47 protein-coding genes and 1 pseudogene are annotated in these 46,578 nt (G+C 71.7%); 22 read left to right on the top strand and 26 right to left on the bottom strand.

The window, feature by feature from the left end:
- Nucleotides 1–506, bottom strand: a 506-nt coding sequence (locus RUMESO_RS13130; RefSeq protein ID WP_211262886.1) for a hypothetical protein, incomplete at its 3' end; no start/stop codon positions are given.
- A gap of 243 nt (nucleotides 507–749) precedes the next feature.
- Between RUMESO_RS13130 and RUMESO_RS13125 the strand changes: the two genes are divergently transcribed.
- Nucleotides 750–974, top strand: a complete 225-nt coding sequence (locus tag RUMESO_RS13125; RefSeq protein ID WP_037280881.1) for a hypothetical protein — start codon at nucleotides 750–752, stop codon at nucleotides 972–974.
- Between the two features lie 66 nt (nucleotides 975–1,040).
- On the opposite strand, the gene RUMESO_RS13120 is transcribed toward RUMESO_RS13125, so the two are convergent.
- The 4 genes from RUMESO_RS13120 to RUMESO_RS13105 all read right to left on the bottom strand — a co-directional run bounded on the left by RUMESO_RS13120 (nucleotide 1,041) and on the right by RUMESO_RS13105 (nucleotide 7,658).
- Entirely contained in the window at nucleotides 1,041–1,631 is a 591-nt protein-coding gene (locus tag RUMESO_RS13120) for a LolA family protein (protein WP_037280906.1), read from the bottom strand.
- Nucleotides 1,632–2,015: 384 nt separating this feature from the next.
- Nucleotides 2,016–5,024, bottom strand: a complete 3,009-nt coding sequence (locus RUMESO_RS13115; protein WP_037280879.1) for a DNA translocase FtsK — start codon at nucleotides 5,022–5,024, stop codon at nucleotides 2,016–2,018.
- Nucleotides 5,025–5,034: 10 nt separating this feature from the next.
- The gene (locus tag RUMESO_RS13110) at nucleotides 5,035–6,213 is read right to left on the bottom strand and encodes an aminotransferase class I/II-fold pyridoxal phosphate-dependent enzyme (RefSeq protein WP_156362935.1); all 1,179 of its coding nucleotides are present in this window, start codon (nucleotides 6,211–6,213) and stop codon (nucleotides 5,035–5,037) included.
- Nucleotides 6,214–6,338: 125 nt separating this feature from the next.
- A complete protein-coding gene (locus tag RUMESO_RS13105; RefSeq protein WP_037280875.1) occupies nucleotides 6,339–7,658 on the bottom strand; it encodes an amidase in 1,320 nt (439 codons plus the stop codon).
- Nucleotides 7,659–7,748: 90 nt separating this feature from the next.
- On the opposite strand from RUMESO_RS13105, the pseudogene RUMESO_RS27850 reads away from it, so the two are divergent.
- From RUMESO_RS27850 to RUMESO_RS13095, 3 genes and pseudogenes are all read left to right on the top strand, one after another.
- Nucleotides 7,749–8,305 (top strand): annotated as a pseudogene (locus tag RUMESO_RS27850) (alcohol dehydrogenase catalytic domain-containing protein).
- Nucleotides 8,278–8,847 (top strand): zinc-binding dehydrogenase, encoded by a 570-nt coding sequence (locus tag RUMESO_RS27845; protein WP_281177562.1) that lies wholly within the window; start codon nucleotides 8,278–8,280, stop codon nucleotides 8,845–8,847. Before RUMESO_RS27850 ends, RUMESO_RS27845 begins: the two are co-directional and overlap by 28 nt.
- Nucleotides 8,848–8,896: 49 nt before the next feature.
- Complete coding sequence (locus tag RUMESO_RS13095; protein ID WP_037280873.1) at nucleotides 8,897–10,126, top strand: UbiH/UbiF/VisC/COQ6 family ubiquinone biosynthesis hydroxylase; 1,230 nt, start codon at nucleotides 8,897–8,899, stop codon at nucleotides 10,124–10,126.
- Between the two features lie 130 nt (nucleotides 10,127–10,256).
- Here RUMESO_RS13095 and RUMESO_RS13090 read toward each other — a convergent pair whose 3' ends face one another.
- The 3 genes from RUMESO_RS13090 to RUMESO_RS13080 all read right to left on the bottom strand — a co-directional run bounded on the left by RUMESO_RS13090 (nucleotide 10,257) and on the right by RUMESO_RS13080 (nucleotide 12,039).
- Entirely contained in the window at nucleotides 10,257–10,409 is a 153-nt protein-coding gene (locus RUMESO_RS13090; RefSeq protein WP_245639274.1) for a Trm112 family protein, read from the bottom strand.
- 71 nt (nucleotides 10,410–10,480) lie between these two features.
- On the bottom strand, nucleotides 10,481–11,119 hold the full coding sequence (locus RUMESO_RS13085) for an LON peptidase substrate-binding domain-containing protein (RefSeq protein WP_037280869.1): 639 nt from the start codon (nucleotides 11,117–11,119) through the stop codon (nucleotides 10,481–10,483).
- Between the two features lie 26 nt (nucleotides 11,120–11,145).
- Nucleotides 11,146–12,039 (bottom strand): thioredoxin family protein, encoded by an 894-nt coding sequence (locus tag RUMESO_RS13080; RefSeq protein ID WP_037280867.1) that lies wholly within the window; start codon nucleotides 12,037–12,039, stop codon nucleotides 11,146–11,148.
- Between the two features lie 126 nt (nucleotides 12,040–12,165).
- On the opposite strand from RUMESO_RS13080, the gene RUMESO_RS13075 reads away from it, so the two are divergent.
- Nucleotides 12,166–12,801, top strand: coding sequence for an SGNH/GDSL hydrolase family protein (locus tag RUMESO_RS13075; RefSeq protein WP_037280866.1), 636 nt, complete (start codon nucleotides 12,166–12,168; stop codon nucleotides 12,799–12,801).
- A 112-nt stretch (nucleotides 12,802–12,913) separates the two neighbouring features.
- On the opposite strand, the gene RUMESO_RS13070 is transcribed toward RUMESO_RS13075, so the two are convergent.
- From RUMESO_RS13070 to RUMESO_RS13050, 5 genes are all read right to left on the bottom strand, one after another.
- Entirely contained in the window at nucleotides 12,914–13,750 is an 837-nt protein-coding gene (locus RUMESO_RS13070; RefSeq protein ID WP_037280864.1) for an alpha/beta fold hydrolase, read from the bottom strand.
- 68 nt (nucleotides 13,751–13,818) lie between these two features.
- Nucleotides 13,819–14,607: an exodeoxyribonuclease III gene (locus RUMESO_RS13065; RefSeq protein ID WP_037280861.1), complete on the bottom strand. Its 789-nt coding sequence runs from the start codon at nucleotides 14,605–14,607 to the stop codon at nucleotides 13,819–13,821.
- A gap of 91 nt (nucleotides 14,608–14,698) precedes the next feature.
- Complete coding sequence (locus RUMESO_RS13060) at nucleotides 14,699–15,019, bottom strand: hypothetical protein (RefSeq protein WP_037280859.1); 321 nt, start codon at nucleotides 15,017–15,019, stop codon at nucleotides 14,699–14,701.
- Between the two features lie 175 nt (nucleotides 15,020–15,194).
- Complete coding sequence (locus tag RUMESO_RS13055; protein WP_037280857.1) at nucleotides 15,195–15,524, bottom strand: hypothetical protein; 330 nt, start codon at nucleotides 15,522–15,524, stop codon at nucleotides 15,195–15,197.
- A gap of 291 nt (nucleotides 15,525–15,815) precedes the next feature.
- Nucleotides 15,816–16,502, bottom strand: coding sequence for a response regulator transcription factor (locus RUMESO_RS13050; RefSeq protein ID WP_037280904.1), 687 nt, complete (start codon nucleotides 16,500–16,502; stop codon nucleotides 15,816–15,818).
- Between the two features lie 150 nt (nucleotides 16,503–16,652).
- Here RUMESO_RS13050 and ribA point away from each other — a divergent pair, with 150 nt between their 5' ends.
- Nucleotides 16,653–17,738: a GTP cyclohydrolase II gene (ribA, locus tag RUMESO_RS13045; protein WP_037280855.1), complete on the top strand. Its 1,086-nt coding sequence runs from the start codon at nucleotides 16,653–16,655 to the stop codon at nucleotides 17,736–17,738.
- Complete coding sequence (locus RUMESO_RS13040; RefSeq protein ID WP_037280853.1) at nucleotides 17,735–18,235, top strand: L,D-transpeptidase family protein; 501 nt, start codon at nucleotides 17,735–17,737, stop codon at nucleotides 18,233–18,235. Before ribA ends, RUMESO_RS13040 begins: the two co-directional genes overlap by 4 nt.
- Nucleotides 18,236–18,313: 78 nt before the next feature.
- Here RUMESO_RS13040 and RUMESO_RS13035 read toward each other — a convergent pair whose 3' ends face one another.
- Nucleotides 18,314–18,970 (bottom strand): YggS family pyridoxal phosphate-dependent enzyme, encoded by a 657-nt coding sequence (locus RUMESO_RS13035; protein WP_245639273.1) that lies wholly within the window; start codon nucleotides 18,968–18,970, stop codon nucleotides 18,314–18,316.
- Nucleotides 18,971–19,184: 214 nt separating this feature from the next.
- Between RUMESO_RS13035 and RUMESO_RS13030 the strand changes: the two genes are divergently transcribed.
- The 4 genes from RUMESO_RS13030 (at nucleotide 19,185) to RUMESO_RS13015 (ending at nucleotide 24,588) form a co-directional block, all read left to right on the top strand.
- On the top strand, nucleotides 19,185–20,390 hold the full coding sequence (locus tag RUMESO_RS13030; protein ID WP_037280851.1) for a porin: 1,206 nt from the start codon (nucleotides 19,185–19,187) through the stop codon (nucleotides 20,388–20,390).
- A gap of 145 nt (nucleotides 20,391–20,535) precedes the next feature.
- Nucleotides 20,536–23,088: a leucine--tRNA ligase gene (gene leuS, locus RUMESO_RS13025; protein ID WP_037280849.1), complete on the top strand. Its 2,553-nt coding sequence runs from the start codon at nucleotides 20,536–20,538 to the stop codon at nucleotides 23,086–23,088.
- A 25-nt stretch (nucleotides 23,089–23,113) separates the two neighbouring features.
- Nucleotides 23,114–23,569, top strand: a complete 456-nt coding sequence (gene lptE, locus RUMESO_RS13020) for an LPS assembly lipoprotein LptE (RefSeq protein WP_245639272.1) — start codon at nucleotides 23,114–23,116, stop codon at nucleotides 23,567–23,569.
- Between the two features lie 50 nt (nucleotides 23,570–23,619).
- Nucleotides 23,620–24,588 (top strand): DNA polymerase III subunit delta, encoded by a 969-nt coding sequence (locus RUMESO_RS13015; protein WP_245639271.1) that lies wholly within the window; start codon nucleotides 23,620–23,622, stop codon nucleotides 24,586–24,588.
- Between the two features lie 66 nt (nucleotides 24,589–24,654).
- On the opposite strand, the gene RUMESO_RS13010 is transcribed toward RUMESO_RS13015, so the two are convergent.
- From RUMESO_RS13010 to RUMESO_RS12990, 5 genes are all read right to left on the bottom strand, one after another.
- Nucleotides 24,655–24,885, bottom strand: coding sequence for a hypothetical protein (locus RUMESO_RS13010; RefSeq protein ID WP_037280847.1), 231 nt, complete (start codon nucleotides 24,883–24,885; stop codon nucleotides 24,655–24,657).
- Between the two features lie 153 nt (nucleotides 24,886–25,038).
- A complete protein-coding gene (locus RUMESO_RS13005; RefSeq protein WP_037280845.1) occupies nucleotides 25,039–25,266 on the bottom strand; it encodes a hypothetical protein in 228 nt (75 codons plus the stop codon).
- A 99-nt stretch (nucleotides 25,267–25,365) separates the two neighbouring features.
- A complete protein-coding gene (locus RUMESO_RS13000) occupies nucleotides 25,366–26,076 on the bottom strand; it encodes a YjbF family lipoprotein (RefSeq protein ID WP_037280897.1) in 711 nt (236 codons plus the stop codon).
- Nucleotides 26,073–28,205, bottom strand: coding sequence for a YjbH domain-containing protein (locus RUMESO_RS12995; RefSeq protein ID WP_037280843.1), 2,133 nt, complete (start codon nucleotides 28,203–28,205; stop codon nucleotides 26,073–26,075). Before RUMESO_RS12995 ends, RUMESO_RS13000 begins: the two co-directional genes overlap by 4 nt.
- A gap of 110 nt (nucleotides 28,206–28,315) precedes the next feature.
- Nucleotides 28,316–29,524, bottom strand: a complete 1,209-nt coding sequence (locus tag RUMESO_RS12990; RefSeq protein WP_037280841.1) for a TIGR03862 family flavoprotein — start codon at nucleotides 29,522–29,524, stop codon at nucleotides 28,316–28,318.
- A 132-nt stretch (nucleotides 29,525–29,656) separates the two neighbouring features.
- Here RUMESO_RS12990 and RUMESO_RS12985 point away from each other — a divergent pair, with 132 nt between their 5' ends.
- The 6 genes from RUMESO_RS12985 (at nucleotide 29,657) to lpxK (ending at nucleotide 35,732) form a co-directional block, all read left to right on the top strand.
- Nucleotides 29,657–29,995, top strand: coding sequence for a hypothetical protein (locus RUMESO_RS12985; protein WP_051521310.1), 339 nt, complete (start codon nucleotides 29,657–29,659; stop codon nucleotides 29,993–29,995).
- A 174-nt stretch (nucleotides 29,996–30,169) separates the two neighbouring features.
- A complete protein-coding gene (locus RUMESO_RS12980; protein WP_051521309.1) occupies nucleotides 30,170–31,693 on the top strand; it encodes a DUF2125 domain-containing protein in 1,524 nt (507 codons plus the stop codon).
- 127 nt (nucleotides 31,694–31,820) lie between these two features.
- Entirely contained in the window at nucleotides 31,821–33,164 is a 1,344-nt protein-coding gene (locus RUMESO_RS12975) for a TldD/PmbA family protein (RefSeq protein WP_037280839.1), read from the top strand.
- 63 nt (nucleotides 33,165–33,227) lie between these two features.
- Entirely contained in the window at nucleotides 33,228–33,473 is a 246-nt protein-coding gene (locus tag RUMESO_RS12970; protein WP_037280837.1) for a DUF4170 domain-containing protein, read from the top strand.
- Between the two features lie 10 nt (nucleotides 33,474–33,483).
- Nucleotides 33,484–34,722 (top strand): 3-deoxy-D-manno-octulosonic acid transferase, encoded by a 1,239-nt coding sequence (locus tag RUMESO_RS12965; protein ID WP_051521308.1) that lies wholly within the window; start codon nucleotides 33,484–33,486, stop codon nucleotides 34,720–34,722.
- Nucleotides 34,722–35,732 (top strand): tetraacyldisaccharide 4'-kinase, encoded by a 1,011-nt coding sequence (gene lpxK / locus RUMESO_RS12960; RefSeq protein WP_037280835.1) that lies wholly within the window; start codon nucleotides 34,722–34,724, stop codon nucleotides 35,730–35,732. The genes RUMESO_RS12965 and lpxK overlap by 1 nt, the downstream gene beginning before the upstream one ends.
- Here lpxK and RUMESO_RS12955 read toward each other — a convergent pair.
- The 3 genes from RUMESO_RS12955 to RUMESO_RS12945 are packed head-to-tail and all read right to left on the bottom strand — an operon-like array spanning nucleotide 35,702 to nucleotide 38,093.
- A complete protein-coding gene (locus RUMESO_RS12955) occupies nucleotides 35,702–36,847 on the bottom strand; it encodes a CaiB/BaiF CoA transferase family protein (protein ID WP_037280834.1) in 1,146 nt (381 codons plus the stop codon). The genes lpxK and RUMESO_RS12955 overlap by 31 nt on opposite strands.
- A complete protein-coding gene (locus RUMESO_RS12950) occupies nucleotides 36,844–37,578 on the bottom strand; it encodes a DsbA family protein (RefSeq protein ID WP_082484023.1) in 735 nt (244 codons plus the stop codon). Before RUMESO_RS12950 ends, RUMESO_RS12955 begins: the two co-directional genes overlap by 4 nt.
- Before the next feature lie 29 nt (nucleotides 37,579–37,607).
- A complete protein-coding gene (locus RUMESO_RS12945) occupies nucleotides 37,608–38,093 on the bottom strand; it encodes a DUF721 domain-containing protein (protein WP_037280832.1) in 486 nt (161 codons plus the stop codon).
- A 71-nt stretch (nucleotides 38,094–38,164) separates the two neighbouring features.
- Between RUMESO_RS12945 and RUMESO_RS12940 the strand changes: the two genes are divergently transcribed.
- On the top strand, nucleotides 38,165–39,229 hold the full coding sequence (locus RUMESO_RS12940; RefSeq protein WP_037280830.1) for an A/G-specific adenine glycosylase: 1,065 nt from the start codon (nucleotides 38,165–38,167) through the stop codon (nucleotides 39,227–39,229).
- Nucleotides 39,230–39,423: 194 nt separating this feature from the next.
- Here the strand turns inward: RUMESO_RS12940 and RUMESO_RS12935 are convergent, their stop codons facing one another.
- Nucleotides 39,424–40,533 (bottom strand): site-specific DNA-methyltransferase, encoded by a 1,110-nt coding sequence (locus tag RUMESO_RS12935; RefSeq protein WP_051521307.1) that lies wholly within the window; start codon nucleotides 40,531–40,533, stop codon nucleotides 39,424–39,426.
- Between the two features lie 87 nt (nucleotides 40,534–40,620).
- Nucleotides 40,621–41,220 (bottom strand): ribonuclease HII, encoded by a 600-nt coding sequence (locus tag RUMESO_RS12930; RefSeq protein WP_037280886.1) that lies wholly within the window; start codon nucleotides 41,218–41,220, stop codon nucleotides 40,621–40,623.
- A gap of 381 nt (nucleotides 41,221–41,601) precedes the next feature.
- Between RUMESO_RS12930 and RUMESO_RS12925 the strand changes: the two genes are divergently transcribed.
- Both RUMESO_RS12925 and RUMESO_RS12920 read left to right on the top strand, forming a co-directional pair.
- Entirely contained in the window at nucleotides 41,602–41,883 is a 282-nt protein-coding gene (locus tag RUMESO_RS12925) for a hypothetical protein (protein ID WP_037280826.1), read from the top strand.
- Nucleotides 41,884–41,923: 40 nt separating this feature from the next.
- On the top strand, nucleotides 41,924–42,571 hold the full coding sequence (locus RUMESO_RS12920; protein ID WP_037280824.1) for a winged helix-turn-helix domain-containing protein: 648 nt from the start codon (nucleotides 41,924–41,926) through the stop codon (nucleotides 42,569–42,571).
- Nucleotides 42,572–42,575: 4 nt separating this feature from the next.
- Here RUMESO_RS12920 and RUMESO_RS12915 read toward each other — a convergent pair whose 3' ends face one another.
- On the bottom strand, nucleotides 42,576–42,929 hold the full coding sequence (locus RUMESO_RS12915) for a hypothetical protein (protein ID WP_037280823.1): 354 nt from the start codon (nucleotides 42,927–42,929) through the stop codon (nucleotides 42,576–42,578).
- Nucleotides 42,930–43,140: 211 nt separating this feature from the next.
- Here RUMESO_RS12915 and RUMESO_RS12910 point away from each other — a divergent pair, with 211 nt between their 5' ends.
- Complete coding sequence (locus tag RUMESO_RS12910) at nucleotides 43,141–44,715, top strand: ArnT family glycosyltransferase (protein WP_051521306.1); 1,575 nt, start codon at nucleotides 43,141–43,143, stop codon at nucleotides 44,713–44,715.
- Entirely contained in the window at nucleotides 44,712–45,443 is a 732-nt protein-coding gene (locus RUMESO_RS12905) for a glycosyltransferase family 2 protein (RefSeq protein WP_037280820.1), read from the top strand. Before RUMESO_RS12910 ends, RUMESO_RS12905 begins: the two co-directional genes overlap by 4 nt.
- Before the next feature lie 82 nt (nucleotides 45,444–45,525).
- On the opposite strand, the gene RUMESO_RS12900 is transcribed toward RUMESO_RS12905, so the two are convergent.
- A complete protein-coding gene (locus RUMESO_RS12900; RefSeq protein WP_051521305.1) occupies nucleotides 45,526–46,209 on the bottom strand; it encodes a methyltransferase family protein in 684 nt (227 codons plus the stop codon).
- Nucleotides 46,210–46,578: the final 369 nt, after the last annotated feature.

Below are 46,578 nucleotides of genomic sequence, written 5' to 3'. Positions count from 1 at the left end.
GGGCCGGACCGGCCGTCGCGCCCTCCGCCGCGGCCGCCGTCCCCATCGCCGGCGCCGTCGTCGGCCGCGCCGTCCGAGCCTCCGTCGTCCGTGCCGTCGGACCCGCCGCCACTGGCCCCGCCCGAGCCCTCGTCGTCCCCGCCCGAACCGCCACCGTCGTCCCCGGAGCCGCCGTCGTCCCCGCCCTTCCCGGATCCGTGGTTGTCGGAGCCACCGCTGTCGTCGTTCCCGTCGTCGTTGCCGCCTCCGTCGCCGTCGGAGTCGCCATCATCGTTGCCGGAGCCTTCGTCATCGTCGTCGCCCCGGTTCCCGCCCCCGGAGCCGCCACGGTCGTCGCCCCCGCCGTGCCCTCCGCCCCCGGACCCGGAATGACCGCCGCCATCGTCCGCCCAGGCCAGCGACGGGGCGAAGGGGAGCCCCGGACCCAGGGGCGCGACGGCCAGCGCCGCCCCCCAAGCCAGGAGCGCGAGGACGCGGCGTCGATGGGTGGGCTCCTGGGGGTTCATGCGCCTTGGGCAGGTTGCGGGCTCCCCCTTGAGATAGCACCCCTGAGGCGCCGATGCAGGCCGGACCAAAGTCCAGCGGATGCGGGTTCTTTCGTCGATCCGGGGGATCGGAAGCGGCCGAACCAAGGTCCCGGAGAGGACGGACCCAGGACGGACGCGATCGGCCGACCGGGGTCGGTGCCGGGCCTGGGTGATTCGGGCGAGGGTGGAGACCTCAGCAACCCCGGACCGAAAGGACCTCCGATGAAGACCCTCCTCCTGAGCACCACCCTCGCGGCGCTGACCCTGGGCGCCCTCCCCGTCCTCGCCGGCGGGAGCGACGGCATGACCCGCCTGACGGCAGCCGGATCGACCTTCCAGGGCCCGGGCCTCGGCGCCGACGAGTTCGACCGGCGTGGTCGGCGCGTCCGGGGCGGCTCGGGCTGCGATGATCCGAGGGACCTCATCGAGCATCCCGAGTGCCGCTGACGCTTCGCACCCCGTGACCGCGGCCCCGACCCTCGCGGTCGGGGCCGCTTCATGTCCGGGGGCCGGTCACTGGCCCCGCGCGGACATCTCGGCCTGGATGTTGAAGGCGCGGTCGCCGATCTGCACGCCGGTCCGCATGTCGTTCAGGATCACGGTCGTCTGGCTGCCGCCGCTGTCGGTGATGACCCACTGCCGGAGCTCGACCGGGGCGGCGGTGAAGACGAGCTGGATCGAGCCGTAGTCGGGGTGCTGCGGGTCCTGGGCGGTCACCGTGGTGGTGGTGCCGTCCGAGGTGGCCCCCGTCACCATGCCGGCGCGGCCGAGGTTCACGTTGTCCGCGAGGATGATCGAGAGCGGCGTCTCGCTGAGCGGGAATCGCTGCGGCCCCTCGTTCGAGGCGGCGTCGAAGACGGCGACCTGCCCGCCCCCGGCGACGAAGAGGCCCGAGTCGTCGGCGTACTCGAACCGGACGCGACCGGGACGCTTGATGTAGAAGGTGCCCTCGGAGAGCGACCCGTCGGCGTTGACCTGGGTGAAGCCGCCCGTCGCCGTCTGCAGCGAGTTCAGGTAGTCCGAAATCTCCTGCAGCGAGAGCTGCTGGGCGGCGGCTGCCAGGGGCGCGAGCGCCAGGGTGGCGGCAAGGGCGAGGCGGCGCATCATGCGGCGGAGTCCTTTCGTGGCTCTTTGGTCGAGGGACCATATAGGGCCGTCCTGACGCAACCCCGAGCGACAGGCGATAACAAGCGGGCGACAGGCGGTGAGGAGGGCGGATCGGGGCCATGGGCCTGGGCGGAGGCCGCAGTTCCCCCTACCCCGCCGGGCGGCGACCCGGGGACAGGGTCACCATGCCAGAGGAAGGTTAAGGGCCGGTTAACAGCGGCCAGAAGACTCGCGGCGGGGGCTGTATCCGACCAGGGGAGGGCGATGCCGTAGGGCGGGCCTCAGCGCGCCATGCAACTCGGCGATCGGGTGCGCCGGTGGCGGGCTGAAGCCCGCCCTACGGGGCTCGCATCGCTGTCGCCGCCCCCGCGTGCAGCCCGCTCAGTGCGGCTCGGGCACCAGGATCTCGCGCTTGCCGACGTGGTTCGCCGGGGTGACGACGCCCTGCTCCTCCATCTGCTCCACGAGGCGGGCGGCCTTGTTGTAGCCGATGGCGAGCTTGCGCTGGATGTAGCTCGTCGAGCACTTGCGGTCCTTGGCGACGATCTGGACGGCCATGTCGTAGAGCGCGTCCTCGGTCTCGCCCCCCGAGGGAAGCGCCGGATCGGGGCCGTCGCCGGCCTCGGGCTGCTCCTCCAGCACCGCGCCGACATAGGACGGCGGGCCGAAGCCCTTGAGGAAGGTCACGATCTCCTCGACCTCCTCGTCGCTGCAGAACGGCCCGTGGATGCGGGTGATTCGCCCGCCGCCCGCCATGTAGAGCATGTCGCCCTGGCCCAGGAGCTGCTCGGCCCCCTGCTCGCCCAGGATGGTGCGGGAGTCGATCTTGGAGGTGACCTGGAAGCTGATCCGGGTCGGGAAGTTGGCCTTGATCGTGCCGGTGATGACGTCCACGGACGGGCGCTGCGTCGCCATGATGATGTGGATGCCCGAGGCCCGCGCCATCTGGGCGAGGCGCTGGATGCAGGCCTCGATCTCCTTGCCGGCGACCATCATGAGGTCCGCCATCTCGTCCACCACGACGACGATGAAGGGCAGGATCTCGGGCATGAACTCGTCGGTCTCGAAGACCGGATCGCCGGTCTCGTCATCGAAGCCGGTCTGGACGGTGCGCGAGAACATCTCCCCCCGCTCCAGCGCGTCGCGGACGCGACCGTTGTAGCCCTCGATGTTGCGGACGCCCATCTTGGACATCTTGCGGTAGCGCTCCTCCATCTCGCCCACCACCCACTTGAGGGCGACGACCGCCTTCTTCGGGTCGGTGACGACGGGGGAGAGGAGGTGCGGGATGCCGTCGTAGACCGACAGCTCCAGCATCTTGGGGTCGATCATGATGAGCCGGCACTCCTCGGGCGTGAGCTTGTAGAGGAGCGACAGGATCATCGTGTTGATGGCGACCGACTTGCCCGAGCCGGTGGTCCCCGCGATCAGCAGGTGGGGCATCTTGGCGAGGTTGGCGACCACGGGCTCGCCACCGATGTCCTTGCCGAGCGCGAGGGGAAGGCGCTGCTGGCCGTCCTCGAAGGCGGGGGCGGAAAGGATCTCGCGCAGGACGACCTTCTCGCGCCGGTCGTTGGGGAGCTCGATCCCGATGACGTTGCGCCCCGGCACGGTGGAGACGCGGGCCGAGAGCGCGCTCATGTTCCGCGCGATGTCGTCGGCGAGGCCGATGACGCGGGAGGCCTTGAGGCCGGGCGCGGGCTCCAGCTCGTACATGGTGACGACTGGACCGGGACGGACCGAGGTGATCTCGCCCTTGACGCCGAAGTCGTCGAGCACCTGCTCAAGCGAGCGGGCGTTCTCGGAGAGGGCGGCGTCGGAGAGGTGGTGGCGCTGGACCTCGGATGGGTCGGCGAGGAGGTCGAGCGGCGGGGAGGCATAGGCCATGGGCGCGGGCGCCTTGGGCACCGGCCGGGCGGGCGCGGCGGCCGGCTTGGGCGCGGGCCGGCGAACGGGAGCGGCGGGCGCCTCGACGACGGCCTCCACCACGGGCTCGCGGTCGGCCACGATGGCGCGTGGAGCGGGATGGGGCACGCCCCGCAGGGGCTCGGCGCGGAGGGTCGGGGCGGGTGCCTCGGGGATCGGTCGCGGCAGCGGGACGGTGCGGGTCTCGACCGGCGGCTCGGCGCGCGGCGATTCGATGCGGGCGCGGATGGCGTCGCCGATCCGGGCGCGGATGCGGACGTCGTCCACGGACGGCTCGTCGGGCTCCTCCTCGGCCTGGGGCTCCGGCTCGTGGCGGACGCGGCGGAGGAGCGAGGTCAGGAGGCCCTGGGCCGGCAGGCGCGAGGGGGCGACGGGGGCGTGGTCCGGCGCGGGGGTCTTGAGGAAGGCGGGCGCGGGCGGGATCGGCGCGAGCGGCGCCTCCACGGGCTCGGCGGGCTCGGCCCAGAACTCGGCCTCGAGGTCGTCGGGGTCCTCCAGCGCGGCGAGGTCGTCGAAGCCGTCCATGAAGGCGGGCTCCTCGGATTCGTCCCAGTCGGTCGTGTCGACGGGGGCGGAGCCTCCGACCAGCGGGGGCGGCATGAGGTGGCTGCGCGAGGGAACCGGCCCGGGGGCCGTGGCCCGCAGGATTGTGGCGCGGGACGCCGGGGGCAGGCCCGGGTCGAAGGCCGGACGCTCCTCGGGGGCGGGGATGGCGCGGATGGCGCGCTCCTCCTCCTCCAGGCGGGCGCGTTCGGCGGCGGCGCGCTCGGCCCTGGCGGCGGCGGCCTCGGCGGCGCGGGCGCGGACCGCCTCGTAGCCGTCGAGCGCGTGGAGAAGGCCCCGGGCGCCGGTGCGCAGCGCCCAGGCGTAGCCCAGGACCATGCCGAGCGCGGCGGCCTGACGCGAGGCCCGGATCTCGGCCTTGGTAACGCCGAGGGCGAAGAGGCCCAGCGCGACCGCACCGGCCCAGACGAGCAGCGAGACGAGGAGGTCGCCCAGGGGGATGACGGTGAGCAGGAAGCCCAGGGCGGTGTCGCCGAAGAGGCCGCCGGGGCCGTAGCCCTGCGTCCAGCCCTCGCCCGCCGGCATGGTGGCGAAGGCGGCGGAGAGGACGGCCACGAAGATCGGCGCGAAGACGGAGCGGGCCCGCTCCTCGGCCCGGTGGGTGGCGAGGCGGAAGCCCCAGGCGAGGAAGGCGAGCGGCACGCCCCAGGCGGCGCGGCCCACGATCATCATCAGGGGATGCGCGATGGAGGCGCCGAAGCGGCCCAGCCAGTTCTGCGTGGGCGCGTCCGAGGCCAGGAGCCAGTTCGGGTCCTCGGGCGAGTAGGTCGCCAGCATCACCACGGCGAGGAGGCCCGCGCCGAGGAGGCCGAGGCCCAGGAGCTCCTTGCCGCGCCGTTCGAGGGCGGCTTGGGTGTGACTGTCCAGGAGGGGCGCCCGGTCGCGGGTCTGATAGGCCATGATCCCTCCCTTACCGATAAAGAATGTCACGGATGAGGCCGAGGCCCCGCCGCACTTCGTCCGAATTCGCGACCAGCGCCACGCGGATGAACCCCTTGCCGGGGTTCCCGTCGCCGGCGTCCTTGGCGAGGTAGGCGCCGGGCAGGACGCGGACGCCCGCCTCGCGCCAGAGCTTCAGCGCCGCCGCTTCGCCGTCCTCGACGGGGAGCCAGAGGAAGAAGCCGGCGACGGGAGGCACGTAGCCGGGCACGTCGCCCAGCACCTCGTCGGCGATGCGGTACTTCTCCTGGTAGAGCGCGCGGGAGGCTTCGACGTGGTCCTCGTCGGCCCAGGCGCGCTCGGCCACGCGCTGCAGGGGCAGCGGCAGCGGCGCGCCGGCGTAGTTGCGGAGCTGGCGCATCCGGGCAACGGCCCGGGGGCCGCCGGCGACGAAGCCGGAGCGCAGGCCCGCGAGGTTCGAGCGCTTGGAGAGCGAGTGGAAGGCCAGGACCCGCTCGGGGTCGATGCCGAGTTCGTTGGCGACGGTGAGGACGCCCACGGGCGGCTCGTCGCGGTAGACCTCGGAGTAGCATTCGTCGGCGAGGACGAGGAAATCGTGCTTTTCCGCCAGACGGAGGAGGCGGGTCCAGTAATCCCGATCCGCGACGGCGCCCTGCGGGTTCGCGGGCGAGCACACATAGGCCAGCGCGGCGCGGTCGAGGACCTCGGCCGGCAAGGCCTCGTAGTCCGGGAGGTGGCCGGTGGCCTGTGTCGCGGGGACGAAGACGGGCTCGGCGTTCACCGAGAGGGCGGCGACCATGTAGACCTGGTAGAAGGGGTTCGGGATCAGGACGGCGGGCGTCTGGCCGTCCTTCTCCTCCGGGCAGAGGGCCATGGCGACGTTGTAGAGCCCCTCGCGCGTGCCGTTCAACGCCAGGAGGCGGTCGGGCGTGACCTCCACGCCGTAGCGGCGGGCGATCCAGGCGGTGATGGCGGCGAGAAGCTCGGGCGTGCCCTCGTTGACGGGATACCTGGCGAAATCCTGCAGGTTGGCGGCGATCACCTCGCCCACGAAGGGGGGCATGGCGTGGGTCGGCTCGCCGATGGACATGGCGATGGGCGCGCCGCCGGGGGCGTGCGAATCCAGGAGCTTCCGCAGACGCGGAAACGCATAGTCCGGGAGGTCCGAGAACCGCGCGGGTGCCGCCAACATTGCTGCCTCATGCTCCGGGGTCATGGGTGCCCCGGCTTGGAGGCAACAGTAACGCCCCCCGCGAGGCCCTGTCCAGAAATCCCGGCCCGAATCGGCGGGCGGCCGGAAGGGCTCTGTGGCATTTAGGCCCAACCTCTTAACGCCGCCTGCGCGGTTCTTAAGACTTGCCCCTCCCGGCCCGGCAGGACGCTCAGCATCAGGCCGCAGGAGGGGTTGCCAGTCGGGATCGAGACCGAGGCGAGGCCGAGGAGATTCGCCATCCGGGTGTTGCGGAGCGCGAGGAGGTTGCGGGTGCGGAAGAGCTCGTGGTCGGCCTCCACGGCGGCGGCCTGGGGCGGCAGGATCGGCGAGGTCGGGCAGAGGAGCGCGTCGAGGCCGGCGAGGGGGTCGCGGGCCTCCGCCCGGATGGCGCGGAGCTCGTCCATGGCGATGAGGTAGTCGGCGGCGAGGACCTCGCGGCCCGAGGAGACGCGGGTCAGGACGGGGGCGAAGACTTTGTGAGGCGCGGGCTCGACGTGCTCGCGCCAGGAAGCCCAGGCCTCGGCGCCGTAGAGGGGGACGCCGATCTCGTAGGCGCGGGGGAGGCGCGGGAGGCGGATGTCGACGATGCGGGCGCCGGCCTGCGCGAGGCGGTCGAGGGCGGCGTCGAAGGCGCGGGCGGGGGCGTCCTCCAGGCCGTCGAGGACGACGTCACGGAGGACGCCGAAGGTGGCGCCCGCGAGGGTCGCCCCGGCGAGGTCGGTGCGGGGGCCGCCCAGCGCCTCCCAGATCAGGGCGGCGTCCTCGACGCTGCGGGCGATGGGACCCACGGTGTCGAAGGAGGGGCAGAGGGGGACGACTCCGGTCAGAGGCAGCGCGCCGTGGGCGGGCTTGAAGCCGACGAGGTCGTTCCAGGCGGCCGGGAGGCGGATCGAGCCGCCGGTGTCGGAGCCGATCGCCGCCGGGGCGAGGCCGAAGGCGACCGAGGCCGCCGCGCCGGAGGAGGAGCCGCCCGGCAAAGCGCCCGGGTCGTGGATGTTGGGCGGCGTCGCGGTGTTCGGGTTGAGACCGAGGCCGGAGAAGGCCAGCTCGGTCATGTGGGTCTTGCCGAGGCAGACGGTGCCGCGGAGGGTCGCGCGGGTCAGGACCTCGGCGTCGTGAGTGGGCGTGCGCCCGGCGACGAGGGTGGTGCCGGCCTCGGTCGGGACGCCCGCCGTGTCGTAGAGGTCCTTCCAGGAGAGCGGCACGCCGTCGAGGGGGCCGCGCCGCGTGCCGGATTTCGCGCGGGCGCGGGCGGCCCGGGCCTCGGCGCGGGCGCGGTCGGGGGTGGCGCGGGCGTAGATGCGGTCGCGGTGCGGATGGGCGGCGATGGCGCCGAGATAGGCCTCGGCCAGCTCCGCCGGGTCCGCCTGCCCGGACTCGATGGCGCGGCCCAGGTCGGCCGCCGTGGTGTTCAGATCCATGCCCTGCCCTCGAATCCGTGATCGCCCGTGGCCGGAACGGCTCGCTTTGGGGCGGCGTTCGGCCCCGACACTTTGTCCGAGGAGACCGCCATGGCCAAGGCCCTGGGCTACGCCGCCAACCATTCCTTCAGCCGCCTCAAGCCGCACGAGTTCGAGCGGGAGGAGCCCCAGGCGGGGGAGATCGAGATCGAGGTCCTGTTCTGCGGGGTCTGCCACTCGGACATCCACCAGGTGAAGAACGAGTGGGGCAACACGGTGTATCCCTGCATGCCGGGGCACGAGGTGGTGGGACGGGTGACGCGCCGGGGCCGGGGGCGAGCCGCCACGAGGTCGGCGACCTCGTGGGCGTGGGCTGCATGATCGATTCCTGCGGCGCCTGCGGGCCCTGCCAGCACGGCGAGGAGAACTACTGCGAGGGGCCGAATAGCTGGCTCGCCACCTACAACGGGCCGATGATCCCCAAGGCCAAGGCGCCGGGCGGGGCCAACATGTACGGGCGGGACAACACCTTCGGGGGGTATTCGACCTCGCTGGTGGTCAAGGAGTCGTTCGTGCTGAAGGTGCCCGAGGGGATGGACCCGGCCGCTGCTGCGCCGATCCTCTGCGCGGGGGTCACGACGTGGTCGCCGCTGCGGCACTGGGGGTGAAGGCCGGGGACCGCGTGGGCGTGATCGGGCTCGGGGGCCTCGGGCACATGGCGGTGAAGCTCGCTCGCGCCATGGGGGCGCAGGTGACGGTGTTCACCACGACCAAGGAGAAGATCGAGGAGGCCGCGAAGCTGGGCGCTGAGGGGGTGATGGAGAACGACAAGGCCGCGCTGAAGGCGCTGGAGCTGCAGTTCGACCTCCTCCTCTCCACGGTGCCGGAGAAGCACGACCTCAATCCCTTCGTGACGCTGCTGAAGCGTGATGCCGCGCTGGTGGTCGTGGGTGCGCTGGAGCCGCTGGCGCCCACCAACAACATGGAGGTGGCGTTCCATCGCCGGACGCTGGCGGGGTCGCTGATCGGGTCCATCAGGGAGACGCAGGAGGTGCTCGACTTCTGCGCCGAGCACGGGATCGCGCCGGAGATCGAGATGATCCCGATCCAGGAGGTGAACCGCGCCTACAGGCAAGTCGAAAAGGGCGACGTGCGGTTCCGCTACGTGATCGACATGGCGAGCCTGAAGGCGGAGATGGCCGAAGGGTGAGTCGCGGGGCCCCGTGACAAGGCTGGGCCTTCGCGCCATATCCCCAGGCATGACCGACGCCCCCTCCCCTGCCCCGTCCCCGACCGATGCCCTGATCGTGGGGGGCGGCCTCGCCGGGCCGACGCTCGCGCTGGCGCTGGCGCGGGAGGGGCTCACCTCCGTGCTGATCGACGCCCGGCCCGAGGCGCTGCCGGACCGCTACGACGGGCGGTCCTACGCGCTGGCGGTGGCGTCGCGGCGGCTGCTGACGCGCGTGGGCGTCTGGGCCCATGTGGCGAATCAGGCGCAGCCGATCCTGGCGATCAAGGTCGCGGACGGGCGGCCGGGCGAGGCGCCCTCGCCACTGCACCTGGCCTTCGACCATGCCGAGATCGAGGAAGGCCCGATGGGGCACATGGTCGAGGACCGGCACCTGCGGGCCGCGCTGGAGGAGGAGCTGTCGCGCGAGCCGCGCGTGACGCTGATGCGCGGGCAGGCGGTGGTGGCGCAGGAGGTCGGGCCGGGGTCCGCTTCCGTGACGCTGGCCGATGGGAGCCGCGTCGAGGGGCGCGTCCTGATCGGCGCGGACGGGCGGCAGAGCGGGACGGCCCAGCGCGCCGGGATCGGGCGGACCGAGAAGCGTTACGGGCAGACGGCCGTCACCTGCACGGTGACCCATGAGAAGGCGCATCGCGGGACGGCCTTTCAACTATTCCTGCCTTCGGGACCGCTTGCGATCCTGCCGCTGACGGGGAACCGCTCGTCGGTCGTGTGGAGCGAGCGGGACGAGAGGGCGAAGGCGCTGATGGCGATGGACGACGAGGGGTTCCTCGCCGCGCTCCGGCCCGTGTTCGGGAGCTTCCTGGGCGGGATCGGGCTGGAGGGGCCGCGATTCGCCTTTCCGCTGTCGCTGAGCCTGGCGAACTCCTTCACCGGCGCGCGGCTGGCCCTGGTCGGGGACGCGGCGCATGGGATGCATCCCATCGCAGGGCAGGGGCTGAACGCCGGGCTGCGGGACGTGGCGGCGCTGGCCGAGGTGCTGGGGGACGCCCATGGGCGGGGCGAGGACCCGGGGAACGCGGACGTGCTGGAGCGCTACGCCCGCTGGCGGCGCTTCGACACGGCGACGCTGGCGATGGCGACGGACGGGTTCAACCGGCTCTTCTCGAACGATTCGCGGCCCCTGCGATTCGCGCGGGACGTGGGGCTCGGGCTCGTGAACCGCATCCCGCCGCTGCGGCGGGCGTTCATCCGCGAGGCGGCGGGGCTGACGGGGGACCTGCCGCGGCTGATGCGGTGAGCCGGCCCGAATGGGAACGCTGTAGGGTGCGCTTCAGCGCACCGCCTCCCGTGAACCGCTAAGTTGGCATGGCGCGCTGAAGCGCACCCTACGGAGGCACGGCGCGACCCCGTTGCCGGCCACCCGGCCTTCAGTCCAGCGCCCGCGCCTCGCTGGCCAGCATGATCGGGATGCCGTCGCGGATGGGATAGGCGAGGTGGGCGGCACGGGAGACGAGCTCCTGCCGCTCGGCGTCGTAGAGGAGGACGCCGTGGGTCTGGGGGCAGACCAGCGCCTCGAGCATCCGGGGGTCGAAGCCGGGGGTGGAGGGCGCGCGGTCGGCGGCCTCGGGCTCGGGGGTCGCGGTCTCGTCGGTCATTGCAGCACCTCTCCGGTCTCGCCGCCATGGAGCGCGAACTCGATGAGGGTGACAAGGGTCTCCCGCCGGGTGGGCAGCGTCGGCGCCTCGAGGAGGGCCTGCTTGTCCTCGGGCGGGAAGGGGCAGAGCATCGAGATCGAGTTGATGAGGAGCTCGTCCTCGGCCTCGCGCACGGCATCCCAGTCGGTGCTCAGGCCCTGCGACCGGAAGAAGCGGTTCAGGAGATCGAGGAAGGGCGTCCGGTCGAGGTCCGGGTCCTTCTCGGCCGAGCCCCGGTCGTGCTCGAAGCCGGTCCAGGAGACGTCGCAGCGGCGGTAGGGCGTGAAGCCCTCGACCTCGTGGAGGAGGCGGAAGCGCGACACGCCCGAGAGGGTGATCATGTAGCGCCCGTCCTCGGTCTCCGAGAAGGCCGAGAGCCGCCCGGCGCAGCCGATGGAATGGAGCTGGTCGCCCCCCGGCCCCTCGTAGGGCTGGATCATGCCGACGAGCCGCGCCGGCGTCTTGAGGACGTCGTCCACCATGGCGAGGTAGCGCGGCTCGAAGATGTGGAGCGGCAGCCGGGCCCGCGGCAGGAGGAGCGCGCCCGGCAAGGGGAAGATCGCGATCGTGGAGGGCAACTCGTCGGGAAGCGGCATGGCCCGCTATCTAGGACGCCCCCAATTTAGGCAAATATGAGCGACGACAATTTCCGGCGCCCCGCCAGGGCGATGGGGTCCTTGGGCGGCAGCGCGTCGAAGATCGTGAAGAGCTGTGTCTTGGCGGCGCCGTCGTTCCACTCGCGGTCGCGGCGGAAGATCTCCATGAGCTGGTCCACGGCCTCCTGCACCTTTCCGCCGGCATGGAGCGCGGTGGCGAGGTCGAAGCGGGCCTGGAGGTCGGCGGGGTCGCGCTCCACCCGGGCGGTCAGCTCCTCGACCGGGCCGGCCTTGGCGGCCTGGCGGGCGAGGCCGATCTGGGCGCGCACGGCCTCCATCTCGGGCTTGGTGGAGATGGACGCCGGGGCGCCGTTCAGGATCGCCTCGGCCCGGTCGAGGTCGTCCGCCGCGATCATGGACCGCACGAGGCCCGCATAGGCGCGGGGGTTCTCGGGCTCCTCCTGCAGGATGGCGGCGAAGGTCTGGGCGGCGTCCACGGCGGCGCCCTCGTCCAGCATCGCTTCCGCGGCCTCGATGGCCTCCGTGAGGCCGCCGTCGCCGCCGAGCTCGGCGAGCTTCTGGACGAACTGGTCCACCTGCGAAGGGGGCAACGCGCCCTGGAAGCCGTCCACCGGCTGGCCCTGCCAGAAGGCGTAGACGGTCGGGATGGACTGCACGCGGAGCTGGCCCGCGAAGGAGGGGTTCTTGTCCACGTCGATCTTGACGAGCCGGACCTTGCCCTTCTGCTTGCGGACCGCGGCCTCGATGGCGGGGCCGAGCGTCTTGCAGGGGCCGCACCAGGTCGCCCAGAAGTCCACGATGACGGGGACCTCGCGCGAGGCCTCGACCACGTCCGCCATGAAGCCCGCGTCGGTGCCGTCGATGATGTCGCCCTGCGTGGCCTGCGCCGCTTCCGCCATGGAACGTCCCTCCAGAATACCTTGCCCGCCTATATGTGCCTGCGGTCGGGGAAGGTGAAGGGGCGTTTGACCCTCGATCGACCCGGCCCTAGCGTGGCCGCCGTCCCCTTTCACGGAGCCTTTCGGATGCCCACCCTCCTCTGCTTCGGCGACAGCAACACCCACGGCTCGCCGCCCATCGTCACGCGGGGGGAGGCCTACTGGCGCTTCGACGCGGGAACGCGGTGGACGCGGGTGCTGGCGGGCCTGCTTCCCGACTGGGAGGTCGTGGAGGAAGGGCTGCCGGGGCGGACGGCGCAGTTCCCGGACCCGGTGATGGGCTCGCACATGGACGGGCGCGAAGGGCTCAAGATCGCGCTGCAGAGCCATGGGCCCATCGACGCGCTCACGGTCATGCTGGGCACCAACGACGTGAAGACGCGGTTCGGCGCCACGGCGGAGAAGGTCACGGCGGGGATCGCCGGGCTGCTCGACATCGCCATGAGCCTGGAGATGCAGGAGCGGCACGGGGGCTTCAAGGTCCTGGTGATCTGCCCGCCCCCGGTGCTGGAGCAGGGGCCGATCCGGTCCGAGTTCAGCGGCGCACGGGAGGCCTCCCTGCGGCTGCCGGCGCTCTACCGGGCGCTCGCGGAGGCGCGGGGGGTGGGCTTCCTCGACGCGGGGTCGGTGATCGAGGTGAGCCCCACGGACGGCATCCATTTCGAGCCCGAGGCGCACAAGGCGCTGGGTGCGGCGGTCGCGGAGGCGGTGCGGAGGCTTTAGGCGCAGCTTCCCCTACCCCGCCGGGCGGCGACCCGGGTCGGGATCACCATGGCAGGCCGAGGTTAAGGTCGGGTTAACGCGCGGCTCTTTTCGAGGGCCGCGCGGGGGCGCGTCACCCGTCGATAGCGGCGCGGACGGCGGCCGTATACTCGTCGGGCGCCTGGAGCATGGCGAAGTGGCTGGCCTCGGGCAGGATCACCACCTTGGCCCCGGGGATGACCTGGGCCATGTGCTCGGTGTGCTCGCGCGTGATGGCCTCGTCGTGGTCGCCGAGCGCGATGGTCACGGGGACGGCGATCTTGCCCAGCTCCTCGTCGGACCAGTTGGGCTGGCTGGCCCACATCTGGGAGATCTGCTCGACGAAGGCGTCGTACTGGTCGGGGGTGGGGGACATCCTCGCGTAGTCCTCGGCCATCCAGGCGATGTAGGAGTTGAAGACGTCGTCGGTGGCGACCGACGGGTCCACCCCGTCGGTGGTGACGTTGGCCGCCTGGGCGAAGAGGTGATCCAGACGCTCGGGGTGCGTCATGGCGATGTCGAGGCCGATGATGCCGCCGTCGGACCAGCCGACGAGGTCCACCTTGTCGATGCCGAGATGGTCGAGGAGCGCGAGGTAGTCCTCGGCCATCAGGTCGTAGCCGTAGGGCCTCTCGTCCCGGGTGGAGCGTCCGTGGCCCCGGCTGTCGGCGGTGATGACGAGGTGGTCCTTCATCAGGTCGGCGACCTGGGCGGACCAGATGTCGCCGTGGCCGAGGCCGCCGTGGATGAGCAGCACCGGGTCGCCCGCGCCGTAGGTGGCGTAGTGCATCCGGATGCCGTTCACGTCGGCCATCCCCTCCTCGTTCGCCTGGGGCATCGGGCCCGGGCGGGGGATCGACATCCAGCGATCCTCGGCCCGGGCGGCGGTGGTGGAGAGGACGAGGACGACGGCGAGGACGGCGTGGCGCATGGGGACCTCCTGTGGCGGCGATGCCAGGAGCCTAGGGGCGAGGATTCCCCTGCGTCAACGGGGCGCCGTCAGAGGTCGAAGGTCGCGAACACGGGCACATGGTCCGAGGGTGCGTCCCAGCCGCGGGCGTCGCGGAGGATGCGGCTGCCGTGGGAGGCGCCCACGAGGTCCGCCGTCGCCCAGACGTGGTCGAGCCTGCGGCCCTTGTCGGCGGCGTGCCAGTCGGGGGCGCGGTAGGACCACCAGGAGTAGAGCTTGCCCTCGGGCCGGTCGAGTCGGGTGACGTCGGTCCAGCCGCCGGCCTCGCGCGCGGTCTCGAAGTGCTCGACCTCGATGGGGGTGTGGCTCACGACCTTGAGCATCTGCTTGTGGGACCAGACGTCGTCCTCCTGCGGGGCGACGTTGAGGTCGCCGACGAGGATGGCGCGGGTCGGGCGGTCCGTGCGGAAGTGGTCGCGCAGGTGAGTGAAGAAGTCGAGCTTCTGGCCGAACTTCTCGTTCTCCTCGCGGTCGGGGATGTCGCCGCCGGCCGGGACGTAGACGTTGTGGACCACGGCGCCGCATTCGAGCCGCGCGGCGACGTGGCGGGCGTGGTTCAGGCCGGCGAAGTCCACCGATCCGGCGTCCTCGATGGGACGCCTGGAGAAGATGGCGACGCCGTTGTAGCCCTTCTGCCCCCGGATCACGGCGTGGTGGTAGCCGAGCGCCGCGAAGGTCGCGACGGGGATCTTCTCGGCGGGGGACTTGCACTCCTGGAGGCAGAGGATGTCGGGCGCCTCCTCCTGCAGCAGGCGGGCGACGAGCCCCTCCCGCAGGCGGACCGAGTTGATGTTCCAGGTGGCGAGGGTCAGGGGCATGAGAGGTCTCCGCGATCGGAGCCCTTCATAGCGGCAGGGGCCGCCGGGGGGAACCGCCGGCCCATCGGCCCTGATCCTTTGGGGGACGGGATCAGTTGATGTTGTACTGGTTGTAGCTGCAGAGGTCGAAGGTGTCGGTCTGCTGGTAGCCCGACTCCCACTCGATCAGGACGTCGTAGTAGCAGTTCGCCACGTTGTTGATGATGACGTCGAGATACTGCCCGGAATAGAGCACGTTCGAGCCGAGGAGATCCTGCTCCCACGAGTTGTTGTGGGTGGGCGAGGAGTAGATGCGGTAGACGGTCGCGCCCGAGTTGTTCTGGAAGCGGACCGAGTAGGTCTGGGCGCTCGCGGGCAGCGCCGAGAGGGCGGCGAGGGCGGTGGCGGCGGCAAGGGCGACGAGGCGGGTCATCTGAAAATCTCCTGATCGAAAAAGGTGCTTGCGATGTCGGGACGATACCCCCACGCACCCTTTCCGTCAGGTCAGGAAAACCCGCCTTAGTGGCTGCCCCAAGGCCGCGCGGCGACGGAAAAAGGGCGCTCGACCTCGCGGTCGGCGCCCTGCATACACCGGACCGGGCCCGGGGTTACTTGCTGGCGATCGTGAAGGCCGCCCCGTCGCAGACGTTCGCGCGCTTCACCTGCTCCGAGCCGTCCTCGAACACGAAGCGGAGGTCGCGGTCGCAGGCGTCGGAGGCGTTCGGGATCGTGACGGTGCCCGTGTCGCCGGCCGGCAGGACGTTGGCGCCGAGGATGTCGTCGCCGAAGCTCCCCTCGTCCGCGACGGAGGTGTAGAACTCCATCAGCGTCAGGCCGCTGTCGTTGATGAGCTGGTACTGCACGTCCTGGGCCAGCGCGGGCGCGGCAAGGCCGGCGAGCAGGAGGGCGGAGGCGAACAGTCGGGTGGTCGAAACCATCGTCGTTCCTTGTGTGGGGCCCTCGGGCCCCGGCCGGGGGCGCGCCATGCGCCCTTCGACGCTCCATATACGTGGCCCTTGGGCCGATTGCATCGGGTCGCCAAGGGCGCACGCGAAAAATTTTGCGCGCGCGACGGGAAAAAGGGCCCGGAGCGAACTCCGGGCCTAGTCCAACAGGGAGGGAATGATGGCCTTGCCCCGCCATCAGGGGATCTCATGTCCCGAACGGCCCAGGACGGCGCCGGTTCCCCCCGGGTCAAGGAAAAACAACCGGGGGTGGCCGGATGCCGCCTAGGCGACCAGGCGGTAGCCGCCGGACTCGGTCACCAGGAGGCGGGCGTTGGCGGGATCGGGCTCGATCTTCTGGCGCAGGCGGTAGATGTGCGTCTCCAGCGTGTGGGTCGTGACCCCCGCGTTGTAGCCCCAGACCTCGTGCAGGAGCACGTCCCGCGGCACCACGCCGTCCTGGGCGCGGTAGAGGAACTTGAGGATGTTGGTCTCCTTCTCGGTGAGCCGCACCTTCTTCTCGTCCTCGGTCAGCAGGAGCTTCTGGGCGGGCCGGAAGGTGTAGGGGCCGAGCTGGAAGACCGCGTCCTCGCTCTGCTCGTGGGTGCGGAGCTGGGCGCGGATGCGGGCGAGGAGCACCGGGAACTTGAAGGGCTTGGTCACGTAGTCGTTCGCCCCGGCCTCGAGGCCCAGGATGGTGTCGGCGTCCGAGTCGTGGCCCGTCAGCATCAGGATCGGGCACTTGACGCCCTGCTTGCGCATCACACGGGCGAGCTCGCGCCCGTCGGTGTCGGGGAGGCCCACGTCGAGGATCACGAGGTCGAAGAGCCCCGCCTTGGTCTTGGCCAGCGCGTCCTGGCCGCTGCCGGCCTCGAAGACGTCGAAGTCCTCGGTCATCACGAGCTGCTCGGACAGGGCCTCGCGCAGGTCGTCGTCGTCGTCCACCAGGAGAATCTTCTTCAGTTGGGCCATCATGCCCTCCGTTGCGGTCAATGCCGGTTCACGACATGAAGATGGGGAGGAACCCTGTCTTTCCAAACGGTTCGTAAGATTCCTCACGGCCATGTGTCGCTTTCGGGCCTTATGTTTCAATCCGCCTCGCGTCGGGGTATCGAGACGGGCATGACCGATGCTCTCGCCCTCGACGCCGCCGAACGGCTGGCCCGCGCCCGCGCGGACCTGCGGATGGGGCTGCCCGTGATGCTGACCCATGACGGCGCGTCGGCGCTGGCGCTGGCGGCCGAGACGGCGACGGCACGGCGGGTCGAGGGGCTGAAGGCGCTGGGCGGCGCGACGCTGGCGATCACCTCCAAGCGGGCCGAGACGCTGCGGGCGCGGGCCTATGACGGCGACCTCGCCCGAATCCGGGTGCCGGGGGACGCCGACCGTGCCTGGGTCCATGCGACGGCGGACCCGGCCGAGGACCTGTCCTCGCCGATGAAGGGGCCCTTCGCGACGCTGCGGGGCGAGGAAGGCCCCTCCCCCACCCTCGCCCGCGCCGCGATCCGGCTGGCCAAGGCGGCGCGGCTCCTGCCGGCGGCGCTGCTCGCCCCGCTGGTCGGCCCGGCGCCGGAGGGGGTCGTGGAGGTGCCGGCGGCGCTGGTGCTGGAGGCGCGGGTCGCGCCGCTCGCGGAGGTGGTGTCGGCGCGGGTGCCGCTCGCGGTCGCGCAGGCGGGGCGGGTGCACGTCTTCCGCTCGCCGCTCGACGACGCGGAGCACGTCGCGGTGGAGATCGGCTCGCCGTCGCGCGATGCGCCGGTGCTGGCGCGGCTGCATTCGGCCTGCTTCACCGGGGACCTGCTGGGGAGCCTCAAGTGCGACTGCGGGCCCCAGCTCCATGCGGCGCTGGCGCGGATGGGGGCCGAGGGGGCGGGGGTGCTGCTCTACCTCGACCAGGAGGGGCGCGGGATCGGGCTCGCCAACAAGATGCGGGCCTATTCGCTGCAGGACCAGGGATTCGACACCGTCGAGGCCAACCACCGGCTGGGCTTCGAGGACGACGAGCGGGATTTCCGGATCGGCGCGCAGATCCTGAAGGCGCTGGGGTTCCGGTCGGTGCGGCTCCTGACCAATAACCCGGCCAAGGTGGCGCGGATGGAGGAGGCCGGAGTCCGCGTGACCGAGAGGGTGCCGCTGCGGGTGGGGCTCAACGACCAGAACGCGGCCTATCTCGCGACGAAGGCGGCGAAGTCGGGGCACCTGCTGTGAGGGCGACGCGCGACGACCTCGTGGTGACGCCGCGCGGGGTGCGGTTCCGGGGGCGAGTGCTGCCCTGCACGCGGGGCCGGAACGGCTCGACGGACGACAAGCGGGAGGGGGACGGCTGCACGCCGAAGGGCGCGCACCGGATCGCGGGGGTGCTCTACCGGCCGGACCGGATGCAGCGGCCCCTGAGGGGCGCCGAGGCGATCGGGCCGCGCGACCTCTGGTCGGACGATCCGGGGGATGCGGCCTACAACTCCAGGGTCCGCGCGCCCTACGCCCGCTCGCACGAGAGGCTGCGGCGGGCGGACCCGCTCTACGACCTCGTGCTGGTGACGGACTGGAACCTGGAGCCACCGGTGCCCGGGAAGGGCTCGGCCATCTTCGTGCATCGCTGGCGGCGGCCGGGCGCGCCCACGGCAGGGTGCATCGCGCTGAGGCCGAAGGACCTGCGATGGATCGCGGGGCGGCTCACGCCGCGGTCGAGGCTGGTCGTACCGTAGGGCGGGCTTCGGCCCGCCCAGCTATCTCGGCAGCCGGTGCGCTCGTCGCCAGCGGGGCGTGGCGGGCCGAAGCCCGCCCTACGTCCTCTCCCCGAAGATCGCCGAGCCCACGCGGACATGGGTGGCGCCCTCGGCCACCGCCGCCTCGAAGTCGCCGCTCATGCCCATCGAGAGGCCGGACAGGCCGTTCCGTTCCGCGATCTCCCGCAAGAGCCGGAAATGCGGCACCGGGTCCTCGCCCTCGGGCGGGATGCACATGAGGCCGACGAGAGGGAGGTCGAGCGACCGCGCCTGCGCGACCAGGGCGTCCGCGTCCTCCGGCAGGCAGCCGGCCTTCTGCGGCTCGCGGCCGGTGTTGACCTGGGCGAAGACCTCGGGCGAGGCGCCCCTCTCCTGCGCGAGGCGGGCCAGCGTCTCGGCCAGCCGGGGACGGTCCAGCGTGTGGATGGCGTCGAAGAGCTCCACCGCCGCGCGGGCCTTGTTGGTCTGCAGGGGGCCGATCAGGTGGAGGCGAACGCCTTCGAACTCGGACCTCAGGGGGGTCCAGCGGCCCTGCGCCTCCTGCACGCGGTTCTCGCCGAAGACGCGCTGGCCGGCCAGGAGGACGGCGCGGACGCGCTCCTCGGGCTGGACCTTGGACACCGCGACCAGCGTCACGGAGCCGGGCGCGCGGCCCGCCGCCGCCTCAGCCGCCCGAAGACGGGCGAGAATGGCCTCGAGGCCCTGCATGTTCATTCCGATCCCCCTTGCGGGCCCCGCAGGGGGCCTTGACCCTTCCTCCCTGCCATGCGAGGCGGCGCCGTTCCACCTGTGTGGCCCGTCTGCATCAATTTCGTGGCTCCCCGTCCTCACGAAGCCGAGACGGTTGAATGTGGCACCCCAACGGCGCAAAGACACAGCAATGCTAGTCGGACTGGCATTCTCGGGAATGCACAACACGAGGGAAACCATGAAAAGCATCCTCCTGGCCACGGCGTCGATCCTGGCCTTCGCGGGCGCTGCTGCTGCCGAAGTGACCTTCGGCGGCGATGCGAAGCTCGGCTTCAACATCGGCAACGGCGACGAGGGCCGCGACAGCGATGATCCTGAAGCGTCGGAAGGCTTCTTCTGGGAAGCCAACCTTGGCGTGACTCTGTCGCAGGAACTGAACAACGGCCTCACCGCTGCCGCCTCGTTCACCTTGAATATCGCTGACACCGACAACGGCGGCGACGTGGACGTCGACAACGACTTCCTCCTCTCGCTGACCGCCGAGTCCGGCGGCCTCTTCCTCGGCGACACTGCCTTCGCGCCTGAGTCCCATTGGGACCCCGCTGGCAACATGTTTGCGGACGACTTCTCGGAGCAGGACGGCGAAGTCGTGCTGCGCGGCGACTTTACCTACGCGGGCATCGAGGCGTCGGTCTCGGGTGTTCTGGCTGATGCCGGCGACGACCCCAATACCCCCGACGACGATCTGGACCAACTCGCGTTCGGTGCTGAAACGACCATCGGCCGCTTCAACATGTCGCTCGGCTATCAGGAAGAGTCGGAAGCCCTCGACGGGTCGGTCGGCGACTACGATCCGGTCACCGAGAACGATGACTTCGACGTGTCGGAAGTGTTCGGGATTTCGGTGGGCACCACCTTCGGCGGCGCCGATGTCGGAGTGGCCTACGCCAAGAACTTCACCTTCGAGGACGACTCGCTCGGCTTCGAAGTGTCCTACCCGTTCGGTCCGGTGACCCTGGGCGCCTACTACGTGATCGAGAACGACGACGCGAGCGACATCGCGGGCGACCTCGGCAACGAGGACCTCGAGAACTCGTTCGGCGTCTCGGCCGACTACGCGTCGGGCCCGCTGACCGTCTCGGCCTTCTATGAGTTCGAGGATGACGGCAACGAGATCGACGATCCGGTGACCGGCGACTTCGACTTCGACAACGATGGCGACGATCAAGACGAAGACGACGATTACGGCATCGAGATCGGCTACGATGTCGGCAACGGCCTCGAGCTCTACGCCGGCCTGATCGACGAGACCGGCAACTACGTCGGCGCCGAGTACGACCTGGGCAACGGCGCGCAGCTGATCGCATCCTACGCCGATCAGGACGAGGAAGGCGCCCGCGAGTACGAAGCCGGCACCACGCTGCAGGCCAAGTTCTCGTTCTGATCCCTCACGGGTTCGGAGAACGGAATGGGGGGCGGTCCTTCGGGGCCGCCCTTCTTCTTTGCGTGGGCCGGGTGGGTGCGGTCTGGACAAGGGGCACCTGCTCCTCCATGACCAAAGCCGTTTCCTGACAGCCCGAGGATCGCCCATGTCCCGCTACGACGCCCCTTCCATCGAAGCCCGCTGGCAGGCGGAGTGGGACAAGGCTGGCAGCTTCCGGGCCAAGGCGGACCCCGAGAAGCCGAAATACTACGTGCTGGAGATGTTCCCCTACCCCTCGGGGCGCATCCACATGGGCCACGTCCGCAACTACACGATGGGCGACGTGGTCGCGCGGCAGAAGCGCGCGACGGGCCATGCCGTGCTGCACCCGATGGGCTGGGACGCCTTCGGGCTGCCGGCCGAGAACGCGGCGATGGCGAGCGGCGGGCACCCGAAGGACTGGACCTACCAGAATATCGCGGACATGCGCGGGCAGATGAAGCCGCTGGGCTTCTCGATCGACTGGAGCCGCGAGTTCGCGACCTGCGACCCGGATTACTACGGCCAGCAGCAGGCGCTGTTCCTGGACATGCTGGACGCCGGGCTGGTGACGCGCCGCGCGGCGGTCGTGAACTGGGACCCGGTGGAGATGACCGTGCTCGCCAACGAGCAGGTCGTGGATGGCAAGGGCTGGCGGTCCGGCGCCGACGTGGAGCGGCGCGAGCTCACGCAGTGGTTCTTCAAGATCTCCGACATGGCGGGGGACCTGCTGGACGCGCTGGAGGGGCTCGACGACTGGCCCGCCAAGGTCAAGCTGATGCAGGCCAACTGGATCGGCCGGTCGCGCGGGCTGGAGATGAGCTTCCCGCTGGTCGAGCCCGCAGAGGGCTTCGATGCGATCCCGGTCTACACGACGCGTCCCGACACGCTGCTGGGGGCGAGCTTCGTCGCCGTCTCGCCGGACCACCCGCTGGCCAAGGCGCTGGCCGCGCACCGGCCCGAGGTCGCGGCCTACTGCGAGGAGGCGCGCAAGGGCGGCACCACCGAGGAGGCCATCGAGACCGCCGAGAAGACCGGCCTCGACACCGGGCTGCGCGTGCGGCACCCGCTGGACGCGTCGTGGGAGCTGCCGGTCTGGATCGCCAACTTCATCCTGATGGACTACGGCACGGGGGCGATCTTCGGCTGCCCGGCGCATGACCAGCGCGACCTCGACTTCGCGCGGAAATATGCGCTGCCGGTCGTCTCCACCTTCGTGCCGGTGGAGGGCGAGCACGCCCGCCCCGAGGAGGGCGCCGACGCCTTCGTGCCGCAGAAGACCGAGCCCGTGCGCTACGTGAAGCTCTTCGCGGGCGAGGAGGAGCAGAGTTCCGAGCAGGGCGTGGAGGCGGCCATCGCCTTCGCCGAGGCGCAGGGCTGGGGCAAGGGCGTGACGCGCTACCGGCTGCGCGACTGGCTGCTGTCGCGGCAACGCTACTGGGGCTGCCCGATTCCGATCGTGCATTGCGCGGAGTGCGGGGCGGTGCCGGTGCCGCGCGACCAGTTGCCGGTGCGGCTGCCCGAGGACGTGAGCTTCGACCGGCCGGGCAACCCGCTGGACCGGCACCCGAGCTGGAGCCGCGTCCCCTGCCCTTCCTGCGGCGGCGAGGCGCGGCGCGAGACGGACACGATGGACACCTTCGTGGATTCGAGCTGGTATTACGCCCGCTTCACGGCGCCCCATGCGGTCACGCCCACCGAGATGGACGAGGCCGCCTACTGGATGAACGTGGACCAGTACATCGGCGGCATCGAGCACGCGATCCTGCACCTGCTCTATTCGCGCTTCTTCGCGCGGGCGATGGTGCAGACGGGGCACCTGCCCGCGAGCGCGCGCGAGCCGTTCGACGCGCTGTTCACGCAAGGCATGGTGACGCATGAGATCTACCAGACCCGGGACGAGAACGGGCGGCCGGTCTATCACTTCCCGGAGGAGGTCGAGGGCGGCAGGCTGAAGTCGAGCGGGGAGGCCGTGGAGATCGTCCCTTCGGCCAAGATGTCGAAGTCCAAGAAGAACGTCGTGGACCCGGTGCATATCGTGGCGACCTACGGGGCCGACACGGCGCGGTGGTTCGTGCTGTCGGACTCGCCGCCCGAGCGGGACGTGGAGTGGACGGCGGCGGGCGCCGAGGCCGCCTACAAGCACCTGTCGCGCGTCTGGCGGCTGGCGCAGGAGGCGGCCGAGGCGACCGGCGATGCGAAGCCCGACGCCGACGCGGCGCTGGAGCGGGCGCTGCACAAGTGCATCCACGAGGTCACGCAGGGAGTCGAGAGCTTCGGTTTCAACGCAGCCATCGCCAAGCTCTACGCCTTCACCAACCTGCTGGCGAAGTCCGAGGCGGGACCGGAGGCCAAGCGCCGCGCGGCGCGGGTACTGGCGCAGCTCATGGCGCCGATGACGCCGCACCTGAGCGAGGAGCTCTGGGCTCGGCTCGGCGGCGAGGGGCTCTGCGCGGAGGCGGCCTGGCCCAAGGCGGACCCGGCGATGCTCATCGAGGAGAGCGTGACGCTGCCGATCCAGGTGAACGGCAAGCGGCGGGGCGAGATCCAGGTCGCCCGCGACACCGCCGTGAAGGAGATCGAGCGGCTGGCGCTGGAGGCGGTGGCGCGGAGCCTGGAGGGCGCGGCGCCCAAGAAGGTGATCGTGGTCCCGGGCCGGATCGTCAACGTTGTGGCCTGAGGCGATCCCCCGGCGGGGGGCCCTTTTGGGCCTCCTTTCGCTCGCGGGCTGCGGCTTCGCGCCCGCCTATGGGCCGGGTGGACCGGGGGAGCGGCTGAGAGGGCGCCTGGACGCCGAAGCCCCTGATACGCCGGACGGGTTCCGGCTCCGGGCGCGGCTGGAGGACCGGCTGGGTCGGGCCGAGTCGCCGGCGGCGGTGCTGAGCGTGGAACCCTGGGTGGAGGTCGCCGAGGCAGGGATCACGCCCACGGGGGCCATCACGCGCTACGACCTCCAGGGGCGGGCCGCGTGGCGGCTCGTCGCGTCCTCCGGCGTCGCCCTGGCCCAGGGGGAGGTCTCGGCCTTCACCGGCTACTCGGCGACCGGGACGACCGTCGCCACCCGCGCCGCCCAGGACGACGCGCGCGAGCGGCTCATGGTGCTCCTGGCGGACGAGATCGTGGCGCGCCTCCTCGCCCTGCCAGCGGAGGCCCTGCCCTGAAGCTCTCCTCGCGCGATGCCAAGGCCTTCCTGAAGCGGCCCGATCCTGCCGTGGCGGCGGCCCTGATCTCCGGCGAGGACGGGGCGCGGGTGGCCGAGGCCCGCGCGACGCTGGTCCGCGCCCTGATCGGCCCCGAGGGCGAGGCGGAGATGCGGCTCGACCGGATGTCGGGAGCGGAGCTGCGGCGCGAGCCGTCCCGTCTTCTGGACGCGCTCAAGGCGGTGGGGTTCTTTCCCGGACCGCGTGCGGTGCTCCTGGAGGAGGCGACGGACGGGCTGGCGCCGGTCATCTCGGGCGCGCTGGACGCCTGGGCGCCGGAGGATGCGCGTCTCGTCGTGACGGGCGCCGGGTTGCCGTCGAAGGGCGCGCTGCGGAAGCTCTTCGAAGGGCGGCGGGGAGCGGTGGCGATCACGCTCTACGACGATCCGCCCACCGAGGGAGAGGTCGGCGACATGCTGCGCGAGGCTGGCCTGACGCGGGTCGAGCCCGGGGCGCGGGACGACCTCGTGGCCTTGGCGCAAGCGCTTCCTCCCGGGGATTTCCGGGGACTGCTGGAGAGGCTGTCGCTCCATCAGATGGACGCGCCGGAGCCGCTGGACGCGGGGGTGGTGGCCGCGCTCGCCCCCCAGGCCGGGGAGGCGGAGGTCGACGACCTCCTCGCGGCGGTGACGGAAGGGCGGCGGGACCGAGTGGCCCCCCTCCTCGCGCGGCTGTCCGCGCAGGGGACAGGGCCGGTGGCGGTGACGATCCAGGCCCTGCGGCATTTCCGGGCGCTGCTGGCGGTGGCGAGCGACCCCGGCGGGGTGAATGCGGGCCTCGCGGCGCTGCGGCCCCCCGCGGGCGGCGCGCGGCGGCAGGCGCTGACGCGAGCGGCCGAATCGTGGCGCCGGGAGAGGATCGAGGACGGGCTGAGGAGCCTGGTGGAGCTCGACTTGGCGCTGCGCTCCGGCGGCCGAGTGCCGGATCGGGCGCTGCTCGAGCGGGCCCTGATGCGCCTGGCCTCGAACAGGGCCGAGTGAGCGGCCTGAAACGATGGGACCCGCGCGACGGGCGCGCGGGTCCGGTCTGATCTGACGATCAGGAACTCAGGACTCGGAGTCTTCGTCTTCGTTGGCGACGGCGAGGGCCACGAGGCCGCCGAGCAGGGCGAGCGGCAGAAGGATGCCGAAGGTCGAGCGGGGCGCTTCGGGCTCGGTCACGACGACCGGAGCGACGGGCGCGGGCTCGGCCACGACGGGAGCGAAGCCGCCGGCGAAGGCTTGGCCAGCCGCCGCGGTCAGCGCCGTCGCGAGCACGAGAGACTTGAGGTGACGCATGGATTTACTCCTTGGGATGGGCACGGCACTTGGGCCGTCCTCACGATCATTACCCAGTTCCGTGAATGAAACAAGGCAGGCCCGGGGACCTGCCTTGCTACTGTGGCCATCGTGCCCAGATGGGCGCGTTAAGATGGCATCACCCTCAGAGGCTCAGGACTCGGAGTCTTCGTCCTCGTTGGCGACGGCGAGGGCCACGAGGCCGCCGAGCAGGGCGAGCGGCAGAAGGATGCCGAAGGTCGAGCGGGGCGCTTCGGGCTCGGTCACGACGACCGGGGCGGGCGCGGGCTCGACCACGACCGGGGCGAAGCCGCCGGCGACGGCTTGGCTGGCCAGGGTCGCGCCGAGGACGGCAGCGAGGGCGAGTTTGGTCAGGCGCATGTTCTTACTCCAGTTAGTAACGAAGCCTTGAGGAGGGTGTAGGGCCATAGGTGCCACCGCTCAAGAAGGTTGCGCGCCATCCCTTGCCGCAGGGGCGAATCAAAGTCGGTTGCTGCGCAAATATGCAACAGTCGGCGACACATATTGGCGGGACGAGACGATGCTGCCGGAGTCGTCGAGCCAGTAGATGTTGTCGAAGATGAGCGCCGTGCCGCGGCAGTTCTCGTTGAAGCGGCGGAGAGTCGCCTCGCGGATGCCGAGGTTGACCGCCTCCGCCCCCGCCGGGGCGATGGTGCAGGCGAAGCTGTCGGTCAGGATCTGGTTCTGCGCGTCCAGGGTCTCCATGCGCCGGGTCACGGTGCCGCCGCCCGAGCGGAGCGCCTGGAGGACGCCGGCCGATTCCATGGTGATGAGGTCGTCGCCGAAGCCCCGCGTCGCCACGAGGACGCCGCCGTCGAAGGCCGCCGTGGGGCCGGACTGGAGGGCGAGCGTGATCTCGGGGCCGTTCTCCTGGATCACGCGCGCGGGCTCCTGGAGGCCCAGGGCGTTGATCTGCACGAGGCGGTAGGTCCCGGGCTCGGCCGCGATAGCCTCGGGCGTGAATCCGCCGGGGATGCTGCGCGAGGCGTGCACCGAATCGTCGGAGCCGACGCCGCCGAAGATCGAGCGGGCCTGGCCGACGATGCCGAGCGCCCGCGATTCGGCCGCGGGCACGTTGACGCCGTCCGTCCCGGCATTGCCGGGTCCGGTCTCCTGGCCGCAGGCCGCCAGCGCGAGGAGGGCCGCCGCCCCCAGGAATGTCCGCCTCATCTCCAGAACCGCCCCCATGAATCCTCGAGGTCCGCGTAGTGACCTTCGCGCACGATGTCGTAGAGCCGCCCCTCGACGTCGAGGCGGGCGCCACCGTCGCGGTTGAGCGAACGGAGCGTCGAGGTGATCTCGCGACGGGTGGGCTGGCCGAAGATGAAGTCCACGGGGATCGCCACCCGGATGCCCTTGTCGAAGGATCCCTCCCCGAAGTCGTCGAAGGGCACGTCGGTCAGCGTGAAGTAGCCGCCCACGCGCCAGCCGTTCTCGAACTCGCGGTCGAGGGCGAAGGTCGCGCCCCAGTCCCCGGCGAGGTAGCGGCCGGCGTCGATCTCGCCGTGGAAGCCGTTGCCGAAGTCGTAGTAGGCGGACAGGTGCCCCGTCACGACGTCGTAGTCGCGGAATTCCAGGAGCTGGTCGAAGTCGCGCTGCTTGGCGTAGTTGACCTCGGCGCCCACGGCCAGGCGGGATGCGACGGGGGCCCAGAGCACCTCGGTCGAGAGCCCGCCGTACATGGTTTCCAGGTAGCCGACGGTGACGCGGCTGTAGAGGTTCCGGCCCGGACGGCCGTAATAGGCCAGCGTCAGGTCCTGGAGCACGGGATGGTCGTTCTGCGCGTAGAGCCCGGCGTTGGTCCGCACCGCCGGCAGGTCGTCGGTGCCGGGGTTGAACTGGTCATCCTCGGAGTCCCCCGTCCGCACGAACCGCTGCCGGATGCTGCCCGAGAAGATCAGGTTGGGCTGGATGCGGTAGGCGGCCGAGACCTCGGCCCCCAGGGATATCTCGAGGGGGTTCTCGGGGTCGAACACCTGGAGGGCGAGATAGGGCCGGATCCCCCACGAGAAGCGGTCGCGCGCCGGCGGCACGTCCACGAGGCCCCCCCGGCCCGCCGCGTCGTCGAATCGGGCCTGGGCCAGCGTCGCGGCGCTGCCGCCCACCTCGTTCTCGAAGGCCTCGATGTCGGTGCGCGCGAAGGTCACGGAGGAGAGCGGGATGCCGGCCTGCTGAGGCTCGAGCGTCAGTTGCTCGATGGAGGGGGGCAGCTCCTGCGTGAGGATGCGGGCGACGCGGCCCATGGCCTGCGCCTCGGTCCGGTAGCGGGTGTTGGTGTAGCGCAGCCGCGCGGTGCGGTCGGTGAGCTCCAGGGCGTTGAGCTCCACGCCCTCGGTGCGGAGCGCCAGGGCCAGGCGATCGCGGACCGTGGCCTCGGGAAGCGCGGCGCGGTCCCAGCTCTGGGCGGCGTGGACGGCGTCGGCGCGCACGGCGACGGGCTGGGGCGCGGGGTCGAGGCCGGACCAGAAGATCGGCTCGTTGGGGTTCACCGTGACGGTGCCGGTGAAGGAGAGCTGCGAGCCGTAGAGGTAGCCCAGGCCGAGCTGCACGCCCGGCATCGGCCGCCAGGTCACCCCGAAGTTCAGGGGCGAGTTGTAGTCGAAGAGCGGCTGGTCCCTGGCATCCACGTAGGCGTCGTCGGAGGAGTATTCGGCCTTGAGGATCCAGCGTTCGTTCGGGGCCCATTCGACCCCGCCGAAGACGGCCGCGTCGCCCCGGAAGAAGGCGTCCACGCCCGGGGTCCCGCCCTCGTCCTCGCGGGGGTCGAAGGTGGTGGGGCGCGTCTCGAAGCGGTCGCCGAGGATGCCGAGGGGATTGGTGAAGCCGTTGTGGGTCCCCAGCCGCCCCCAGCCCAGGCCCGCCGTCACGCGGACGGCATCCCCGATGGTCTTGGTCGCCACCACGTATTCGCCGGAGTAGATGCCGGTGCCCAGGAAGTCCTGGAGGCCCACCGCGACCATGGGGGTGTATATCCCCTCGTCGTTGAAGCGGAAGCGCAGGTCGAAGCTGCGGTCCCAGAGATCGTCGCCCCCGCTGAGGAACTCCTGGATGCCGGAGTAGCGGAAGGTGCCCGACAGGCGCGGCGTGACCTGGAAGGTGAAGGAGTTGCGGAGCTGGCCGCCGAAGTAGCCGAGGGTGCCCGCGATCTCGCCGTCGTCGGCGCTCAGCGCCGTGGGCATCTCGAGGAGGCCCGGCGTGCCGTAGAGCGTGTAGGTCACCGCGCGGTCCTGCGCGGCGACGGGCGCCGCGAGCAGCAGCGCGAGCGCGCTCGCGGTGCCGAGGCGGAGGGCATGGGCCATGGCGGGTCTCCTCGTCCTGGTCGCGCCCACCTAATCCGAAGCCCGGGGGGATGGAAAGCCGATCGGGACGAAGGGCCGTGGGTTTTCCGCCGGACCGATTCGCGGGCGCATCAGCGGGCGAGCCAGGCGGAGGCCCCCTGCCCCGCCCTCCGCCCCAGGGCCATGCAGGCGGTGAGCAGGTAGCCGCCGGTGGGCGCCTCCCAGTCCAGCATCTCGCCCGCGGCGAAGGTGCCGGGACGGTCGTGGAGCATGAGGCCGTCGGTGAGCGCCCCGAAGCGGAGGCCGCCGGCGGTGGAGATCGCCTCGTCGAGCGGGCGGGGGCCGTCGTGGCGGACGGGCAGGCGCTTGAGGAGCGGCGCGAGGTCCGGGGGAAGCGGCCGGCCCCATTCCTGGAGGAGGGCGGCGCGGGCGCCGTCGAGGCCGAGACGCTTGCGGAGGTGGTTCGCGAGGCTCTCGCGGCCGCGCTGGCCGAGCCTGCCGCGCAGGGTCTCCTCGGCGAGATCGGGGAAGAGGTCGAGCGTGAGCGGCGCGCCCTCGCGCAGCGGGCGCGAGAGGGGGTAGAGGCCGCCGCCCTCGAGGCCGCGGCCGGAGACGACCACCTCCCCGCGCGAGGCGAGGGGACCGGCGGACCAGGCCGCGCCCTTCACGGGCTCGCCGAAGTGGCGGGCCATGTGGGGGGACCAGCGGACGAGGAGGCCCATGTTCGAGGGCGCGAAGGGGGCGACCTGGCCGGGGAAGAGCGCGGCCCAGGCACCGTCCGAGCCCAGCCGTCGCCAGCTCGCGCCACCCAGGGCGAGGACGGTGGCGCGGGCGCGCAGGAGGCGCGGCCCCTCGGGAGTGGCGAAGCGCAGGGCGTCGTCCTCCCACCCGGTCCAGCGCCAGCGGGTCCGGAGGGTGGCGCCCTGCGCCTCGAGGCGCGCGAGCCAGGCACGCAGGAGCGGCGAGGCCTTCCATGCAACGGGAAAGACGCGGCCGGTCGAGCCGGCGAAGACCTCCTGCCCCAGGCCCCGCGCCCAGCCCATGACCTCCTCGGGACCGAAGGCGTCCAGGGCAGCGCGCAGGGCGGGCGGGAGGTCCGGGCCGTAGGCCGCGTGGAAGGCGCCGCGCGCCTCGTCCTTGGTCAGGTTCAGGCCGGACTTGCCGGCCATCAGGAACTTGCGGGCGGGCGAGGGCATGGCGTCGGCGACCAGCACCGGACGCCCGGCGCCGGACAGGACCTCGGCGGCGGCGAGCCCGGCGGGGCCCGCGCCGACGACGAGGGCGCCGGGGAGGTCGAAGGGCTCCGGAAGCGGAGGGCCGGGGAGGTCGGGCTGCGGCACGGTCTCGGGTCGCGGAAGGGTTTCGCTGTCCCGAGCGGTGGCAGGCGGGAGGCGGCTTCGCAACCCCGGAACGGCGGCGGGAATGCCGCGTCCACGGCTTGCCCCGGGGCGGCAGCTCCCCATCTTCTCCTCATGCCCCGCTCCCACCGACTTCGTCCCGAGATCCCGGACGCCCTTGAGACCGAGCCGCTTTGCGCGCTCTGCGACCGGCCGATCCCGGCGGACGCGCCCAAGAGCCTCCACCACCTCGTGCCCAAGCTGAAGGGCGGCAAGGGCGGTCCGACGGTGCTGCTGCACCATCTCTGCCACAAGGAGATCCACGCGACGCTGTCGGAAGCCGAGCTCGCGCGCGACTACGCGACGCCCGAGGCGCTGAAGGGGCATCCCCGGCTGATGCGGTTCGTGGACTGGGTCAGGAAGCGCCCGCCCCATTTCCTGTCGCGCGTGCCCAAGGGGCGGGCGCGACGCTGACCCCGCACGGAATCCGCGCGGAGTTTTCCCGAGGGCGCGACAATCCGGCCCGCTTTCCGCTTTCCCCAAGGCGCGGCGCGCCTTAGGGTCCTGCGCGAGTGCCGAAAACCCCACCTTGACCGCTATGCAGGGGACCGTCAGGGAAGGGGCATCAATTCAACAGGGAGTTCTTCGATGCACGCATTCAAGCTCAAGGCGGCCGTTTCGGCCATGGCCCTCCTCGCGGCCGCCCCGGCCCTGGCGGACGTCACCGCGCAGCAGGTCTGGGACGACTGGAAGGCGCAGATGGGCGTCTACGGCGAATCCGCCGTCACCATCGGCTCCGAGACCTATGAGAACGGCGTGCTGACGGTCACCGACCTCGGCTTCGACGTCACCGGCGAGGACGGCTCGACCGCCACCGGCAACCTCCCGCAACTCGTGTTCACCGAGAACGGCGACGGCACCGTCGGCGTGACGATGTCCGAGGAATACCCGATCACCATCTCGACCCCTGCCGATGCCTCGACGGGGTCGGAGGCGTCCGACGTGGCCCTGGCGCTGCGCCAGAACGGCCTCCAGATGAAGGTCTCGGGCAATCCGGGCGCGCTGACCTACGACGTTTCGGCGGCGCGCTACGCCATCGAGCTCGACAGCGTGAAGGAGGCCGGCACCGAGGTGCCCGCCGAGGCGCTCCTGGCCTTCAACGACCTTTCGGGGACCTACACCTCCACGACCGGCGCCATGCGCGACGTGACCTATGACCTCGCGGCCGCCTCGATGGACCTCCTGCTGGACGCGACCAACCCCGAGGACGGCTCGCACGTCATGCTGTCGGGCAAGGTCAACCAGGTGGCGACCCAGGCGACGGTGACCATGCCGCTCGACCCGGCGGCCGATCCCGAGATGATGGTGATGAACGGGCTCGCCATGCAGGGCGGCTACACGACCGCGGGCGGCCAGTACATCTTCGAGTTCACCGATGCCTCGGGCCCGACCAACGGCACCTTCTCGACCGCTGGCAGCGCGCTGAACTTCCAGTTCAGCAAGGACTCGCTCGCCTACGACTCGAGCGCCACGGGCGTGGCCCTGCAGGCCACCAGCGCGGCGATGCCGATCCCGCTCGACGCCACGATCGGCGAGTACGGGGTGAAGTTCCAGATGCCGCTCTCCAAGACCGGCGCCCCCGCCCCCTGGGCGGCCGGCCTGACCCTGCGCGACCTCGCGCTCAACGACGAGGTCTGGCAGATGTTCGACCCGCAGGGCGTGCTGCCGCATGACCCGGCCACGGTGGCGGTGGACCTGTCGGGCACGGCGACGATGCTCTTCGACGCGATGGATCCCGCGCAGGCCGAGGCGATGGCCTCCGCGCCGATGCCGGCCCAGCTCAACTCCGTGGACATCAACGAGTTCAACGTGACCTTCGGCGGCGCGAGCGTCACCGGGACCGGCTCCTTCACGCTCGACAACAACGACCTGACCACCTTCCCGGGGATGCCGAAGCCCACGGGGTCGGTGGACCTGCAGCTCAACGGCGTGAAGGCGCTCATCAGCAACCTGGCGACCATGGGCCTGCTGCCGCAGGACCAGGTGATGATCGGGCTCGGGATGCTGGGGGCCTTCGCCACGGAAGTGGGGCCGGACCAGCTCACCTCGCACATCGAGGCGACCCAGGATGGGCAGCTCCTGGTCAACGGCAACCCGATGCCGATGCAGTGATCCGGGCCTGAGCCGGAGACGGGGACAGGGGGAAGGGCAACCTTCCCCCTTTTTCGTTCCCCCGAGGGGGCGCTTGCCCGGGCGCGCGCGGGCCTCTACCTCGGGCGGGAACAGGAAAGGATGCATCATGGCCTCGCTCACGGACCTCACCGCCCGCCTTCTCGACGCAGCCAAGGCGGCAGGGGCCGAGGCGGCCGACGCCATGGCCGTGATGGGGATGCAGGCCTCCGTCGAGGTGCGTCAGGGCCAGCTCGAGGAGGCGCAGCGGGCCGAGGGGGTGGAGGTCGGGCTGCGGGTGATGCTCGGCCGGCGGCAGGCGGTCGTCTCCTCCTCGGACACGCGGGACGCGACGCTCTCCGCCATGGCCGAGCGCGCGGTGGCCATGGCACGCGAGGCGCCCGAGGACCCGACGACGGGGCTCGCCGATCCGTCGCAGCTCGCGCAGGACCGCGATGCGGGGCGGCTCGAGCTTTGCGACCCGGCGGCCGAGCCGGAGCCCGCCGCGCTGGAGGCCCAGGCGCGCGAGGCCGAGGCGGCGGCACTGGCGGTTCCCGGCGTGACGCAGACCGAGTCGGCCGGCGCCTCCTGGTCGCGGCGCGAGGTGGCGCTGGCCGCCAGCAACGGATTCTCGGGGGGCTACATGCGGTCGGACCGCTCGATCTCCTGCGGGGCGATCAGCGGGACTGGCACGAGGATGGAGCGGGAATGGGACTGGGACCACCGGGTCTTCGCCTCCGACCTCCGCTCGCCCGAGGAGATCGGCCGGACGGCGGGAGAGCGGGCCGCCGCGCGCGAGGGGTCGAGGAAGCCCCGCACCGGCACCTTTCCCATCCTCTTCGACGAGCGCGTGGCCTCCTCGCTGATCGGGCACCTGCTGTCGGCGATCAACGGTGCCGCCATCGCGCGGGGCTCGTCCTTCCTGCGGGACGCCATGGGGCAGATGGTGCTGCCCGAGGGCCTGAGCCTCGCCGAGGACCCGCATCGCCCGCGCTCGCCCGCCTCGCGGCTCTGGGACGGCGAGGGGCTGCCGACGCATCGGCGCGCCATCGTGGAGGATGGGCGGCTGACGACCTGGACGCTGGACCTCGCCTCGGCGCGGAAGCTGGGGCTCGAGAGCACGGGGAACGCGGCCCGGGGGCCGGGGGGGACGCCCTCGCCCTCCGTCACCAACGTGGAGCTGACGCAGGGGACGGCCTCGCGGGAGGACCTGCTGGCGGGGATGGGCACGGGGCTCCTCGTGACGGGGCTCATCGGCTCCACAATCAACCCGAACACCGGGGACTACTCGCGCGGGGCCTCGGGCTTCTGGGTCGAGGGGGGGCAGGTCGCCCATCCGGTGAACGAATGCACCATCGCCGGGAACCTGCGGGACATGCTGAAGCGCATCGTCCCGGCCAACGACGCGCGGCCCTGGCTGACGCGCGTGGTGCCGTCGCTGCTGGTCGAGGGGATGACGCTCGCGGGGGACTGACCCTCGCTTGGCTTCGCCGGGCCTTGGGCTTAGGGTGCCGCGCGCCTCGCAAAGGAAGGACCCATGACCCAGCGCCTGCACCTCGTCTTCGGCGGCGAGCTCGTGGACCCCGGCAAGAACGTGTTCCGGGACGTGTCGAAGATCCACATGGTCGGCATGTTCCCCGACTATGCCTCGGCCTACGCCGCTTGGAAGGCCGAGGCCCAGCGCACGGTGGACAACGCCCACATGCGCTACTTCATCGCCCATATCCACCGCCTGCGCGACGAGGAGGCCGCCGCCTCCGCCACCGAGGAGCTGGGGACCTGAGCCCCTGGCCATGACGCGGTCGCTGGCGCTCGGCGCCTACCTGGCGCTGGCCGGCCTCTCGGGGCGGCGTGGCGAGGCCGAGCCGCCACGGCCGGAGGGGCCGCTCCTCTGGGTCCATGGCGGCGGGCCGCAGCACCTGACCGCCGTCGCGACGCTCGCCGACCGGCTGCTGCCGGAAGGCGTGTCGACACTGCTCACCCTGCCCCGGCGCTTCGAGCTTCCTCCGGCACCCGGGCGCCTGGTCCTGCGGCCCGCCCCCTTCGAATCGGGCGTCGCGGTGCGCGCCTTCCTGGAGCACTGGGCGCCCGACGTCCTGCTCTGGGTCGGCGGCGGGCTGCGCCCGGCGCTTCTGGCCCGCACGCAGGCGCCGAAGTTCCTGGTCGAGGGGGCGCCCGAGCCGGGGCTCCTGGCGCGCGGAGCGGGCTGGCCGGGGCTCGCGCGCGCGGTGGTGCCTCTCTTCGACCGGGCACTGGTGCGAGGCGACGCGGGGGCCGAGCGGTTGAGCCGCGCGGGGCTGCCCGAGGATCGGCTGGAGATCGCGGGACCCCTCGATCCGCCCGCGCCGGTCCTTCCCTGCAACGAGCGCGAGCGGCGCGACCTGTCGCAGACCATCGGGTCGCGGCCCGTCTGGCTGGCGGCGGACCTGCCGATGGCCGAGCTGCCCGCCATCCTGGCCGCGCATCGCGTCGCGACCCGAAGCACCCATCGCCTGCTCCTGATCCTCGCGCCCCGCATCCCCGAAGAGGCGCCGCCCATGGCCCGGGCCCTGGGCGAGGCCGGCCTGCGGGTGGCCCTGCGCGCGGAGGGCGACGAGCCGACGGAGAGCACGCAGGTCTACCTCGCCGACGGCACGTCGGAGATGGGGCTCTGGCTGCGGCTGGCCCCCGTGGCCTATCTCGGGGGCACCCTGCCCGGCGGTCCCGGCGGGCGCCATCCGTTCGAGGCGGCGGCCCTGGGACTTGCGCTGCTCCACGGACCCGTCACCGCGCCGCATGGCGACGCCTGGGCCCGGCTCGACACCGCCGGCGCGGCGCGCGTCGTCGTGGACGCGGCCGAGCTGGGCCGCGGGGTCGAGGCGCTGCTCGCCCCCGATCGCGCGGCGGTCATGGCGCAGGCGGGCTGGGACGTGGCCACGCAGGGGGCGGAAGTGATGAACCGGGTGATGGATCTGGTCCTGGAGCGGATCCACCCGGCCGATCCGATGCGGGACGCGGGCGGGGCGGCCTTCGGCACCCCGGTGGAGGCCTGATGCGCACGCCCGCGTGGTGGTACGGAAACGGCGGTCTGCGCGCCCGGCTCCTCGCGCCCCTGGGGCTCGTCTATGGGCAGGTGACGGCAGGGCGGCTCGCGCGGGGGGCGCCCTACCGGGCGGGCGTGCCGGTGATCTGCGTGGGCAACCTCGATGCCGGCGGCTCGGGCAAGACGCCGGTTGTGATCGCGCTGGCGCAACGGCTGGGTGCAAGGGGGGTCGAGGTCCATGTCGTCTCGCGCGGGCATGGCGGGCGGCTGGCCGGACCGGTGCGCGTGACCCCATCGCATAGGGCCGAGGAGGTCGGGGACGAGCCGCTGCTGCTTTCGGCCTTCGCCCCAGCCTGGGTGGCGAAGGACCGGGCGGCGGGCGTCCAGGCCGCCGAGGCGGCGGGGGCGGGGGCGATCCTGCTCGACGACGGGTTCCAGAATCCTTCGGTCGCCAAGGACCTGTCCCTTGTGGTGGTCGATGCCGCGCGGGGCTGGGGCAACGGGCGGGCGATCCCGGCGGGGCCGCTGCGCGAGACGGTCCAGGCGGGGCTGGCGCGCGCCGACCTCGTGGTCTCGGTCGGGGATTCGGCCGCGCAGGAGGCGTTCACCGCGCGATGGGGGGCGGCGCTGCGAGGCGCTCCGCATCTCCGGGGCGAGTTGCGGCCGCTGCCCACGGGGATGCCGTGGCAGGGCATCCGCGCCTTGGCCTTCGCTGGGATCGGGCAGCCCGAGAAGTTCTTCGCGACGCTGAGGTCCCTCGGGACCGACGTCGTGGCGACGCAGGCGCTGGACGATCACCAGCCGTTCACGAGGCCGCTTCTTCAACGTCTCGAGGCGGACGGGAAGCGCCTCGTGGCGCAACTCGTGACGACCGAGAAGGACGCGGTGCGCCTCCCGCCCGAGATGCGGACCCGGGTGCTGACCCTGCCGGTCCGGCTGCATCTAGACGACTGGGGGCCGGTCGACGCCGCGCTGGACCGGGTCTTGGGTCAGTCCCAGGGGGAGTCGAGGCAACCCTGATGCTCGCCCAGCCGCGGCGAGGGCGCGTCGAGCGACAGGAGCGCATCGGAGAACAGGATCGGCGTCCGGACGCCCGGTACGCCGCCCGGGTCGATCCGCAGCCGCCGCGCCACGACCTGCGGGTCCGCGAAGACGTCGGCCATGTCGTTGATCGGTCCGGCGGGGACGCCCTGCCCCTCGCAGGCGGCCAGGAGCTCGGCCCGGGTAAGGCGGAGGACAGCCTCCTGCAGGAGCGGGACGAGGGTCTCGCGATGCGCGAGGCGGGCGGGGTTGGTGGCGAAGCGGGGGTCGGTGCCGAGCGCCTCAAGGCCCAGCAGCGCGCAGAAGCGGCGGAACTGGCCATCGTTGCCGACCGCGACGATGGCGTGGCCGTCGGCGCAGGCGAAGACCTGATAGGGCACGATGTTGGGATGGGCGTTGCCCATGCGCCGGGGGGCGACCCCGCTCGCCAGGTAGTTCATGGCCTGGTTCGCGGTCACGGCGGTCGCCACGTCGAGGAGCGCCATGTCGATCCGCTGGCCCTTGCCCGTCCGGTCGCGCTGGTGGATCGCGGCGAGGATGGCGGTCGCGGCGTAGATGCCGGTGAAGAGGTCCGTGACGGCGACGCCGACCTTCTGGGGCTCGCGGTCGGGTTCGCCGGTGATGGACATGAGGCCGGACATGCCCTGCACGATGTAGTCGTAGCCCGCGCGGTGCGCGTAGGGCCCGTCCTGCCCGAAGCCGGTGATCGAGCACCAGACGAGGCGGGGGTTCAGGGCGGAGAGGGCCTCGTAGCCCAGGCCGTAGCGGTCGAGGCCGCCGAGCTTGAAGTTCTCGATGACCACGTCGGCCTCCGAGGCGAGGCGGCGGACGGTCTCGCGCCCCTCCTCGGTCGTGAAGTCGGCGACGATGGATCGCTTGCCTCGGTTGCAGGCGTGGAAGTAGGCGGCGGCGCTCTCGCCGTCCCGCTCGATGAAGGGCGGGCCCCAGCGGCGGGTGTCGTCGCCCTCCGGGCTTTCCACCTTCACGACTGTCGCGCCGAGATCGGACAGCAACTGGCCGGCCCAGGGGCCGGCCAGGATGCGGGCGAGCTCGAGGACCCTCAGGCCCTCGAGCGGGGGCGTTCCGGCGGTCACTGCGCGGCGGCGAGCTGGGCGTCCACGTAGCCCTTGAACTCGTCGTAGGGCATCTCGCCCGAGTGCTTCTCGCCGTTGATGAGGAAGGTCGGCGTGGAGTCGATCCCGTCCGTCTCGGCGTTCGACTGATACCAGGCGACCAGCGATTGGGCCTGCGTCTCGTCCTTGAGGCAGGCGTCGAGCTGATCCTGGCCGAGGCCGGCGGAGAGGCCGAGGCGGCGCAGGTTGTCGGCGATGGTCTGGGGCTGCTGGTCGCCGATCCAGTCGCGCTGCTGGTCGTAGAGCATGTCGGCGATGGGGAAGAAGCGCATCTCGCCGCCGCAGCGGGCGATCATCGAGGCCCAGAGGCCGAAGCGGTCGAAGTAGACCTCGCGGAAGATGAAGCGCACCTTGCCGGTGTCGATGTAGTCCGTCTTGAGCTGCGGATAGACGTCGTGGTGCCAGGCCGCGCAGTGCGGGCAGGTGAAGGAGCCGTACTCGATGATGGTGACGGGCGCGTCGGCCGCCCCCTCGGCCATGTCGGGGATCGTGACGGTCGCCGGATCTGTCGCGGCGGCCTGATCGCCCGTGGCCTCGGCGGCGGGGGCGGCCGTCGTGGCGCCCTCGGTCGCTGCCGGCGCCTGCGTCGCGGCCCCGTCGGTGGCCTCCTGCGCCCAGGCGGCGAGCGGCAGCATCGTCGCGACCCCCAGGACGGCGGAGGTCAGGGCGGCGAGAAGGACGGGTCTGGTCATGGGCGGGCCTTTTGTCTTGGGGTGGCCCGTCAGGGCCGGGACTTGGAGAGGACATTGGCGGCCAGCGCAGCGAGCGCAAGTCTCAATTCCGTGTTGCTCACACCCTCTGTGAGCGGGGCGACCTCGTCCAAGGGCTGCGGGGACGAGGGCTTGGGCGCCGGGGCGGCCTCCTCGGCGAAGGACTCCGGCCCCGCCTGCTTGATCTTGATGCGGCCGATCGCGTTGTAGCCGTAGCAGGCGTTGACGCGCTCGCGGATGCGCTCCTTCTCCATCTCGAGCCGGAGCGCGGCGGCGCCGAGCGCGAGGACGGTGAGCGTGGCCCCCTCGGGCGCGCCCTTGCCGGGGCGGGGGTGGCGGACCTCCAGCGGGCGGGCGATGGCGGCGACCGAGGCGCCGACGATCTCGGTCCAGTGGGTCAGGAGCCGGGTGGCCGAGAAGCCCCGGGCCTCGCCGATCTCGCGGATCTTCTGGCGCAGGAGGTCGGCGGCGGGCTTGAATTGTCCGTGACGGTCCATGCTTGGCCCTTCCCTGGGTCGCAGGGGATGATAGGCCTTGGCGCCGTCAGGCGACAGGGCCAAGGGACACGATGACCGACCTCGCGCGCGACCTCCTCGACTGGTACGACCGGCACGCCCGGGTGCTGCCCTGGCGCGTGCCGCCCGGGTCGGGCGAGGTGCCGGAGCCCTACCGGGTGTGGCTGTCCGAGGTCATGCTCCAGCAGACCACGGTGGCGGCGGTGAAGGGCTACTACGAGCGGTTCACGGCGCGCTGGCCGACGGTCGAGGCGCTGGCGGCGGTCGAGGACGCCGAGGTCATGGCGGAATGGGCGGGGCTCGGCTACTACGCGCGGGCGCGGAACCTGCTGGCCTGCGCTCGGGCGGTCGCGGAGCGGGGCGGGTTCCCCCGGACCGAGGCGGGGCTGCGGGAGTTGCCCGGCATCGGCCCCTACACGGCGGCGGCGATCGCGACCATCGCCTTCGGCGAGCGCGCGGTGGTGGTGGACGGCAACGTCGAGCGGGTGATGGCGCGGGTCTTCGACGTGACGACACCCCTGCCCGCCGCCCGGCCGGAGATCTACTCCCACGCCGACTCCCTCACGCCCGCCGACCGGCCCGGCGACTTCGCGCAGGCGGTGATGGACCTCGGCGCCACGATCTGCACGCCGCGAAATCCGGCCTGCGCGATCTGCCCCTGGCGGGAGCCCTGCCTCGCGCGCCAGCGGAGCGTGCAGGCGGAGCGGCCGGTGAAGCTGCCCAAGCGCGCGGTGCCGCAGCGGCGCGGGTTGGCCTATGTCGGGCGGCGCGAGGACGGGGCCTGGCTGCTGGAGACGCGGGGCGCGGACCGGATGCTGGGCGGGATGCTGGGCTGGCCGGGCTCGGCCTGGGACCGGGGCGAGGAGGAGGCGGAGCCGCCCGCGCCGGGCGACTGGGTCGCGCTCAACGCCGAGGCGCGGCACGGCTTCTCGCACTTCGGGCTGACGCTGCGGGTGCTCGTGGCGCGGCTGCCGATGGGGACGGAGCCCTCGCGCGGGGCCTTCATGGCGGCCTCGGAGTTCCGGCCCGGGATGCTGCCCACCGCGATGCGGCGGGTGCTGGAGGTCGCCGAGACCTCGCCATTGATTCGCGATCCCGAGGGAATTGTTCGCGCCTAGGCAACCGGCCCCGCGAGTCGCGAGTTGATCCGAGACTCGGCCTTCGGCAGAGTGGCGGCACGACAAGAAAAAAGGACCCCGCTGGGTAGCGAGCCATCAGCGGGGCCCCAGGTGGGAGCCGGGCGCATGAGGGCGCACGCCGGCTCCGGCGGTCTGGAGGCCCGTCCGAAAGGACGGGCCAATTCTTTGAAAGCCTAGTGGTGCTGCGCCATCTCCGCGCGGACCTGCTGGCGGAGCACGTCGATGGGGACGTAGCCGCCGTCGCGCCGGAAGTGCCAGTAGGTCCAGCCGTTGCAGGAAGGCGCCCCCTCCAGATGCGCGCCGACCTGATGGATCGAGCCCTTCACGTCCTGCCCGACCAGCGTGCCGTCGGCGCGGACCTTGGCCTTGTGCCGGCCCCCCAGCGACCAGAGCTCCTCGCCCGGGCGCAGCATCCCGCGCTCCACGAGGACGCCGAAGGCCACGCGGGGCTCGGCCTTCTTGGAGGATGCCGTCTCCAGCGCCGCGTTCTCAAGACGCCGGACTTGGGCGATGCGCGCCTCGGCGGCCTTGCGGTAGGAGGCCTCGCGCTCGATGCCGATGAAGTCGCGTCCGAGCCGCTTGGCCACGGCGCCGGTCGTCCCGGTCCCGAAGAAGGGGTCGAGCACCACGTCGCCGGGGTTCGTCGTCGCCAGGAGGATGCGATGCAGGAGCGATTCCGGCTTCTGCGTCGGGTGCGCCTTGGACCCATCCTCGCCCTTGAGCCGCTCGTGGCCGGTGCAGATGGGGAGCATCCAGTCCGACCGCATCTGCACGCCTTCGTTGAGGGCCTTCAGCGCCTCGTAGTTGAAGGTGTACTTCGACGCCTCGGCCTTGGAGGCCCAGATCAGGGTCTCGTGGGCGTTGGTCAGGCGCTTGCCCCGGAAGTTGGGCATCGGGTTCGACTTGCGCCAGACCACGTCGTTGAGGATCCAGTAGCCCTGGTTCTGAAGCTCGGCCCCCACCCGGAAGATGTTGTGGTAAGAGCCGATCACCCAGATCGCGCCGTGGGGCTTGAGGACCCGCCGGGCCTCCTTGAGCCATTCCTTCGTGAACCGGTCGTAGTCGCCGAAGCCGCCGAAGCGGTCCCAGGCCTCCTCCACGCCGGCGACGCGGCTGTTGTCGGGACGGTGCAGCTCCCCCTTGAGCTGGAGGTTGTAGGGAGGGTCCGCGAAGACGAGGTCCACGCTCGCCTCCGGCAGGCGACGCATCTGCTCGATGCAATCGCCCGCAAGTATCCGGTTCAGGGCGCCACTGAGGCGCCCCGCCACTGCCGTTTCTGCCATTCACTGCCTCATGAACCGGCGGATTTTTCCGCTCTGGTTGTGGGTAAGTTGGCGGCAGCGAGGGGGAGTGTCAAAAACGAAATGTGATCAGCGGCTTGCCGTTCCCTCTTGCCACAAGAGCTTGTGGACCGGGGCGAAGGTGCGCCTATGATGTGGGGTGGGGCCCTTGGCCTGTAGCGCCGCCATGTGGCTTTTTGACCCGTAGCCCATGTTGGTCTCCCAGCCGTAGCCGGGATGCTGTTGCGCCAGCGCGACCATGATCCCGTCGCGCCACACCTTGGCCACGATGGAGGCGGCGGCGATCGAGAGGCTCCGCGAGTCGCCGCGCACCAGGGGAGAGCCCGGGCAGGGCAGATTCGGCGGCAGATGCAGGCCATCGACCAGGGCGTGGTCCGGGGCGGCGCCCAGGGCGGCCACCGCCCGCTCCATGGCAAGATGCGTGGCGCGCGAGATGTTGAGCTCCTCGATCTCCTCGACCGAGGCCTCGCCAAGGCCGATCCGCGCCGATTCGCGGATGAGGAGGTCCGCCCTCTCGCGGGCGCGGCGGCTCAGGCTCTTGCTGTCGTGGAGGCCCGGCGGGATTCGGGCGGGGTCGAGGATCACGGCGGCGGCCACGACGGGGCCGGCGAGCGGTCCCCGGCCGACCTCGTCCACGCCGGCGACGTTGCGGGCGCCCCGGGCGACCAGGGACTCCTCATGGGCGAAGTCGGGGTGATTCTCATGGCGCCCATCTGGCCGCGCCGCGAAGGGGGCGGCAAGCGGCCGGGAAGAAGTCGGGAGGGATCCCGAGGGACCCCTCCCGGATTCGGCGCGGACCAACTGGGGCGACGGGCCCGCGCCACTGCTCGACCTTCAGCCCCCGTTGCCCGGGAGCCTCTGCCGAAGCACTCGGCCCCCTCCGACGCGTCGGAGGCCCGCATAGGGGATTCGGACCGGCTTGCCCCCAGATCGCGCCGGGGCCGATGTCATGCAATGACGGCGGCCGGGCTATCGCCTGTCCGCAACCATCGGTCGCGGGTGCGATGGAAAGTTATTGAATAGCAGAGACCGTCCGGGCACCTAAGTACCATGCGCGTCCTCCTCCTCTCCCTGCTCGTGACCCTTGCCCTCGGCGCCCAGGCGCAGGCGGCCTGCTATGCCGACTACAAGGCCTCGCGGGAGAACCCGCTGGAGCTCCAGTACGGCGTGGCCGAGATCTTCGGCGCCTGCTCCGTGCCCTCGGCCGAGGAGGAGCTGCGACCCCGACTCGCCGCGGACGGCTGGCAACTCCTCGAGGTCCTGACTACCTTCGACGAGTCGGGACTGGAGGAAAGACGTGAAAGCGCTGGCCAGTATTTCCTCCGCTACTGATGTCACCTCCGCCGAGGCGCGAGCCTGGGGCAGCCGGGCCGTGCTCTGGGGGATCGCGGCCATCGTCGCCATCCTGCTCGTGGCGGCGGTGCTGCTGTTCCTGAACCTCCCAGACGCCAACGCCTTCAACAACCGGGTGGAACGGCTCTTCGTCGAGCAGGACTTCACCACCCAGAGGGAGCTGCGGCTCCTCGAGGTGCTGGCCCAGTCCGGCACCGCCTTCGGCGAGGTGCTGACCTCCTACCGGACGATCATCTTCGTGCTGCTGGTCTTCGCGACCGCGATGATGATCGCGGCGGTGGCCTTCCTCGTCATGCTGGTCGCCCTGAACCGCCGGATGGGCCAGATCGAGCGGAAGGGGATCGAGGTCAACTCGCTCCTCATCTCGCGCGAGACGAACACGGTCTACCTCAACAACTTCGAGTTCAAGCTGACCGAGGCGGCGATCGAGACGCTGGCCGTGCTGGCCGAGGCGCGGATGGACGACGAGGTGCTCTCGGGCTCGCAGATCGAGGCGGTGATCTCGGGCCGCGACGCGAGCCAATGCGACGAGGCGGCGGGGGCCACGCGGATCAAGCGGCTGCGCGACACGCTGGGCAACCAGATGGTGAGCGAGCTTCTGGTCAAGAACATCGCGCGCAAGGGCTATACCCTGGCCGTGGACAAGGGCGCGATCCGGATGGTCTGAGGCGTCAGACGATCCGGAGGAACTGCGGATCGACCCGACGCCAGAAGTGCAGGAGGTCCTCGGCCACCGAGGGAATCTGGCCCATGGACTGCACCGCGTGCACGTCGGCCGACACCAGCGCCGAGAGCCGGTAGCCCAAGGGGACGACCGGGTCGCGCGCCGCCGCCTCGCCGAAGGCGTCCTCGATGGCCTCGGTGGCGCAGGTCACGGCATAGACGAGCGCCAGGGCGGGCTCGGCGGGCCAGCGCTCGGCCATGCGGCGCACCATGGCGCGCTTGCGCTCTCCATCGCCGGACAGCAGCTCCTCCATGGCGAACTCGGTCATCTGGTCCAGGGTCGCGTTGCGCGCCGGTGTCACGATTACGTCCTATCCCTCGTCATTGCGCCAGGGATAACGGAAGCGGGCCGGACTTGTCGCCACTTTCGTTAACAAATGCTTAACAAAAGCTCGCGTCCGCCGAGCACCCGGTCCGTCGCTGGCGCCCCTTCCGCTGCCGGACCCTTGCTGGTAAGGCCCGCGCGACCCTGGTTCCCCGCAGCGGGAGGCCGGCGCCAGCACGGATGCGACCATGACCTTCCTTTCCTCGCGCTGGGCGATCCTGGCGGCGGCATTGGCCTTCGTTGCCTTCACCATCGTCATGCTGCGGCTGAGACCGCCGCTGCCCATCGACGAGACGCGCTACCTCACGGTCGCCTGGGAGATGTGGCGCGACCGGAGCTGGCTCGTCCCGCACATGAACGGGGATCTCTACGGGCACAAGCCGCCGCTGCTGTTCTGGCTGGTCGACCTCGTCTGGGCCTTCGCCGGCGTCACCGAGCTCGGCGCGCGGCTGGTCGCGCCCGCCTTCGGCCTGGCCTCGCTGGGCCTCACCTGGCTCCTCGCCCGACGGCTCTGGCCCGGGCAGCGGAGGCGCGCGGGGCTCGCGGCGATGATCCTGGTGACGACGGGGGCGTTCCTGGTCTACGGCTCCTCGACGATGTTCGACACGATGCTGGGGACGGCCACGCTCTGGGGCCTTCTCGCGCTGATGACGCTGCGGCGTGGGGGCGGGCGGCGGTCGGTCCTTTCGCTCGGCGCGGCCATCGCGCTCGGCGTCTATGCGAAGGGGCCGGTGATCCTCGTCCATCTGGCCCCGGCGGCTCTCCTGATGCCGCTCTGGGCCGAGCCGGCCACGCGGCCGGGCTACGGGCGTTGGCTGAGGGACCTCGGGCTCGCGCTCCTGTTCGCGCTGGCCCTGGTCGCGCTCTGGCTCGCGCCGGCCGTCGTCCTGGGCGGGCCCGACTACCGCGAGGAGGTCCTCTGGCGCCAGAGCGCCGGGCGCATGGTGGCGGCCTTCGCGCACGAAAGGCCGTTCTGGTTCTTCCTGGCCCTGCTGCCCCTCTATGCCTGGCCCTGGGGCTGGACGCCGGCGGGGCTGTCCGCGCTGGCCCCTCGCCGCCTCTGGGCCGACGAGCCCGGCCGCCTCCTGACGGTCTGGGCGGCAACGGCCTTCCTGGCCTTCAGCCTCATCAGCGGCAAGCAGCCCCACTATCTCGTGCCGGAGCTTCCGGCCCTCGCGCTGCTGCTCTCCGGGATGAGCCTCCCGCACGAGGGCGGCTGGGCCACGCGGCTCCTGCCGCTCGTGCCGTCCCTGCTGGCCCTCCTCCTCGTGCTCGCGACGGCGGCGGGTCGGGTGCCGGACGTGACGGTCAACGGCAGCGGGGTGACGCTCGCGGGGCTGGTGTCCTGCGTGATCCTCGTCGCGGTGCTCCTGGCGGGGGCGCTGTGGCGGCGGGACGCCCGGGCGACCCTGTCGCTCGCGGCGCCGCTGACCCTGCTCGGCTTCCTCCTCGCGGCCTCGCCACTCCTCTTCGCGGGCTACGATCCGGCACCCATCGGGCGCATCCTGGCCGCGAACGAGGCGAAGGGCCTCGCCACCGCGGACAGCGTCTACCACGGCCAGTTCAACTTCGCGGGGCGCCTGGACGGCCCGGTCGCGCACCTGACCGAGCCCGGCGCGCTCCAGGCCTGGGCGACGGAGCATCCGGGCGGGATGGTGGTGACGCGCTACGACGTCTCCGGGGTGCCGATGGAGCCGGTCCTGCGCCGCGTGTTCAACAGCAAGGACTACGTCCTCTACCGGGTGCCGGAGGCCTCCCCATGACCGACGCCATCGCCCTCTCCGTCGTCCTGCCGGCGAAGGACGAGGCCCCCAATGTCGGCCCGCTCCTGCGCGACATCGCGTCGGCCCTGGCGTCCATCCCGCACGAGATCGTGCTGGTGGACGACGGCTCGGGCGACGGGACCGGCGAGGCGGCGCTGGCGCTGCGGCCCGAGCTGCCGCAGGTCCGCGTCATCCGGCACGAGTCCTCCTGCGGGCAATCGGCGGCGCTGCGGACCGGCATCCTGGCGGCCCGGGGGCGGATCATCGTGACGCTCGACGCCGACGGCCAGAACCCGGCGGCCGAGCTGCCCCGGCTGGCGGCGCCCCTCCTCGGGCCGGACGCGGACCCTCGGCTCGGCCTGGTGCAGGGGCAGCGGCGGCGGCGGCAGGACATCTGGTCGCGACGCGCAGCCTCGCGCCTCGCCAACGCAGTGAGGCAGGCGCTGCTGCGCGACGGGGTGCGCGACAGCGGCTGCGGGCTCAAGGCCTTCCCGCGCGAGGCCTATCTGGCCCTGCCCTTCTTCGACCACATCCACCGCTTCATGCCGGCCCTGATCCGGCGCGAGGGCTACGCGGTCCTGCTCATGGACGTGGACCATGCCGACCGGCGGGCGGGCCGCTCGAAATACTCGAACCTGGGCCGGGCCCTGGTCGGCGTCGTGGACCTCGCCGGGGTGGCCTGGCTCCTGCGGCGACGCAAGCTGGCGCGGGCCCACGAGATCACATAACGCGACCAAGGCGTCGGAACGGGAACGGACCCGGCCCGAAGAGGCAGGGTCCGCTCGACTTCCCGCGCCGCCGGGCCGCGCGTCACCAGAGGCCGGGGATCAGGCGGTAGCGGACCCGGTCGCGGTAGGCGCGGTATTCGGCCTTGTGGCCCAGCACCCGCTCCTCGGCCCGGATCCGCATGACGAAGCAGATCCAGGTAAAGGCGTAGACGAAGTAGTTCCACATGGAGGGCACGGACAGGAAGAAGCCCACATGCGTGACGAGGTAGCCCAGGTACATCGGATGGCGGACGAGCCCGTAGAGCCCGCCGGTCTTGACCCCCCGGTCGGCGGGGACGATGCCGAAGCTGCGGCGGAGGGACAGCTTCGCGCCGGTGTGGATCATCCAGCCGATGACCAGCAGCCCGAGCCCGACCTTCGGCATGAAGGGGCTGCTGCCGTTCGCCACCAGAAGGGGCACCATCGATCCGCTGAAGGCCACGGCCCATTCGGCCGGGCTGGCGGTGATCTGGGCGGTGGGCCGCCGGATCAGCGCGAAGAACAGGATCGTGCTCTCGGACAGCAGGATCATCAGGGCGTACCAATGGTGCGCTGCCAAGCTGCCCGGCAGCATGCGCCAGCACAGCAGGCTGAACAGCACGAGGAGGATGCCCTGCTCGAGTCGGTCCATGAGACGGGCGCTGAGGGCGCTCGACCAGTGGAGGCCCCTCGCGGGGGTCCAGGCCGACATCAAGCCCGCGCTCGCAGCCGCCACTTCGTCGTTCATCGTCCACTCCTGTCTGCGCGCGACGGCGATTCTCTCGAGCGCTCTGCCTGTGCGTTTCACTTGCCGGCCCTTGGGGGACGACGCGGCCTCGGGATCGACAAGACGCGACCAAGACGGCGGCAGGATGGCGCATGCGTGGCAGCATCGGCACCTGCGCGCGACCGGCTCGGGACGCCCAGGCGGAGATGCGCGGCCACCCGCCGAGACTCCCTGCGGCTCCCGGAGCGCGGCCCTGCGGCTTGGGGCTGACATCGCCGCGCTCCCGGTGGGCCGCAGCCAGCCGCACCGCCGTGCTCGCACTCACCCCGAACACCCGCGCCGCCGCTCGGCAGGAGTGGCCCGCCTCCACATAGGCCACGAGGCGCTCGC

Source organism: Rubellimicrobium mesophilum DSM 19309, assembly GCF_000600335.2.
Classification (GTDB): domain Bacteria; phylum Pseudomonadota; class Alphaproteobacteria; order Rhodobacterales; family Rhodobacteraceae; genus Rubellimicrobium; species Rubellimicrobium mesophilum.
This window is presented reverse-complemented; position numbering and strand designations above follow the sequence as displayed.

Bases quoted from the DNA above. Each gene is read 5' to 3' on its own strand.
- RUMESO_RS13115 (WP_037280879.1), bottom strand. From the start codon at position 5,024: ATGGCCTATCAGACCCGCGACCGGGCGCCCCTCCTGGACAGTCACACC.
- RUMESO_RS12925 (WP_037280826.1), top strand. From the start codon at position 41,602: ATGCGCGTCCTCCTCCTCTCCCTGCTCGTGACCCTTGCCCTCGGCGCC.
- RUMESO_RS13095 (WP_037280873.1), top strand. From the start codon at position 8,897: ATGACCGACGCCCCCTCCCCTGCCCCGTCCCCGACCGATGCCCTGATC.
- RUMESO_RS13125 (WP_037280881.1), top strand. From the start codon at position 750: ATGAAGACCCTCCTCCTGAGCACCACCCTCGCGGCGCTGACCCTGGGC.
- RUMESO_RS12905 (WP_037280820.1), top strand. From the start codon at position 44,712: ATGACCGACGCCATCGCCCTCTCCGTCGTCCTGCCGGCGAAGGACGAG.
- RUMESO_RS13120 (WP_037280906.1), bottom strand. From the start codon at position 1,631: ATGCGCCGCCTCGCCCTTGCCGCCACCCTGGCGCTCGCGCCCCTGGCA.
- RUMESO_RS12950 (WP_082484023.1), bottom strand. From the start codon at position 37,578: ATGACCAGACCCGTCCTTCTCGCCGCCCTGACCTCCGCCGTCCTGGGG.
- RUMESO_RS13090 (WP_245639274.1), bottom strand. From the start codon at position 10,409: ATGCTCGAGGCGCTGGTCTGCCCCCAGACCCACGGCGTCCTCCTCTAC.
- RUMESO_RS13055 (WP_037280857.1), bottom strand. From the start codon at position 15,524: ATGGTTTCGACCACCCGACTGTTCGCCTCCGCCCTCCTGCTCGCCGGC.
- RUMESO_RS13080 (WP_037280867.1), bottom strand. From the start codon at position 12,039: ATGGCGGAAGCGGCGCAGGCCACGCAGGGCGACATCATCGACGGCACC.
- RUMESO_RS12985 (WP_051521310.1), top strand. From the start codon at position 29,657: ATGCCCCGCTCCCACCGACTTCGTCCCGAGATCCCGGACGCCCTTGAG.
- RUMESO_RS13065 (WP_037280861.1), bottom strand. From the start codon at position 14,607: ATGCCCCTGACCCTCGCCACCTGGAACATCAACTCGGTCCGCCTGCGG.
- RUMESO_RS12965 (WP_051521308.1), top strand. From the start codon at position 33,484: ATGACGCGGTCGCTGGCGCTCGGCGCCTACCTGGCGCTGGCCGGCCTC.
- RUMESO_RS12970 (WP_037280837.1), top strand. From the start codon at position 33,228: ATGACCCAGCGCCTGCACCTCGTCTTCGGCGGCGAGCTCGTGGACCCC.
- RUMESO_RS12945 (WP_037280832.1), bottom strand. From the start codon at position 38,093: ATGGACCGTCACGGACAATTCAAGCCCGCCGCCGACCTCCTGCGCCAG.
- RUMESO_RS12975 (WP_037280839.1), top strand. From the start codon at position 31,821: ATGGCCTCGCTCACGGACCTCACCGCCCGCCTTCTCGACGCAGCCAAG.
- RUMESO_RS12995 (WP_037280843.1), bottom strand. From the start codon at position 28,205: ATGGCCCATGCCCTCCGCCTCGGCACCGCGAGCGCGCTCGCGCTGCTG.
- RUMESO_RS13085 (WP_037280869.1), bottom strand. From the start codon at position 11,119: ATGCCGCTTCCCGACGAGTTGCCCTCCACGATCGCGATCTTCCCCTTG.
- RUMESO_RS13070 (WP_037280864.1), bottom strand. From the start codon at position 13,750: ATGCGCCACGCCGTCCTCGCCGTCGTCCTCGTCCTCTCCACCACCGCC.
- RUMESO_RS13010 (WP_037280847.1), bottom strand. From the start codon at position 24,885: ATGCGTCACCTCAAGTCTCTCGTGCTCGCGACGGCGCTGACCGCGGCG.
- RUMESO_RS12910 (WP_051521306.1), top strand. From the start codon at position 43,141: ATGACCTTCCTTTCCTCGCGCTGGGCGATCCTGGCGGCGGCATTGGCC.
- RUMESO_RS13060 (WP_037280859.1), bottom strand. From the start codon at position 15,019: ATGACCCGCCTCGTCGCCCTTGCCGCCGCCACCGCCCTCGCCGCCCTC.
- RUMESO_RS13000 (WP_037280897.1), bottom strand. From the start codon at position 26,076: ATGAGGCGGACATTCCTGGGGGCGGCGGCCCTCCTCGCGCTGGCGGCC.
- RUMESO_RS12900 (WP_051521305.1), bottom strand. From the start codon at position 46,209: ATGAACGACGAAGTGGCGGCTGCGAGCGCGGGCTTGATGTCGGCCTGG.
- RUMESO_RS13030 (WP_037280851.1), top strand. From the start codon at position 19,185: ATGAAAAGCATCCTCCTGGCCACGGCGTCGATCCTGGCCTTCGCGGGC.
- RUMESO_RS13050 (WP_037280904.1), bottom strand. From the start codon at position 16,502: ATGGCCCAACTGAAGAAGATTCTCCTGGTGGACGACGACGACGACCTG.
- ribA (WP_037280855.1), top strand. From the start codon at position 16,653: ATGACCGATGCTCTCGCCCTCGACGCCGCCGAACGGCTGGCCCGCGCC.
- RUMESO_RS13105 (WP_037280875.1), bottom strand. From the start codon at position 7,658: ATGGATCTGAACACCACGGCGGCCGACCTGGGCCGCGCCATCGAGTCC.
- RUMESO_RS12980 (WP_051521309.1), top strand. From the start codon at position 30,170: ATGCACGCATTCAAGCTCAAGGCGGCCGTTTCGGCCATGGCCCTCCTC.
- RUMESO_RS13035 (WP_245639273.1), bottom strand. From the start codon at position 18,970: ATGAACATGCAGGGCCTCGAGGCCATTCTCGCCCGTCTTCGGGCGGCT.
- RUMESO_RS12935 (WP_051521307.1), bottom strand. From the start codon at position 40,533: ATGGCAGAAACGGCAGTGGCGGGGCGCCTCAGTGGCGCCCTGAACCGG.
- leuS (WP_037280849.1), top strand. From the start codon at position 20,536: ATGTCCCGCTACGACGCCCCTTCCATCGAAGCCCGCTGGCAGGCGGAG.
- RUMESO_RS13075 (WP_037280866.1), top strand. From the start codon at position 12,166: ATGCCCACCCTCCTCTGCTTCGGCGACAGCAACACCCACGGCTCGCCG.
- RUMESO_RS13005 (WP_037280845.1), bottom strand. From the start codon at position 25,266: ATGCGCCTGACCAAACTCGCCCTCGCTGCCGTCCTCGGCGCGACCCTG.
- RUMESO_RS12940 (WP_037280830.1), top strand. From the start codon at position 38,165: ATGACCGACCTCGCGCGCGACCTCCTCGACTGGTACGACCGGCACGCC.
- lpxK (WP_037280835.1), top strand. From the start codon at position 34,722: ATGCGCACGCCCGCGTGGTGGTACGGAAACGGCGGTCTGCGCGCCCGG.